This is a genomic window from Pseudomonas sp. EU05-FHT14B02, assembly GCF_058791055.1.
This window is the reverse complement of record NZ_JBYTDD010000005.1, coordinates 57,672-112,308: the sequence shown is the minus strand read 5'-3', so window position 1 is coordinate 112,308 and position 54,637 is coordinate 57,672. Positions and strand designations below refer to the sequence as shown.

The 54,637-nt window shown below is 59.3% G+C and carries 57 protein-coding genes and 2 pseudogenes (2 of these 59 only partly in view); 30 read left to right on the top strand and 29 right to left on the bottom strand.

The annotated features are described in order from the left end of the window. Positions 1-371, top strand: partial view of a DoxX family protein gene (locus AC3WTM_RS07180; protein WP_102671947.1) — the 3' portion only. Its footprint begins 64 nt before the window's first position; only the last 371 of its 435 coding nucleotides appear in the window; its start codon lies off the left edge, out of view; it ends in the stop codon at positions 369-371. Between the two features lie 247 nt (positions 372-618). After that, positions 619-927, top strand: coding sequence for a class I SAM-dependent methyltransferase (locus tag AC3WTM_RS07175; protein WP_102671946.1), 309 nt, complete (start codon positions 619-621; stop codon positions 925-927). A gap of 3 nt (positions 928-930) precedes the next feature. On the opposite strand, the gene greB is transcribed toward AC3WTM_RS07175, so the two are convergent. From greB to AC3WTM_RS07160, 3 genes are read right to left on the bottom strand one after another with little or no spacing between them, the layout of a single operon-like run. Then, on the bottom strand, positions 931-1,428 hold the full coding sequence (gene greB, locus AC3WTM_RS07170) for a transcription elongation factor GreB (RefSeq protein ID WP_102671945.1): 498 nt from the start codon (positions 1,426-1,428) through the stop codon (positions 931-933). 35 nt (positions 1,429-1,463) lie between these two features. Next, entirely contained in the window at positions 1,464-3,968 is a 2,505-nt protein-coding gene (locus AC3WTM_RS07165) for an ABC transporter permease (RefSeq protein WP_102671944.1), read from the bottom strand. Next, a complete protein-coding gene (locus AC3WTM_RS07160) occupies positions 3,968-4,651 on the bottom strand; it encodes an ABC transporter ATP-binding protein (protein WP_102671943.1) in 684 nt (227 codons plus the stop codon). Before AC3WTM_RS07160 ends, AC3WTM_RS07165 begins: the two co-directional genes overlap by 1 nt. Positions 4,652-4,661: 10 nt before the next feature. Here AC3WTM_RS07160 and AC3WTM_RS07155 point away from each other — a divergent pair, with 10 nt between their 5' ends. The 3 genes from AC3WTM_RS07155 to AC3WTM_RS07145 all read left to right on the top strand — a co-directional run bounded on the left by AC3WTM_RS07155 (position 4,662) and on the right by AC3WTM_RS07145 (position 7,249). Further along, positions 4,662-5,267, top strand: coding sequence for an arylesterase (locus AC3WTM_RS07155; protein ID WP_102671942.1), 606 nt, complete (start codon positions 4,662-4,664; stop codon positions 5,265-5,267). A gap of 56 nt (positions 5,268-5,323) precedes the next feature. Then, positions 5,324-5,617 carry a hypothetical protein gene (locus AC3WTM_RS07150; RefSeq protein ID WP_003226812.1) on the top strand — a complete coding sequence of 98 codons (294 nt, stop codon included), beginning with the start codon at positions 5,324-5,326 and terminating at the stop codon, positions 5,615-5,617. A 657-nt stretch (positions 5,618-6,274) separates the two neighbouring features. Beyond that, complete coding sequence (locus AC3WTM_RS07145) at positions 6,275-7,249, top strand: L,D-transpeptidase family protein (RefSeq protein ID WP_102671941.1); 975 nt, start codon at positions 6,275-6,277, stop codon at positions 7,247-7,249. Between the two features lie 123 nt (positions 7,250-7,372). Here AC3WTM_RS07145 and oprI read toward each other — a convergent pair whose 3' ends face one another. Beyond that, positions 7,373-7,624: an outer membrane lipoprotei OprI gene (gene oprI, locus AC3WTM_RS07140; RefSeq protein ID WP_007943620.1), complete on the bottom strand. Its 252-nt coding sequence runs from the start codon at positions 7,622-7,624 to the stop codon at positions 7,373-7,375. A gap of 638 nt (positions 7,625-8,262) precedes the next feature. Here oprI and AC3WTM_RS07135 point away from each other — a divergent pair. Further along, a complete protein-coding gene (locus tag AC3WTM_RS07135) occupies positions 8,263-8,550 on the top strand; it encodes a GNAT family N-acetyltransferase (RefSeq protein WP_007973562.1) in 288 nt (95 codons plus the stop codon). An 85-nt stretch (positions 8,551-8,635) separates the two neighbouring features. Here AC3WTM_RS07135 and AC3WTM_RS07130 read toward each other — a convergent pair whose 3' ends face one another. Beyond that, positions 8,636-9,712: a 3-deoxy-7-phosphoheptulonate synthase gene (locus AC3WTM_RS07130; protein ID WP_085715330.1), complete on the bottom strand. Its 1,077-nt coding sequence runs from the start codon at positions 9,710-9,712 to the stop codon at positions 8,636-8,638. Between the two features lie 187 nt (positions 9,713-9,899). Beyond that, on the bottom strand, positions 9,900-10,343 hold the full coding sequence (locus AC3WTM_RS07125; RefSeq protein ID WP_102671940.1) for a PilZ domain-containing protein: 444 nt from the start codon (positions 10,341-10,343) through the stop codon (positions 9,900-9,902). Between AC3WTM_RS07125 and AC3WTM_RS07120 the strand changes: the two genes are divergently transcribed. The 5 genes from AC3WTM_RS07120 (at position 10,342) to cysB (ending at position 14,296) form a co-directional block, all read left to right on the top strand. Further along, on the top strand, positions 10,342-10,728 hold the full coding sequence (locus AC3WTM_RS07120; protein WP_102671939.1) for a thioredoxin family protein: 387 nt from the start codon (positions 10,342-10,344) through the stop codon (positions 10,726-10,728). The two genes, AC3WTM_RS07125 and AC3WTM_RS07120, sit on opposite strands and share 2 nt — an antisense overlap. Further along, positions 10,725-11,678: a putative 2-dehydropantoate 2-reductase gene (locus tag AC3WTM_RS07115; protein WP_102671938.1), complete on the top strand. Its 954-nt coding sequence runs from the start codon at positions 10,725-10,727 to the stop codon at positions 11,676-11,678. Before AC3WTM_RS07120 ends, AC3WTM_RS07115 begins: the two co-directional genes overlap by 4 nt. A 25-nt stretch (positions 11,679-11,703) precedes the next feature. Further along, the gene (locus AC3WTM_RS07110) at positions 11,704-12,609 is read left to right on the top strand and encodes a 5'-nucleotidase (RefSeq protein WP_057713810.1); all 906 of its coding nucleotides are present in this window, start codon (positions 11,704-11,706) and stop codon (positions 12,607-12,609) included. A 95-nt stretch (positions 12,610-12,704) separates the two neighbouring features. Next, entirely contained in the window at positions 12,705-13,208 is a 504-nt protein-coding gene (locus AC3WTM_RS07105; protein WP_056727114.1) for a universal stress protein, read from the top strand. A gap of 113 nt (positions 13,209-13,321) precedes the next feature. Beyond that, the gene (gene cysB / locus AC3WTM_RS07100; RefSeq protein WP_015094029.1) at positions 13,322-14,296 is read left to right on the top strand and encodes an HTH-type transcriptional regulator CysB; all 975 of its coding nucleotides are present in this window, start codon (positions 13,322-13,324) and stop codon (positions 14,294-14,296) included. A 16-nt stretch (positions 14,297-14,312) separates the two neighbouring features. Here the strand turns inward: cysB and AC3WTM_RS07095 are convergent, their stop codons facing one another. Together AC3WTM_RS07095 and AC3WTM_RS07090 are read right to left on the bottom strand one after the other, a co-directional pair. Next, positions 14,313-14,795 (bottom strand): GreA/GreB family elongation factor, encoded by a 483-nt coding sequence (locus AC3WTM_RS07095; RefSeq protein WP_102671937.1) that lies wholly within the window; start codon positions 14,793-14,795, stop codon positions 14,313-14,315. 2 nt (positions 14,796-14,797) lie between these two features. Beyond that, the gene (locus AC3WTM_RS07090) at positions 14,798-15,208 is read right to left on the bottom strand and encodes a hypothetical protein (protein ID WP_102671936.1); all 411 of its coding nucleotides are present in this window, start codon (positions 15,206-15,208) and stop codon (positions 14,798-14,800) included. Between the two features lie 124 nt (positions 15,209-15,332). On the opposite strand from AC3WTM_RS07090, the gene earP reads away from it, so the two are divergent. Together earP and AC3WTM_RS07080 are read left to right on the top strand one after the other, a co-directional pair. After that, complete coding sequence (gene earP, locus AC3WTM_RS07085; RefSeq protein WP_102671935.1) at positions 15,333-16,475, top strand: elongation factor P maturation arginine rhamnosyltransferase EarP; 1,143 nt, start codon at positions 15,333-15,335, stop codon at positions 16,473-16,475. A 48-nt stretch (positions 16,476-16,523) separates the two neighbouring features. Next, positions 16,524-17,093, top strand: coding sequence for an elongation factor P (locus tag AC3WTM_RS07080; protein ID WP_007983530.1), 570 nt, complete (start codon positions 16,524-16,526; stop codon positions 17,091-17,093). Positions 17,094-17,272: 179 nt separating this feature from the next. Here the strand turns inward: AC3WTM_RS07080 and AC3WTM_RS07075 are convergent, their stop codons facing one another. The 4 genes and pseudogenes from AC3WTM_RS07075 to AC3WTM_RS07060 form a co-directional block, all read right to left on the bottom strand. Next, positions 17,273-18,289: an alpha/beta hydrolase gene (locus tag AC3WTM_RS07075; RefSeq protein ID WP_102671934.1), complete on the bottom strand. Its 1,017-nt coding sequence runs from the start codon at positions 18,287-18,289 to the stop codon at positions 17,273-17,275. A 34-nt stretch (positions 18,290-18,323) separates the two neighbouring features. Beyond that, positions 18,324-18,743 carry an organic hydroperoxide resistance protein gene (locus AC3WTM_RS07070; RefSeq protein ID WP_102671933.1) on the bottom strand — a complete coding sequence of 140 codons (420 nt, stop codon included), beginning with the start codon at positions 18,741-18,743 and terminating at the stop codon, positions 18,324-18,326. 354 nt (positions 18,744-19,097) lie between these two features. Continuing rightward, positions 19,098-19,559 carry a MarR family winged helix-turn-helix transcriptional regulator gene (locus tag AC3WTM_RS07065; protein ID WP_102672547.1) on the bottom strand — a complete coding sequence of 154 codons (462 nt, stop codon included), beginning with the start codon at positions 19,557-19,559 and terminating at the stop codon, positions 19,098-19,100. A gap of 67 nt (positions 19,560-19,626) precedes the next feature. Next, a pseudogene (locus AC3WTM_RS07060) lies at positions 19,627-19,996 on the bottom strand (LysR family transcriptional regulator); the annotation flags it as partial. Between the two features lie 88 nt (positions 19,997-20,084). On the opposite strand from AC3WTM_RS07060, the pseudogene AC3WTM_RS07055 reads away from it, so the two are divergent. Continuing rightward, positions 20,085-20,353, top strand: a pseudogene (locus tag AC3WTM_RS07055) (TSUP family transporter); the annotation flags it as partial. On the opposite strand, the gene AC3WTM_RS07050 reads toward AC3WTM_RS07055, so the two are convergent. Next, a complete protein-coding gene (locus AC3WTM_RS07050; RefSeq protein WP_057713818.1) occupies positions 20,343-21,197 on the bottom strand; it encodes a LysR substrate-binding domain-containing protein in 855 nt (284 codons plus the stop codon). The pseudogene AC3WTM_RS07055 and the gene AC3WTM_RS07050 sit on opposite strands and share 11 nt — an antisense overlap. A 95-nt stretch (positions 21,198-21,292) precedes the next feature. Between AC3WTM_RS07050 and AC3WTM_RS07045 the strand changes: the two genes are divergently transcribed. Continuing rightward, on the top strand, positions 21,293-21,508 hold the full coding sequence (locus AC3WTM_RS07045; RefSeq protein ID WP_008049076.1) for a DUF1127 domain-containing protein: 216 nt from the start codon (positions 21,293-21,295) through the stop codon (positions 21,506-21,508). Positions 21,509-21,572: 64 nt separating this feature from the next. Then, the gene (locus AC3WTM_RS07040; protein WP_102672546.1) at positions 21,573-22,802 is read left to right on the top strand and encodes a winged helix-turn-helix domain-containing protein; all 1,230 of its coding nucleotides are present in this window, start codon (positions 21,573-21,575) and stop codon (positions 22,800-22,802) included. 87 nt (positions 22,803-22,889) lie between these two features. On the opposite strand, the gene AC3WTM_RS07035 is transcribed toward AC3WTM_RS07040, so the two are convergent. Next, a complete protein-coding gene (locus AC3WTM_RS07035) occupies positions 22,890-24,236 on the bottom strand; it encodes a class II 3-deoxy-7-phosphoheptulonate synthase (RefSeq protein WP_102672545.1) in 1,347 nt (448 codons plus the stop codon). A gap of 150 nt (positions 24,237-24,386) precedes the next feature. Here AC3WTM_RS07035 and AC3WTM_RS07030 point away from each other — a divergent pair, with 150 nt between their 5' ends. Further along, the gene (locus AC3WTM_RS07030; protein WP_102672544.1) at positions 24,387-25,142 is read left to right on the top strand and encodes a spermidine synthase; all 756 of its coding nucleotides are present in this window, start codon (positions 24,387-24,389) and stop codon (positions 25,140-25,142) included. A 106-nt stretch (positions 25,143-25,248) separates the two neighbouring features. Here the strand turns inward: AC3WTM_RS07030 and AC3WTM_RS07025 are convergent, their stop codons facing one another. After that, complete coding sequence (locus AC3WTM_RS07025) at positions 25,249-26,040, bottom strand: crotonase/enoyl-CoA hydratase family protein (protein WP_102672543.1); 792 nt, start codon at positions 26,038-26,040, stop codon at positions 25,249-25,251. A 422-nt stretch (positions 26,041-26,462) separates the two neighbouring features. On the opposite strand from AC3WTM_RS07025, the gene AC3WTM_RS07020 reads away from it, so the two are divergent. After that, the gene (locus tag AC3WTM_RS07020) at positions 26,463-28,136 is read left to right on the top strand and encodes a DEAD/DEAH box helicase (protein WP_007973525.1); all 1,674 of its coding nucleotides are present in this window, start codon (positions 26,463-26,465) and stop codon (positions 28,134-28,136) included. A gap of 121 nt (positions 28,137-28,257) precedes the next feature. Here AC3WTM_RS07020 and AC3WTM_RS07015 read toward each other — a convergent pair whose 3' ends face one another. Then, positions 28,258-29,025, bottom strand: coding sequence for a DODA-type extradiol aromatic ring-opening family dioxygenase (locus AC3WTM_RS07015; RefSeq protein ID WP_102672542.1), 768 nt, complete (start codon positions 29,023-29,025; stop codon positions 28,258-28,260). A gap of 102 nt (positions 29,026-29,127) precedes the next feature. Here AC3WTM_RS07015 and AC3WTM_RS07010 point away from each other — a divergent pair, with 102 nt between their 5' ends. Then, a complete protein-coding gene (locus AC3WTM_RS07010) occupies positions 29,128-29,784 on the top strand; it encodes a thiopurine S-methyltransferase (protein ID WP_102672541.1) in 657 nt (218 codons plus the stop codon). A gap of 58 nt (positions 29,785-29,842) precedes the next feature. Here AC3WTM_RS07010 and htpX read toward each other — a convergent pair whose 3' ends face one another. Together htpX and AC3WTM_RS07000 are read right to left on the bottom strand one after the other, a co-directional pair. Beyond that, positions 29,843-30,733 (bottom strand): protease HtpX, encoded by an 891-nt coding sequence (htpX, locus tag AC3WTM_RS07005; protein ID WP_007973520.1) that lies wholly within the window; start codon positions 30,731-30,733, stop codon positions 29,843-29,845. Positions 30,734-31,049: 316 nt separating this feature from the next. Beyond that, positions 31,050-32,261 carry a pyridoxal phosphate-dependent aminotransferase gene (locus AC3WTM_RS07000; RefSeq protein ID WP_007973513.1) on the bottom strand — a complete coding sequence of 404 codons (1,212 nt, stop codon included), beginning with the start codon at positions 32,259-32,261 and terminating at the stop codon, positions 31,050-31,052. A 226-nt stretch (positions 32,262-32,487) separates the two neighbouring features. Here AC3WTM_RS07000 and msrB point away from each other — a divergent pair, with 226 nt between their 5' ends. The 3 genes from msrB (at position 32,488) to AC3WTM_RS06985 (ending at position 34,036) form a co-directional block, all read left to right on the top strand. Continuing rightward, a complete protein-coding gene (msrB, locus tag AC3WTM_RS06995; protein ID WP_057716578.1) occupies positions 32,488-32,883 on the top strand; it encodes a peptide-methionine (R)-S-oxide reductase MsrB in 396 nt (131 codons plus the stop codon). A 209-nt stretch (positions 32,884-33,092) separates the two neighbouring features. Continuing rightward, positions 33,093-33,578, top strand: coding sequence for a glutathione peroxidase (locus AC3WTM_RS06990; protein WP_102672540.1), 486 nt, complete (start codon positions 33,093-33,095; stop codon positions 33,576-33,578). After that, positions 33,575-34,036, top strand: a complete 462-nt coding sequence (locus AC3WTM_RS06985; RefSeq protein WP_102672539.1) for a MarR family winged helix-turn-helix transcriptional regulator — start codon at positions 33,575-33,577, stop codon at positions 34,034-34,036. The genes AC3WTM_RS06990 and AC3WTM_RS06985 overlap by 4 nt, the downstream gene beginning before the upstream one ends. Here the strand turns inward: AC3WTM_RS06985 and AC3WTM_RS06980 are convergent. Next, positions 34,020-36,383: a hybrid sensor histidine kinase/response regulator gene (locus AC3WTM_RS06980; RefSeq protein WP_102672538.1), complete on the bottom strand. Its 2,364-nt coding sequence runs from the start codon at positions 36,381-36,383 to the stop codon at positions 34,020-34,022. The genes AC3WTM_RS06985 and AC3WTM_RS06980 overlap by 17 nt on opposite strands. Before the next feature lie 123 nt (positions 36,384-36,506). On the opposite strand from AC3WTM_RS06980, the gene AC3WTM_RS06975 reads away from it, so the two are divergent. Both AC3WTM_RS06975 and AC3WTM_RS06970 read left to right on the top strand, forming a co-directional pair. Beyond that, entirely contained in the window at positions 36,507-37,397 is an 891-nt protein-coding gene (locus AC3WTM_RS06975; RefSeq protein ID WP_102672537.1) for an ATP-binding protein, read from the top strand. After that, positions 37,394-37,876, top strand: a complete 483-nt coding sequence (locus AC3WTM_RS06970; protein ID WP_102672536.1) for a GAF domain-containing protein — start codon at positions 37,394-37,396, stop codon at positions 37,874-37,876. Before AC3WTM_RS06975 ends, AC3WTM_RS06970 begins: the two co-directional genes overlap by 4 nt. Here AC3WTM_RS06970 and AC3WTM_RS06965 read toward each other — a convergent pair whose 3' ends face one another. From AC3WTM_RS06965 to AC3WTM_RS06930, 8 genes are all read right to left on the bottom strand, one after another. Further along, entirely contained in the window at positions 37,877-40,822 is a 2,946-nt protein-coding gene (locus AC3WTM_RS06965; protein WP_102672535.1) for an HD domain-containing phosphohydrolase, read from the bottom strand. A gap of 49 nt (positions 40,823-40,871) precedes the next feature. Beyond that, positions 40,872-44,513 (bottom strand): transporter substrate-binding domain-containing protein, encoded by a 3,642-nt coding sequence (locus AC3WTM_RS06960; RefSeq protein WP_102672534.1) that lies wholly within the window; start codon positions 44,511-44,513, stop codon positions 40,872-40,874. An 8-nt stretch (positions 44,514-44,521) separates the two neighbouring features. After that, positions 44,522-45,148, bottom strand: coding sequence for a response regulator transcription factor (locus AC3WTM_RS06955; RefSeq protein ID WP_057713831.1), 627 nt, complete (start codon positions 45,146-45,148; stop codon positions 44,522-44,524). Positions 45,149-45,393: 245 nt separating this feature from the next. Then, positions 45,394-45,786, bottom strand: coding sequence for a response regulator (locus tag AC3WTM_RS06950; RefSeq protein WP_102672533.1), 393 nt, complete (start codon positions 45,784-45,786; stop codon positions 45,394-45,396). Between the two features lie 178 nt (positions 45,787-45,964). Further along, complete coding sequence (locus AC3WTM_RS06945; RefSeq protein ID WP_008049102.1) at positions 45,965-47,293, bottom strand: deoxyguanosinetriphosphate triphosphohydrolase; 1,329 nt, start codon at positions 47,291-47,293, stop codon at positions 45,965-45,967. Positions 47,294-47,509: 216 nt separating this feature from the next. After that, positions 47,510-47,854: a hypothetical protein gene (locus tag AC3WTM_RS06940; RefSeq protein WP_102672532.1), complete on the bottom strand. Its 345-nt coding sequence runs from the start codon at positions 47,852-47,854 to the stop codon at positions 47,510-47,512. Further along, positions 47,851-48,240 (bottom strand): phage holin family protein, encoded by a 390-nt coding sequence (locus AC3WTM_RS06935; protein ID WP_057713835.1) that lies wholly within the window; start codon positions 48,238-48,240, stop codon positions 47,851-47,853. The genes AC3WTM_RS06940 and AC3WTM_RS06935 overlap by 4 nt, the downstream gene beginning before the upstream one ends. Before the next feature lies 1 nt (position 48,241). Then, on the bottom strand, positions 48,242-48,556 hold the full coding sequence (locus AC3WTM_RS06930) for an ElaB/YgaM/YqjD family protein (RefSeq protein WP_057713836.1): 315 nt from the start codon (positions 48,554-48,556) through the stop codon (positions 48,242-48,244). 328 nt (positions 48,557-48,884) lie between these two features. On the opposite strand from AC3WTM_RS06930, the gene AC3WTM_RS06925 reads away from it, so the two are divergent. From AC3WTM_RS06925 to AC3WTM_RS06910, 4 genes are all read left to right on the top strand, one after another. Continuing rightward, positions 48,885-50,093, top strand: a complete 1,209-nt coding sequence (locus AC3WTM_RS06925; protein ID WP_150755995.1) for an ammonium transporter — start codon at positions 48,885-48,887, stop codon at positions 50,091-50,093. Between the two features lie 105 nt (positions 50,094-50,198). Continuing rightward, positions 50,199-50,435 carry a glutaredoxin family protein gene (locus tag AC3WTM_RS06920; protein WP_102672094.1) on the top strand — a complete coding sequence of 79 codons (237 nt, stop codon included), beginning with the start codon at positions 50,199-50,201 and terminating at the stop codon, positions 50,433-50,435. 172 nt (positions 50,436-50,607) lie between these two features. Next, on the top strand, positions 50,608-50,925 hold the full coding sequence (locus AC3WTM_RS06915; protein ID WP_102672095.1) for a transcriptional regulator: 318 nt from the start codon (positions 50,608-50,610) through the stop codon (positions 50,923-50,925). A 126-nt stretch (positions 50,926-51,051) separates the two neighbouring features. Next, positions 51,052-51,942 carry a pseudouridine synthase gene (locus tag AC3WTM_RS06910; RefSeq protein WP_102672096.1) on the top strand — a complete coding sequence of 297 codons (891 nt, stop codon included), beginning with the start codon at positions 51,052-51,054 and terminating at the stop codon, positions 51,940-51,942. Positions 51,943-52,026: 84 nt separating this feature from the next. Here the strand turns inward: AC3WTM_RS06910 and AC3WTM_RS06905 are convergent, their stop codons facing one another. Together AC3WTM_RS06905 and mobA are read right to left on the bottom strand one after the other, a co-directional pair. Continuing rightward, complete coding sequence (locus AC3WTM_RS06905) at positions 52,027-52,248, bottom strand: YgdI/YgdR family lipoprotein (protein ID WP_007994800.1); 222 nt, start codon at positions 52,246-52,248, stop codon at positions 52,027-52,029. Positions 52,249-52,325: 77 nt separating this feature from the next. Further along, a complete protein-coding gene (mobA, locus tag AC3WTM_RS06900) occupies positions 52,326-52,928 on the bottom strand; it encodes a molybdenum cofactor guanylyltransferase MobA (protein ID WP_057713841.1) in 603 nt (200 codons plus the stop codon). 81 nt (positions 52,929-53,009) lie between these two features. Between mobA and moaB the strand changes: the two genes are divergently transcribed. Beyond that, positions 53,010-53,549 (top strand): molybdenum cofactor biosynthesis protein B, encoded by a 540-nt coding sequence (gene moaB / locus AC3WTM_RS06895; RefSeq protein ID WP_102672097.1) that lies wholly within the window; start codon positions 53,010-53,012, stop codon positions 53,547-53,549. After that, positions 53,533-54,637, top strand: the 5' portion of a protein-coding gene (locus tag AC3WTM_RS06890) for a molybdopterin molybdotransferase MoeA (protein WP_102672098.1). Its footprint extends 122 nt past the window's final position; 1,105 of the gene's 1,227 nt are visible here — the first part of the coding sequence; it begins with the start codon at positions 53,533-53,535; its stop codon lies beyond the right edge, outside the window. The genes moaB and AC3WTM_RS06890 overlap by 17 nt, the downstream gene beginning before the upstream one ends.

Below are 54,637 nucleotides of genomic sequence, written 5' to 3'. Positions count from 1 at the left end.
TTGTGGTCGGCATTATTTTCGCCGCTCACGGTTCGCAGAAGCTCTTCGGGGCATTCGGTGGCTATGGTCTGGCTGGAACTGCGCAGTACATGGAAAGCCTCGGACTGACGCCGGGTTACCTGATGGCGGCACTCGCGGGCGGCACCGAATTCTTCGCCGGCCTGGCCCTGATCATCGGCTTGCTGGTTCGCCCGGCCGCGCTGGGCCTGATCTTCCTGTCGCTGGTCGCGATTTTCTCGGTGCACATCAGCAACGGTCTGTTCATGGCCAACAACGGTTATGAGTTTGCCCTGGCGTTGCTCGGTGGCAGTATCGCGGTATTGATCGAAGGTGCGGGCAAGCTCTCGGCGGACCGTGCCATCGCCGGTTGACTGCTCTGGCTCAACGAAAAGGCCCGCATTGTGCGGGCCTTTTTTGTTGAGCGTCATTCTTGACACTGTCCAGTCAGCTTCTCTAGGATGTTGCTCATGCGCCGATTTAAACAGCTACTTGCGGGGCGCCAGGTGACTCATTCAGTTGCCGATAGAAGCCGGAACAGGCTTCGAAATACCGCTAAAGCGCTGGTTCGGTGTTGCCTCTCACCTGCCATGCAGACTTTTGAGGCAGAGACACGACACAATGAATGCACTAAACCCCGTTGTACGTCCCGCGCCGATCACGGCACACCTGACCCAGCGCAATCCAAAAATCCTGCTTGGCGGCAAACATCAGCCGACGCTCTTGCGTTATCTCGATGGCTGGCCACGTCGTACCGGCGGTCCCGCCGCCTTCCTGATCCAGTTTGTCGAAGACGGTGAGTCGCTTGCTCGTTTCGCCGACAACAGTTTTGATCTGGCAGTGATTCAGTCCCCCAACCTCGAAGATGCGCCTGAAGTGATCCGGCAACTGACCCGCGTTGCCCGGCAAGGGCTGATTACCCGGCGTTAAAGCTCACGGGTACTCGATTGCCACGATGTATACACATTGCTCACCCGTCGGTGCCTGGACCCGGACTTCGGCGTCCAGCGCCTTGCCGATCAATGCGCGCGCCAGGGGCGAGTCGATACTGATCAGGCCCTGTTTGAGGTCCAGTTCATCCGGCCCGACAATGCGGTAGCGCGACTCTTTGCCATCCTCGTCCTCGATCGTGACCCAGGCGCCGAAATAGACCTTGTTCGGATCGCTGGGTTTTTCGCTGACAACCTTGAGCGCTTCCAGGCGTTTGGTGAGAAAACGCACGCGGCTGTCGATCTCTCGCAGCATCTTTTTGCCATAGGTATATTCGGCATTCTCCGAGCGATCACCCTGGGCCGCGGCTTCGCTGACAGCCTGGGTAACCTGGGGCCGACGTACATGCCACAACTCATGGAACTCGGCGCGCATCCGCGCTTCACCCTCGGGGGTGATCAGCGCGGTGCCAGCGGTGCGGGGAGGGCGGTAACGGCTCATGACAGCTTCTTGTGGTGAGGATGGCTGGGAGTCTATCAACCCTCGCGCAGAACTGTCAGCGGGCTGGCATTCAATGCCCGACGGGTGCCGAACACTCCTGCACCACCAATGAGCATGGCGCCCACCAATGGGAGCAACAACAGCCATGGATGTGGATGCCACGGCAGGTCAAAGGCGTAGCGGTAGAGCACCCAGCTCACCACTTCCGAACCCAGCGCCGCCAGCAAGCCACTGACCGCGCCCAGCAAACCGAACTCGATACGCCGGGCCTTGACCAGCAATTGCCGCTCCGCCCCCAGCGCACGCAACAGCGCGCCCTGGCGAATGCGTTCATCCAGCGTCGCTTGCAGGCCGGAGAACAGCACCGCCATCCCCGCTGCCAACACGAACAACAACACGTATTCCACCGCCAGGGTTACCTGGGCGAGGATGCTGCGCAGTTGCTCCAGCAAGGCTTCGACCTGCAGGATGGTCACCGCCGGAAAGGCGCGGGACAGGTCGACAATCTGTTGGTCGTGACCCGCTGCCAGATAGAAACTGGTCAGGTAGGTCGCTGGCAGATTCTTGAGGGTGCCGGGCTGGAAGATCATGAAGAAGTTCGGCTGGAAGTTGTCCCAGTTGATCTCCCGCAGGCTGGTGACCTTCGCCTCGCGATTGACTCCGCCAACGCTGAATACCAGGTGATCGCCGAGCTTTATTTTCAGGCTCTCGGCGACCTTGCCCTCTACCGACACGCCGGGAACATCGTCCGGCATCTGTTGGTTCCACCAATTGCCGGCCGTGAGTTTGTTGCCCGACGGCAGGTCCGCGGCCCAGGTCAGGCTCAGGTCGCGCTGGATCGCCCGGTCGCCGGCCGATTCCTTGGTGACGATTTGCTGCACAGGCTCGCCGTTGATGCTGATCAAGCGTCCAGGCACCACCGGGTACAGCGGTGCCGATTGCGCCGATACGGTGATCAGGTGATCGGTGAAGGCCTGTTTGTCCGCCGGCAGGATGTTCAGCGCGAAGTAGTTTGGAGCGTTTTTCGGCAGCTGGTTCTGCCAGGTGTCCAGCAACTCGCCGCGCAGCAGCGCAATCAGCGCCATTGACAGCAGAATCAGGCCGAACGCCAGGGACTGGCCCGCGGCAGCGAGTGGATGACGCAGCAGTTGGCCCAGTCCCAGGCGCCAGGGCAAGGACGCACGAGCAAGCATGCGCCGCAGGCTCTTCAACAGCAGCAACAACAAGCCGCCCAGCACCAACGCTGCAATCACGCCGCCGCCGAGCAGGGCAAAGGTCAGCACCAGGTCCAGGCTCAGACGCCACATGATCAGGGCGAGGGCGCCCAGCGCTGCGCCGTAGACCATCCAGGTGCTGGAAGGGATCGGCAGCATGTCCCGGCGCAGCACGCGCAATGGTGGAACCCGGCCTAGAGCTGCCAGTGGCGGCAAGGCGAATCCGGCTAACGCCACCAGTCCTGTGCCGATCCCGGCAATAGCCGGAAACAGCCCGCCCGGAGGCACGTCGGTCGGCAACAAGTCATGCAGCAGGGCAAACAACCCCAGCTGTGCGAGCCAGCCGAGGAGGGCGCCGCTGATGCTGGCCAGCAGCCCGAGCACAGTCAGTTGCAGGCTGAACAGCACCATGGTTTCCCGGCGCGACAGCCCGAGGCAGCGCAGCAAGGCACTGGCATCGAACCGTCGGGTGGCGAAGCGGGTTGCCGACAGCGCCACCGCCACGCCGGACAGCAACACCGCCACCAGGCTCGCCATGTTCAGGTAGCGTTCGGCTTTGCCCAGGGCGCCACCGATCTGTCGATTACCGTCGCGGGCGTCCTGCAAGCGCTGGTTGGCGGCAAGCCCCGGTTTGATCAGTTGCCGATACGTTTCGAGTGCCTGAGTGTTGCCTCGCCATAATTCGCGATAGCTGACCCTGCTACCGGGCTGCACCACGCCGGTGGCTGCAAGGTCGTCGAGGTTGATCAGCACCCGCGGTGTCAGACTGTAGAAGTTGCCGGCGCGATCAGGTTCGTAAGTCAGCACCCGCGCCAGTTTCAGGGTTTTCATGCCGACATCGATGCTGTCGCCGATCTTCAGGTCCAGAGCGGTCAACAGGCGTGCCTCGACCCAGGCTTCACCGGGTTGCGGTCCGCCACCGACTATTTGCGTGGCAAAGGGGGTGGGCGCGCTTTTCAATTCACCGCGTAGCGGGTAGGTGTCATCGGCGGCCTTGATGCTGGACAACTGAATGCTTTTGTCGGTGGCGATGACGCTGGAGAACTCCACCACTTGGGCGTGCTCCAGACCCAGTTCGGTGCCGCTTCTTATTTGTTCGGGGCGCGCAGGCGAACTGCCTTCGAGCAGCAGGTCGGCACCGAGGAATTCGGTAGCGCGCAGCATCATGGCGCCGTTCAGGCGCGCGCCAAAGTAACCGATGGCGGTGCTGGCGGCCACGGCCACCAGCAAGGCGAAAAACAACACGCGCAATTCACCGGCGCGGGCATCGCGCAGCAATTGGCGGATGGCGAGACTGAACAGGCGCAACAGCGGCAGGCGTGCCATCAAGGCTCCAGAGGGGCGACCAGCAGGCCGGCTTCAAGACGGATCAGGCGCCGGCAACGATGGGCCAGGCGTTCATCGTGAGTCACCAGCACCAGGGTCGTGCCGCGCTCCTGGTTGAGCTCGAACAGCAAGTCGCTGATGCGCTCGCCGGTGTGGCTGTCGAGGTTGCCGGTCGGTTCGTCGGCGAACAGCACATCGGGCTCGGCGGCAAACGCTCGGGCAATCGCCACGCGTTGTTGCTCGCCCCCCGAGAGCTGGCGCGGGGAGTGAGTCAGGCGCTGGCCCAGCCCCACCCGTTGCAGCAATTGGGTGGCGCGTTCGCGGGCGTCTTTGCGGCCATCGAGTTCCAGCGGCAGCATGACGTTTTCCAGGGCATTGAGGCTGTCGAGCAACTGAAATGACTGGAACACAAAACCCACGTGCTCGGCGCGGATGCGCGCACGCTGGTCTTCATCGAGGTTGCTCAGGCCTTGCCCGGCGAGAGTGACTTCGCCGCTGCTCGGCAGGTCGAGGCCGGCAAGCAGGCCCAGCAGGGTGGACTTGCCGGAGCCGGAAGCGCCGACGATGGCCAGGCTGTCACCCTGGTTCAGTTCCAGGCTGAGTTGGTGCAGGATGGTCAGTTCACCTTCCGCGCTGGGAACCACTTTGCTAAGGTCCTTCGCGATGAGAATGCTTGCGCCCATGGAGAGTCCGATGCGTGTCTGGTTTTTGAGTGCTGGCCTGGCCTTGATTTGCATGGCCCAAAACGCAGCGGCGGGTACAGTCCTGATCGTTGGCGATAGTATCAGCGCCGGTTTCGGGCTGGATACCCGGCTGGGGTGGGTGTCGCTGCTTGAGCAACGGCTCAGGCACGAAGGTTTCGACGACAAAGTGATCAATGCGTCCATCAGTGGCGACACCAGTGCCGGAGGCCAGGCGCGCCTGCCCGCGCTGCTTGCAGAGCATAAACCGGAACTGGTGATCCTCGAGTTGGGCGGCAATGATGGTCTGCGCGGGATGTTGCCAACTCAATTGCAACAAAATCTTGCTTCGATGATCGACAGCTCCCGGGCCAGCGGTGCCAAGGTGTTGTTGCTCGGCATGCAATTGCCACCCAATTATGGTGCGCGTTACACCAAGGCGTTCGCCGAGGTCTACAGCAACCTGGCCGAAGAGAAAAAGATCCCGCTGGTGCCGTTTTTCCTCGATGGCGTAGGCGGCCATCCGGACTTGATGCAGGCTGACGGCATACACCCGGCGGCTGGGGCCCAGGACAAGTTGCTGGAAAATGTCTGGCCTACTCTAAAACCGCTGTTATGACACTTTTCTAGAAGCAGGCTTTCGGCTAAGGTGGCGCCCCCGATTTGGAGCCCCCGATGCCGCGTCCCGCCTGGTCACTATTTGCCTATCAACTGATCGAGCCTGACGAACAGCTGGATCTGTTCGCCTGCCAGGAAGTGCGGGTGCATCTGGTGACCCGTCAGCTGGAGTTGGGCGGTTCGGCGGACCGCACCCTGTGCGGCAGTCTGTTGCCGGCGCAACCTCGCTGGTCGAGTGTTGATCGCCGGGTGTTTCAGGACCAGCGGCTGTGTTCGTTGTGTAGGGCCATTCTTGAGTCGCAGAAGCGGGGGACGTCGCCGATCTGGCCTGAATTGCGGTTTGAGCTTTGATCCGTCAGGAGTCGGGGCGGCCTTCGAGCCGACCTGTCTTTCGTTGACCGTGTACATATCCGTTGCTGCGGTAACGGCGGCTGGCGGTTTCGCCCTTACGGCGACTCACTTTTTTACAAGCGTCTAAAAAAGTAAGCAAAAAATGCCCCTTACGTACGGCCCCTCGCTAAAGCTCGGGGTTCCTTCGCTCCGGTATTCATCAGGGCGCATTGCCTCCGGTCTGCTTCGCGACGACCTCCTCTCGATGTGTTCGAATTCGTCGAACGGCGCTGCGCGCCTGTCCCCGGATGAACACCTCCACTCAGCCTTCCGAGGGGGCGGGTGGATCAAGATCAAGAGCTGCAGGCAAGCTAACGCTCGGCCTGATGAGTGGTGAAGAACGTGGGGGTACGCGGCCCTGCTTTTGCTCTGCTCTTCTGTAGGAGCGAGCTTGCTCCGGGCGGCGTTCCGACGATGGACGTCAACGATAACGCGTGCTGCCCGAATGCCCGAGTTGTCCTGGCGTTTTTCGCGAGCAAGCCCACTCCCACACGGGATCGAAGATAATCGCAAAATCGGCCTGCACTGCCTGTAATCGGGCGATCTCCCCGAAATAATGGACTGCAGTGTACAATCGCGCTCTTATACTCTCAGTTGATCATGCATAGGATTTTCCGGATGTTGTCGCGCTTTCCTGCCGTCACCCGCTGCCTGACTCTTGCCGTCCTCTTTGTGGCCGGTCCAGTCGCAGCATTGGAGCTTCCCCTGCCACCGCCCGGTGAGGACATCATCGGCCAGGTGCAGGTGATCAAGGCCAAGTACGAAGATACCTTCGCCGACCTTGGTACCACCTACGATCTGGGCTACACGGAAATGGTCGCGGCCAACCCGGGTGTCGATGCCTGGTTGCCTGGCGTCGGTACGGAAATCATTCTGCCGACTCGCTTCATCCTGCCACCAGGCCCGCGTGAAGGCATCGTGATCAACCTGGCCGAGTACCGCCTCTACTACTACCCGAAAGGCAAGAACGTGGTGTACACGTTCCCGCTGGGTATCGGCCGTGAAGGTTGGGGCTCGCCGATTGCCCACACCAGCATCACCGCCAAGACACCGAACCCTACCTGGACGCCTCCGGCTTCGATCAAGGCCGAGCACGCAGCAGATGGTGATCCCCTGCCCAACGTCGTGCCGGCCGGCCCTGACAACCCGCTGGGGCCGTTCAAGTTTACTCTGGGCACTCCGGGCTACCTGATCCACGGCTCGAACAAGAAGTTCGGTATCGGCATGCGCACCAGCCACGGCTGCTTCCGCATGTTCAACAACAACGTGCTGGAAATGGCGGGCATGGTGCCGGTCGGTACGTCGGTACGGATCATCAACGACCCGTACAAGTTCGGCATGAGTGGCGGCAAGGTCTATCTGGAGGCGCATACGCCGCTGGACGACAAGGGCAACCCGTCGGTGGTCGACAAGCACACCGCGGTCATCAATGCGATGCTCAAGCGTGAAGACATCACCAACAACCTGCGTATGAACTGGGATGTGGTGCGTGATGTGGTCGCCGCTGAAGACGGCCTGCCGGTTGAGATCGCTGTGCCGGGCAACGGCGTTGCACCGATGGTATCGAGCATGCCGATCGACCCGCTGCAGTAACGCTGGCAAATAGCCCGTCGGCGCGGACAGCGTCGACGGGTTTTTTATTGCCTGGAGAAACGCCAGGCAATAAAAAAGCCGACCCAAAAAATGGGTCGGCTTGATAACAATCCCGAAGGATTATTACTTGCGGCTAGCTTTGTCCAGCATGCGCAGAGCACGCTCGTTAGCTTCGTCAGCAGTCTGTTGTGCTTTTTGAGCAGCAGCCAGAGCTTCATCAGCTTTACGGTAAGCTTCGTCTGCACGAGCCTGGGAGCGAGCAGCTGCGTCTTCAGTAGCGGTCAGACGTGCTTCGGTTTCTTTCGATGTGCTGCTGCAACCGGTAGCCAGAACTGCGGCCAGAGCCAGAGCAGAGAATTTCAGAACGTTGTTCATCGTGTTCCCCTTCAAGGACTTTCTATTAAGTAGCTATCTCCTCCGATTGAGGAAATAGCCGGCGTACATACTACCCATTACTTGTAGTAAGTAAAACTGACGTGAAGCAAGAAGCAAAAAAAATTGTAGGCGTTGATTCTTTTTCGAGCAACTTTTAACTGAATTGTTTAAAAAATATCCAGCTGCAAGGCCCGTAGCTGAGCGAACTGGAGAGAAAAAGTTCCTTCGGCACACCGCTCTTTTTACCGTTTGGCTAAAGTCCGCCTACATGGATTTGTCTACACTTTTGTTCGGCTTTTGCGTAGCGCCTCCCAATATCTTTCTCGATGTTCAGGTGACTTTAACAGCGGGCGCTCGTCTTAAGTCTCAACATCCGGCAATGTACAGGCTATCGACCCGAGTGATCTTCGGTCGAGCCAATCCTGCGTGATCCGGAGCAGCACCCGCCAACCCGCACGATGACGAGCGCATCTTGAGCATTTCTGCCAATGGTGCCTACTATTTGTACGTGCTAGGTAGCGCGAGATCGGTGCAGCTCTTCTCGGTGTCCACTCAGGCACGGGGTGGCGTAGATGTTCCTTCGCCGGAAAAACATCGGTAAGGTAGGGGTCGGAATTCCAGACCCGCGAGGAGTAGTGATGAGCGAGGCGTTGTCCATCCACCATGACCAGGCTGGTCATCAGTTCGAGACCAATGTGGACGGTCATCGTGCCTATCTGACCTATATGGATCTGGGGAAACAGACCCTGGATATCTATCGCACCTTCGTGCCCAACGCATTGCGTGGTCGCGGTATTGCGGCAGCCTTGACCGAGAAGGCGCTGGAGTACGCTGACGAAATGGGCTACACCGTCATTCCATCGTGCTCCTACGTCGAGCGCTACATGGAGCGTCACCAGCGGCATGCGGCCAAGCTGAGTCAGTGACCTTCAACAAAACGAATACATAAAAAAACGCCGGGACCAGCCCGGCGTTTTTTTGTGTGTGCTTTTTGCGCGGCTAAACAGGCGATCAGCTGCGATCGCGTTTAGGCAGCACATCCTTGAGCTTGGCATGCATGCTGCGCAAGGTGTTTTCGGTAGCGGTCCAGTCGATGCAGGCGTCGGTGATCGACACGCCGTATTGCAGGTCGGCGAGGTCTTTCGGGATCGCCTGGGCGCCCCAGTTCAAGTGGCTTTCAACCATCAAGCCGATGATCGACTTGTTGCCTTCGAGGATCTGGTTGGCGACGTTCTCCATCACCAGTGGTTGCAGGGCCGGATCCTTGTTGGAGTTGGCGTGGCTGCAATCGACCATGATGTTCGGCTTAATCTTCGCCTTGTTCAGCGCCTGCTCGCAGAGCGCAACGCTGACCGAATCGTAGTTCGGTTTGCCGTTGCCGCCGCGCAGCACCACGTGACCGTAGGCATTGCCCTTGGTGGTCACGATCGACACGCCACCTTCCTGGTTGATACCCAGGAAGCGGTGCGGGCTGGAAACCGATTGCAGGGCGTTGATCGCCACGGTCAGGCCGCCATCTGTGCCGTTCTTGAAGCCGACGGCCGAGGACAGCCCGGAGGCCATTTCACGGTGAGTCTGGGATTCGGTGGTGCGCGCGCCGATAGCCGACCAACTGATCAGGTCCTGCAAGTATTGCGGGGAGATCGGGTCGAGGGCTTCAGTGGCGGTCGGCAGGCCTTTTTCGGCCAGGTCCAGCAGCAACTGGCGACCGATGTGCAAGCCGTCCTGGATCTTGAACGAGTCGTCCAGGTACGGGTCGTTGATCAAGCCTTTCCAGCCGACTGTGGTACGTGGCTTCTCGAAATACACGCGCATGACCAGATACAGGGTATCGGACACTTCGGCGGCGAGAACCTTCAGGCGGTCGGCATATTCGTGGGCGGCCTTGATGTCGTGGATCGAGCAAGGCCCGATGACGACGAACAGGCGGTGGTCGGTGCCATCCAGAATGTTGCGAATGACTTCGCGGCCCTTGGTGACGGTGCGCAGTGCGGCGTCGCTCAGGGGGATATCGCGCTTGAGCTGATCGGGAGTGATCAGTGTCTCGTTGGAGGCGACGTTTAGGTCGTTGATCGGTAAATCAGCCATCGTTTACTCGTCAGGTCACGGGTGCCGGCCGCCAGCGAACCCGCGCGGCGGAGCACAGCAAATTAAGCGCGTCGGGGAGCTGAACCTTAGCGCGTTACACCGTGGCTCGACAATGGGCAGACGCCGGTTTGGTGGGGTTTCGCAGTCAGTTTCCCTGCCGCGAGGGGCAAACCGATCAAGAATGCTTCTATTCCAGCACCGGTTGCGCAAAAGCCTTGCGCACCGAATCGTGAGAGAACTCGTCGGCATGCTCCTGGACCCATTCGAGGGCCAGGGCCTGGATGTCCTGCAAGTCTTCGTGGGCGTCATGCAGGCGGCAGTAGCGTTCGATCTGGCACACCTGTTCGCCCATCCGGGCGCTGAACAGCGTTTGTTCATCGACGAAGGCGATGCCTACCAGGTAACCGTGCTTGCGTCGCAGGCACCAGGCGACATAGCCCAGGTAGCGCATGTCCGGGTTCACGGTCGGCATGCGTACCTCCAGCGCCGTGCCGTGGCGCCAAGCGCGGTGATAATTGCAAGCCATGCCCCCGAGACTGATAGTGTGCAGCTGTCGTCGCGAAAGACACTCAGGTTTCAGCAACGTTAATTCGACGGGCACATCGTCAGGGTGAGGAATGAATCGTCCCATGAACACAGACTCCATGTGTCGGCCATCTGACATTGTTCCTCCCAGTATAGTGGTCGAATTGGAACTGACCGATTTTGACGCCGACCAACGGTTGCTGGCGATGAGCGGTGTATCGCTGGTCATTTTCACCAGTGTCGGCTGCGCCAGTTGCCGTTTTGCCCGCGAGCAATTGCCAATACTCGACCTGGCAGTCGATCGACTGTGCTGGATCGATGCTGGCAATAACGGCGGGGTGGTCGAGCGTTACCAGGTCTTTCACTTGCCGGCGCTGTTTGTCGTTCGCGACGGTGAGTTCTTTGGAACACTGAAATCGCGCCTGACCGGCACCGAGCTCAATCGGGCCGTGCGCCAGGCGCTGAGTCGAACAGCAGAGGAGTTGCCATGATGGGAGCAGTTGCCAGGCCGACGATCGGCATTATCGGAACCGGCGCAATCGGCGGTTTCTACGGGGTGATGCTGGCGCGTGCCGGTTTTGATGTGCACTTTCTGCTACGCAGCGAGTTCTCCGCGGTGGCCGAGCATGGCTTGCGAGTCGATAGCGCGCCCCACGGTGTACTGACGTTGAATCCGGTGCAGGCCTATTCGGACGCGCAAGACATGCCACCCTGCGATTGGCTGCTGGTGGGCGCGAAAACCACCAGCAACGCCGACCTGGCACCTGCCATCCTGCAGGCGGCGGCACCGAACGCCAAGGTACTGCTGTTGCAAAACGGCCTGGACGTCGAAGACAGCCTGCGCGCGTTGCTCCCCGATTCGCTGCATGTGCTTGGAGGGCTCTGCTACATCTGCGTCCATCGCGAGGCGCCGGGTGTCATTACCCATCAGGCGCTGGGCGCGGTGCATGTGGGTTATCACAGCGGTCCTGCCGATGGGCCGGCACGCAGCGCAATTGTCGAGGAGGGCGTCGGGCTGTTTCGCAGCGCCGGCCTCGATTCCCAGGCCATGGCGAATCTGCATCAGGCGCGTTGGCAAAAACTGGTCTGGAATATCCCTTACAACGGTCTCTCGGTTTTGCTGGGGGCGAGCACCACACCGTTGATGGCCGATGCCGACAGCCGCGAGCTGGTCAAGGCGCTGATGGCTGAAGTGGTGCAAGGCGCTTTTGCCTGCGGGCACGACGTACCGGCAGGCTATGCCGAGCATTTGTTCATGGTGACCGAAAAGATGCCCGACTACTGGCCGAGCATGTACCACGATTATTTGCACAAGCGACCGCTGGAACTGGCCGCGATCTACGCCCGGCCTTTGGCGGCGGCGAAGGCAGCCGGGTGTGAGATGCCACGCATCGAGGCCTTGTATCGCAGTTTGAGTTTCATTGATCGACGCAACACCTGAGTCGACCGACCTGAGGGGGAAGGGCATGCCAAAGGCAATTGACGACAAGCTGGTGCTGGCGATTTCTTCGCGGGCGCTGTTCGACCTGAGTGAAAGTCACAAGGTCTACCTGTCGAGTGGCGTCGAGGCTTACCGACAATATCAGATCGAACACGAAGACGAAATCCTCGAGCCCGGCGATGCCTTCCCGTTGGTGCAGAAACTCCTGAACCTCAACAACAGCCTCGGTCGCGCCCGGGTCGAGGTGATTCTGGTGTCGCGCAACAGCGCCGACACCGGGCTGCGGGTGTTCAACTCGATTGACCACTACGGACTGGCCATTTCCCGTGCGGCCTTTGTCGGTGGGCGCAGTCCCTATCCCTACCTAAAGGCCTTTGGCTGCGACCTGTTTCTCTCGACCCACGCTGAAGATGTGCGCAATGCACTGGACGCCGGGTTCGCGGCAGCGACCATTCTGTCGGGCGGTGCCAGCCGCGCGGCCAGCGACGAGTTACGCATTGCCTTCGATGGAGACGCGGTACTGTTTTCCGATGAGTCGGAACGCGTTTATCAGGCCGGTGGTCTGGAGGCGTTCCAGGCCAGCGAGCGTGAGGCCGCCCGCGAACCATTGCGCGGTGGGCCGTTCAAAGGGTTTCTCGCGGCCCTCAACCTCTTGCAGCGTGAGTTCCCGGAGGACACCTGTCCGATCCGTACCGCACTGGTCACGGCGCGATCGGCGCCGGCCCATGAGCGGGTCATTCGCACATTGCGCGAATGGGACATCCGTCTCGACGAGTCGCTGTTCCTCGGCGGCCTGACCAAATCGGCCTTTCTCGAAGCCTTTGCGGCCGACGTGTTTTTCGACGATCAGGCCGGTCACTGCGAGTTGGCCCGAGAAGTCGTCGCCACCGGTCATGTGCCCCATGGCATAAGCAATGAGCAAAAGGTTTAAGCCCGCCATTCAATACGTTGCGCCGGACGTCGCAGTCGCCAAGGCACTGCTAAGCTGAATCAAATCTCCGCCATGTTGGCAGTCGAGGAGGTCATATGATTCGTTCGATGCTGTATGCCACTGACCTTGGTCTGTACGCGCCCGTGGTGATGCAGCATGCCCTGGAACTGGCCAGGACCTTCAATGCCAGTTTGTATGTCGTGCATGCGGTTGAACCCATGGGGTTGTTTGCCGAATCGGTGCTGCAAAGTTATCTCGATGAACAGGCGCTGAACGAGTTTCACAGCCAGGGCCTCAATACGGTGATTGCCAGTATCGAGCAGCGGGTGCTCGACAGTTTTCGTGAGGAGTTGGGGGATGAAGGGGAGCACGACCTGGAGCGGATTCAGGCAGTACGGGTGCTGCAGGGCGATCCGTCGCAGGTGATTCTGGACCAGGCGCAGAAACTCTCCGTGGATTTGTTGATCGTAGGTAGTCACAGCCATGGTGCTGGTGCGGAAACGCCTCTGGGGCGAACCGCCGCCCGTGTGTTGCAACTGTCCAAGGTGCCGGTCTATCTGGTGCCGCTGGTGCAACGTCGTCGTCAAGGGGATCGCTAGAACACGAATAATGGCAATTTGATAAAAAAGTTCTAGATTTATTCTTCGAGCCATTAATATAGTTATATACCGTCGCTGATGCCCGTGGCGTCTACCTGCTTTGAGGGATTCATATGAAGCTTCAACAATTGCGCTACATCTGGGAAGTGGCGCACCACGACCTCAACGTTTCCGCTACAGCCCAAAGCCTTTACACCTCTCAACCGGGCATCAGCAAGCAGATCCGTCTGCTGGAAGACGAACTGGGCGTCGAGGTTTTTGCCCGTAGCGGCAAGCACCTGACCCGTGTCACCCCGGCCGGCGAGCGCATCATCACCACCGCCGGCGAGATTCTGCGCAAGGTTGAAAGCATCAAGCAGATCGCCCAGGAATTCTCCAACGAGAAGAAAGGCACCCTGTCGATTGCCACCACTCATACCCAGGCGCGTTATGCATTGCCGCCGGTGATCAGCAATTTCATCAAGCAATACCCGGACGTGGCCCTGCACATGCATCAGGGATCGCCGATGCAAATCGCCGAAATGGCCGCTGACGGCACCGTGGATTTCGCCATTGCCACCGAAGCGCTCGAGCTGTTCGGTGATCTGGTGATGATGCCGTGCTACCGCTGGAACCGTTGCGTGGTCGTGCCTCAGGGCCACCCGCTGACCAAACTGTCGAAACTGACCCTCGAAGCGCTGGCCGAATACCCGATCGTGACGTATGTGTTCGGTTTTACCGGCCGTTCGAAACTCGACGAAGCCTTCAGCCATCGCGGCCTGACGCCGAAAGTGGTGTTCACCGCCGCCGACGCCGACGTGATCAAGACCTATGTTCGCCTGGGGCTGGGCGTAGGCATCGTGGCAAAAATGGCTGTCGACACCAAGCTCGATAGCGACCTGGTGGTACTCGATGCCAGCGAACTGTTCGAGTCCAGCGTAACCAAGATCGGCTTCCGTCGCGGCACCTTCCTGCGGGGTTTCATGTGCGACTTCATCGAGAAGTTCGCGCCGCATCTGACCCGCGAAGTCATGGCCAAGGCCATTCAGTGCCACAACAAGCAGGAACTGGAAGAGCTGTTCGAGGGCGTCGAACTACCCGTTCACTGATAGCGTTTCCTGCTGGTCAAACCACCTCGGTGACAGCGAACTGTTGCCGAGCGCCTGCCACCATGATCTCCACCTCATCGCCCTCGAACTTGCCCAGCAGGCTTTTGCCCAGCGGTGAGCGCGGGGTGATGACGGTGATCAGTTGCCCCACCAGATCGACCTTCAGCCCGGCGGCATCGGGGGCGAGAAACAGCCATTGTTCGCGGCCCTTTTCGTCCTCTAGCCCGAGCAGCGCACCCACCTCGATGCCCCGCTGATCGTCATACGGGCGAAGGGCCAGGTTCTGGCAGAGGGTCAGTGACTGGCGAATCTCCTCGACCCTTCTGGCTTGTCCGGCCGCGAGATACGAAGCCTCCAGTCCCAGGGTGTCGTACTTGTTCTCGGCGATGTTTTCTTCATGGGTCGCCGTTTCGTAAGCGGTTTGCGCGGCCCGTTCGGCGATGTCGAGATCGATCCGCAGCTTGTCGATAATCAGTTGGTGGACGGTTTGCTTATTCATGATCAATCGCAGAATTGCAGGACGTTGGCGCGGCTTTTTTCGCTGGGTGCAGTCCGGTCTTGTTGCAGCCAGAACTGACAGTTCGGGTTGGCCAGGTTGCGACTGCTGCTGCGCGCCTGATCGAGCCGTTGCTGCTGCTCGTTTTTGCGCAGGTTTTCTTCATATTGCTCGAACAGCGGGCTCTGGGGCGGGATGTCCGGCACCGGTTGAACCACCACCGGCGGTTTTGCCAGTTGCTCCACAGCCGCCGCTACAGGTGCCAGTTGTTCGCTGAAAAGCAGGCGCGAAGCGAGCCAGCAGGTCAGCACAATGGCAATGAATCCCAGCCACATGCCGAGGGCGATGCTGCCGGTCAACTGCAGGGCGTTCAGGCGAAATGGGAAGGATCGGCGCGGAGTGGGGCGGTGGGGCATGGTTGCCTCCTGGCGAAAGGTCACTGGCGAGCGGTGATTGTCGCATGAAGAATAATCGCCGTCGGCTCTTCTGCACGGGGTAATTTATGCGGACAATCGGCGCCTTTGCCAACGGGAGCCTGGAATGCCTGAATTGAAAACCCGCTGGGATATTTTTTGCACCGTGGTCGATAACTTCGGCGACATCGGCGTGACTTGGCGACTGGCCCGGCAGCTGGTAGCAGAACATGGGCTGGCGGTACGCCTATGGGTCGATGATCTGCGAGCATTCGAGCGCCTGTGCCCGGAAATCGACACCCACGCTGCGCAGCAGTGGCAGCAAGGCGTGGAAGTGCGGCAATGGCCAGCCGAGTGGCAGCCGACGGAAGCCGCCGATGTGGTGATCGCCGCATTCGCCTGCCAACTGCCGAGTGCCTATATGGACGCCATGGCCGAAAGGGAAAAGACGCCGCTGTGGATGAACCTCGATTACCTGAGTGCCGAAGACTGGGTGATCGGCTGCCACGGTCTGCCCTCGGTGAAGTACAAAAGCGTACAGAAGTTCTTTTTCTTTCCGGGGTTCCAGAAGGGTACGGGCGGGTTGATACGGGAGCGCGGGTTGCTTGAGCGTCGTCGGCAATTTCAGCAAGACCGGCAGGCTCAAATAGAATTTCTGCAAGGTTTGGGAATTGATCGTGCACCCGGCGCGCAGTTGATCTCATTGTTTGCCTATGAAAACACCGGGCTGGCCAGTTGGCTCGATGCGATGGCAGGCGATTCGACGCCCACACATCTGCTGGTGCCGGAAGGGCGGATTCTCGGGGACGTCGAATGCTGGCTCGGTGTGGAGGGGCTGGCGGCCGGTGCGGTGTATGTGCGTGAAGCCTTGACCGTGCAAGTGCTGCCATTTAATCGCCAGGACCAATACGACAGGTTGCTGTGGTGCTGCGATTTCAATGCCGTGCGCGGTGAAGACTCCTTTGTGCGCGCCCAATGGGCCGGCCGGCCATTTTTGTGGCACATTTATCGGCAGGAAGAAGATATCCATCTGGACAAACTCGACGCCTTCCTCGAACTCTATATAAAGGGGCTTTCGGACCCGGCGCGGGAGGCGATCAGCGGTCTCTGGCGGGCGTGGAACGCCGGTGAGAAAATGACCGACCACTGGCAATTCACCCGTAAACACTGGCCAGAGCTGGAAAAACACGCCGAAGCGTGGTGTCTGGAACAAGCCTTGCAGGCCGATCTTGCCACGGCGCTGGTACAGTTTTATGGAAATTGGATATGATACGCGGCCTAGATTTTTGTAAATCCCATCCAAATTCGGATATTCGCAATGAAAACTGGTAAAGAACTCAAACCCGGTACCGTGATCCGTATCGACAACGATCCTTGGCTGGTTCAGAAAGCTGAATTCACCAAGTCCGGTCGTAACAGCGCGATCATGAAGACCAAGCTGAAAAACCTGCTGACCGGCTACAAGACCGAAACCGTATACGGTGCGGACGACAAGCTGGATGACGTGATCCTGGATCGCAAAGAAGCGACCCTGTCCTTCATCAGCGGCGACTCCTACACGTTCATGGACACCACTGACTACACCATGTACGAGCTGAACGCCGAAGACATCGAAGCCGTTCTGCCGTTCGTTGAAGAAGGCATGACCGACGTTTGCGAAGCCGTGTTCTTCGAAGGCCGTCTGGTTTCCGTAGAACTGCCGACCACCATCGTGCGTCAGGTTGCCTACACCGAAGGCTCCGCTCGCGGCGACACTTCCGGCAAGGTGATGAAGCCTGCCAAACTGAAGAACGGTACCGAGCTGTCGGTTGCTGACTTCATCAATATCGACGACATGATCGAGATTGATACCCGCGAAGGCGGTTCCTACAAAGGCCGTGCCAAATAAGCACAGCTTCAGGAATGAAAAAGCCCGACCATTGAGTCGGGCTTTTTTTTGTCTGAGGGCTCCCCCTGTAGGAGCGAGCCTGCTCGCGATGGTCGTTAACGATAACGCGGGCTATCTGAATGCCCGCGTTGTCTGGGCGTCCATCGCGAGCAGGCTCGCTCCTACAGGGTGGGGCCGTGTTATTTCTTCAAGTGTTGTTTCAGTTCTTCAGACGCCTGCAGCATCGCCGAACGCACCGCTGGCACTTGGCTCACCACGTTGAGCAAACCGTAGTCGTGGATCAGGCCGTTGTAGCGAACCGAGGTCACTGGCACACCGGCCTCGTCCAGCTTGCGGGCGTAGGCTTCACCTTCGTCGCGCAATACGTCGGCTCCAGCGGTCTGCACCAGCGCTGGAGGCAATCCTTTCAACTGGGCGGTGGTTGCGCGCAGTGGCGAGGCGTAGATCTCGTTCCGTTGCTTGGCGTCGGTGGTGTAGTTGTCCCAGAACCACTTCATCATGTTTTTGGTGAGGAAGTGCCCTTCGGCAAACTGGTTGTAGGACGCGGTTTCGAAGTTGGCATCAGTCACCGGCCACAACAGCACCTGGAATTTGATCGCTGGTGTGCCCTTGTCCTTGGCCATCAGCGCAACCACCGCCGCCATGTTGCCGCCGACACTGTTGCCGGCTACCGCCAGGCGCTGGCCATCGACGTTGATCTCTTTACCGTGCTCGGCCACCCATTGGGTCGCCGCGTAAGCCTGGTTGATCGCCACCGGGTAATGCGCTTCCGGCGATGGCGTGTAGTTCACGAATACGGCTGCCGCTCCAGAACCCGTCACCAGGTCACGCACCAGCCGCTCGTGGGTCGGGAAATCTCCCAGTACCCAGCCGCCGCCATGGAAGAACATGAACACGGGCAGCTCACCCTTGACCCCGGCCGGCCGGACGATGGTCAGGCTTAGCGGTTGGCCGTCGACTTGAATGGTCTTCTGGCTGACATCGGCCTTTGGCAGTGTCAGCTTCACCCCGGCCTGCGCGCCCACCAGCACGGCGCGGGCCTCGGCGGGCGTCATTTGCTCCATCGGCTTGCCGGTTCCGGCGTTCAGAACGTCGAGGAACGCCTGGGTGTTGTGTTCAACCCCGGTACTTGCGAACGCGTTGCTGATGGACAAGGCGAGAAGGGTACCGGTCAAGACTTTGCTGAAAGTGTTCATGTTCGTTTCCTGTTCGGGCCTGGGTAGTCAGCGCTTAGACGGTTACGTGCAGACGCACATCAACGTTGCCACGGGTGGCGTTGGAGTACGGGCAGACCTGGTGGGCCGCATCGACCAGTGCTTGTGCATCGGCTTGTTCAAGACCCGGCAGGCTGATGTGCAGGTCGATGTCCAGGCCGAAGCCGCCAGGGATCTGGCCGATGCCGACATGAGCAGTGATCGAAGCGTCGTTCGGGATGCTGCGCTTGGTCTGGCTGGCCACGAATTTCAGGGCACCGATGAAGCAGGCGGAGTAGCCGGCAGCGAACAGTTGCTCTGGGTTGGTGGCTGCGCCGCCGGCACCGCCGAGTTCTTTGGGCGTGGCGAGCTTGACGTCGAGGATGTTGTCGCTGGAAATCGCACGACCGTCACGGCCACCGGTGGAAGTTGCGATTGCGGTGTAGAGAGTTTGCATGGTGAAAGCCTCGTTCAGGGTGTGTTTGTTTTGCGCTAAATGTTTGCGCGCTAAGTAAGTGCGAGATGAATGTATCGCGCAAATATTTAGCGTGCAATATATTTTTTCAAAGAAATTTGAAAAAAGACACAAGGCTGTGGGGTGGTTTAGGTTGAAAGTATTGAACTAGAGCTATCGAGGGGGGGCAGCGGATTTTTTCTGGGGAGGGTGGCGACCCCGGTTTTCTGGTGGGCCGCAGAGCTACTGTGGGAGCGAGCTTGCTCGCGATTGCAGTCTCACATTCAGCAATGATGCTGACTGATACACCGCCATCGCGAGCAAGCTCGCACAGGGGGATTTGTGGTGGATTGGAGGCTAGAGGCTGTCTTGCAGGTGACGACGCAACTCCTGCAACTCCGCTTGCAGGTTTTGCAGACGCTCCAGGGTCATCCCGCTGGCGCCGAGGATGCATTGGGGAATGTCCCGGGCCTTGTCGCGCAACGCCCGGCCCTGTTCGGTGAGTTCGACGATCACCACCCGCTCATCTTCGCGGCTGCGGGTTCGGCTGAGCAGGCCTTCGGCTTCCAGGCGCTTGAGCAGCGGCGTCAACGAGCCAGGATCGGTCAGTAACCGCGTGCTGATTTCACCTACGGTCAAACCGTCTCTTTCCCACAACACCATCATCGCCAGGTATTGCGGATAGGTCAGGCCCAACGCTTGCAGGAAGGGTTTGTAGACCTTGGTCATCATCAGCGAAGTGGAATGCAGGGCAAAGCACGCCTGATTGTCCAGCAGCAGGTTGTCGCAGTTGTCCGGGGTGTTGCGCTCGGTGGTCATGTCGAAGCCTTGATCTGTGATCTGAAGAATCTAGCGGGCGAATCTTTAATGCGCCAGATAATTTTGATCAGTGCCGTTGCAAATGGGTTTGTAGCACCAGATCCCAGGGCGGAATCGGGCTGAAGCGGGGTTTCAGGTACTCCAGCAACAAGCGACTGCGGGAGTTGGGCTGCTGTTCCCGGAGCAAGGCGTAGATACCGGCGTTTTCCGGTTTCGACAGGCCGTTGTTGCAGAACAGCGGCAGCAACTCACCCCGCAACAGGTATTCGCTAGCCAGCCAGGCCGTCCCAGTCGAGTCCGTCGTGTTCCATCAGCTGTGTCGGCTCGGTCGGCACGCCGCGACACCGCAAATAATCAGGGCTGGCGTATGCGATACGCACCATGCTCGCCAGTGGAGTGGCCACCAGCCGGGTATCGGCCAGTTGCCCGGCGCGCAGCTCGGCGGCGGCCTGATCGCGATTCCGCTGCTGGGCGTGCTGTTCGGGTTCGATCAGCAGATTGCCCAAGGCACCGCGTTGGTGGGCACCGGTGTTGACCAGTCTGTTCGGCACGAGCCAAGTGGTTGCACAGGGGCAGTCGTTGGCACTGGCCTTGCCGAGTAAGGGGGGACGCTGGTGACTTACGCCGCGCACCATCAGGTCAGCAGGGTGATCGGCTTGCCCTTGGCGGTCGGTGTGCTGATGGGCATCAGTTGGGGCGTGAAGGTTGCCCACGCATTGCCGGAGTGGCTGCTGCGCGGGCTGTTTTGCGGGTTCCTGGTGTTCTGTGCGGTGATGCTCGCCTTCAAAGTTTGAAGCCTTCGATGATGTGCTCGGCCAGGCATTCGGTGATGGGTGACGGGTTATGCAGGTTGCGCACGAGCATGATGCTGGCCTCGGGCAGCAGCGGCAGGTCCTGGGCCTCACCAAGGATGCGCATGTCCGCGGTGATCAGGCTTTCAAGTTGCGCCGTGACGGCCAGGCCGGCGCTGACCACGGCCATGATCGCCGACAGGCTGTCGCTGTTGTACGCCACTCGGTAATCGCGTCCCCGGGCATCCAGGGCATTGCAGGCCCACTGGCGGCAGAAGCAATCACTGTTGAACATCGCCAGTGGCAGCGGCGTCTGCTCGTGGGCGCTGTAGCATTGTGCCTCGGCCCAGACAAAGCGTTCCTTGCGCAACAACTGGCCGATTTCGCTGCCCGGTTCGCGGGTCACGATGGACAGGTCGAGGTCTTGGCGCATCAACAGTTGTTTGGATGATTCGCAGTGCACTTCGATCTGGATCAGTGGGTAGGACTGGGCAAACCGGCGCAGAATCCCGGGTAGGAATCGCATTACATAATCATCCGGCGTGCCGATGCGCACCGTGCCGACCATGTCGGGCTCACGCAAGGTATTGAAGACCTCACTGTGCAGCTTGAGGATGCGTCGCGCATAGCCGAGCAGCACCTGGCCTTCAGCCGTCAGTCGCACCTGCCGCCCGTCGCGTTGGAACAACTGGCGCTGCAGCACATCTTCTTCCAGTCGTTTCATCTGCATGCTGACGGCGGACTGGGTGCGATTGACCAATTCCCCGGCGCGGGTAAAGCCGCCCTGGTCGGCGATGGCGACGAAGGTGCGCAAGACTTCGGTATCGATACTCGGGTAGGCCGACATTCATCAATCTCCGAGATATGTGACATCAGAAACATTCGTTGGATTGATCTTAGACCCGGCGCGAGACTGGGGCCATCCAAACGGAGGGCAACAAGATGAAAGGTCAACATGAGTTCCAAGGATCAGAAAAACACTCGATTCACGTGATATCCGATCTGCTGCACAAGGTCGGCCGCTGGTACGAATTGCATCGCGAGCGCGAATTGCTGGCGAGCTTGAGCGACGAAGCACTCAAGGACATCGGCATGAGCCGTGCGGATGTGGAGAACGAGTCGATCAAGCCGTTCTGGAATGACCCGATGCATAAATGATGAATGCCACGCTACACAAACCCCTTACCGGTGAGGTAGGTTGCGAGCAGACAAGGAGGCACCCATGCCCGCAACGTTGTCCTTTACCCTCAAACAGGCTCGGCGTCTGGCGCTGGCCGCCCAAGGGTTCAACGGGCGGTCGCCGCCAGCGGCGATCAAGGCTGCTGCGCTCAATCGCCTGATCGAGCGGCTGGGCATTTTGCAGATCGATTCGGTCAATGCATTGGTGCGCTCGCACTACCTTCCGCTGTTTTCCCGCCTCGGTAACTACTCCTCCGATTTGCTCGACCAGGCTGCCTGGAGTCAGGGCCGGCGCCGTACGTTGTTCGAGTATTGGGGCCATGAAGCCTCGTTGTTGCCACTTTCCATGTTCCCGCTGATGCGCTGGCGCATGCAGCGTGCCAGACGTGGCGAGGACATTTATCAGCAGCTGGCGCGCTTCGGTCGTGAGCAACAGGACACAATTCGCCGGGTGCTGGCCTCGGTCGAGGAGCAGGGCGCGCTGGGGGCCGGCAGCCTGTCGACCCGTCAGGAACGGGCCGGCCCTTGGTGGGACTGGAGCGCGGAAAAGCATGCGCTGGAATGGTTGTTCGCTGCCGGTGAAGTGACTGTTGCCGGACGGCGCGGATTCGAAAGGCTCTACGATCTGCCGGAGCGAGTGATTCCCTCGGCGGTGCTTGCGCACCCCGTCCTGAGTGAAGACGAGGCCCAGCGCGGCCTGTTGCGGCATGCGGCAACGGCCTTGGGGGTCGGTACGGAGAAGGATTTGCGTGACTATTTCCGCTTGAATCCTGCGGACAGTCGTCCACGTTTGGCCGAGTTGGTCGAGGCCGGGGAATTGCTGACCTGCGAAGTGCAGGGCTGGCGACAACCGGCCTATTGTCTGCCCGAGCCAAAAGTGCCGCGTAAAGTCGTGGCCAGTGCCTTGCTTTCGCCGTTCGATTCGCTGATCTGGGAACGCAGCCGGACCGAGCGGCTGTTTGATTTTCGCTATCGGCTGGAGATCTACACGCCGCCGGACAAACGGGTGTACGGCTATTACGTCCTGCCGTTTTTGCACAACGAACGGATTGCCGCACGAGTCGATCTGCGCGCCGAACGCGGGGCGGGCCGTTTGGCGGTGCATGCGGTGCATGAGGAGGAGGCGGGGCTGGATGACGAGGGGATGTTGGCGTTGGCGGTCAATCTGCGGCAGATGGCTGATTGGCTGGGGCTGGCACAGGTTCAGTTGAATTGCCCGCGGGCGAGTGCGGCGAGGTTGCGGGTGGCACTGGCACAGATTGAGGGTGGCTGAGCTGGCCTCTTCGCGAGCAAGCTCGCTCCCACAGGGGAACGCGGTCCAATGTGGGAGCGAGCTTGCTCGCGATGAAGGCGCCGGGATTTAGCGCCGAACCTGTTTCAAGGTTTCAGCAATCAAAAACGCCAGCTCCAGCGACTGATCGGCGTTCATCCGCGGGTCGCAGTGGGTGTGATAGCGATCCGACAAGCCATCCTCGGTGATCGGCCGCGCACCACCGATGCACTCGGTCACGTTCTGCCCGGTCATTTCGATGTGGATACCACCGGCATAACTGCCTTCGGCTTCGTGTACCTGGAAGAACTGCTTTACCTCGCCAAGGATCTGCGCGAAGTCGCGGGTCTTGTAGCCGCTGCTGGCCTTGATGGTGTTGCCGTGCATTGGGTCCGAACTCCACAGCACCTGCTTGCCTTCGCGCTGGACGGCGCGGATCAGCTGCGGCAAGTGATCGCCGACCTTGTTTGCGCCCATCCGCGCAATCAGGTTCAGGCGACCCGGATCGTTCTGCGGGTTGAGCACGTCGATCAAGCGAATCAGGTCGTCCGGGTTCATGCTCGGGCCGACCTTGACCCCGATCGGGTTGTTCACCCCGCGCAGGAATTCGACGTGGGCGCCGTCCAGCTGACGGGTGCGGTCGCCGATCCACAGCATGTGGGCCGAGCAGTCGTAGTAGTCGTTGGTCAGGCTGTCGCGACGCACGAAGGCTTCTTCGTAGTTCAGCAGCAGCGCTTCGTGGGCGGTGAAGAAGCTGGTTTCGCGCAGCTGCGGCGAACTGTCCATGCCGCAGGCGCGCATGAATGCCAGGGTTTCATCGATACGGTCGGCCAGGTGGCTGTACTTTTCCGCCAACGCCGAGTTGGCAATGAAGTCCAGGTTCCACTTGTGCACCTGGTGCAGATCCGCAAAACCGCCTTGGGCAAATGCACGTAACAGGTTCAGGGTGGCGGTGGACTGGTGATAGGACTGCAGCAGGCGTTCCGGATCCGGCACGCGGCTTTTTTCGTCGAAACCGATGCCGTTGACGATGTCGCCACGGTAGGCGGGCAAGGTCACGCCATCGATGGTTTCGTCATTGGCCGAACGGGGCTTGGCGAACTGCCCGGCCATGCGCCCGACCTTGACCACCGGACAGCCGGCGGCAAAGGTCATCACTATCGCCATCTGCAACAACACCTTGAAGGTGTCGCGGATTTTCGCGGCAGAGAACTCGGCGAAGCTTTCGGCGCAGTCGCCACCTTGCAACAGAAACGCGCGGCCCTGGGTCACCTCGGCAAACTGACGGCGCAACTCCCGGGCTTCACCGGCAAACACCAGTGGCGGATAGCTGGACAGGGTCTGCTCGACCTGCTGCAAATGCGCGGCGTCGGGGTATTGGGGTTGTTGCTGGATCGGCAAGGCGCGCCAGCTGTCGGGGCTCCAGGGTTGGCTCATCACGGTCTCTAGTGTTTTCGCTCGGACCTCCATGTTATCAGCAAATTAGTGCGTGACCTGTTCCCGTCGCTTCGCCGACAATCTCGCCTTTGCCGCTCTCTACACGCGGTGTTATTGCGTTGCCGGCCCCGGTGACGATCAGGAGATGAAATGACTGAGGAGCGCGTCGAGCATCTGCTCGCCGAGGTACAGGACGAGTTCGGCGTGATTCGTGTGCTGGAAGTGGCCGATTACCGTTTTCTCGAATTCGGTGATGCCATCGAGCAAAGCTGCGTGTTCACGGCCGATCCGAGCTGGCTCGAGTACGACTACACCCGGGCGATGCTGATTGGTGCGCTGTGCCACCAGCAACCGGAAAGTGCGCTGTTTCTCGGCCTCGGTGCCGGGACGCTGACCCAGGCCTGCCTCAAGTTCCTGCCGCTGGAAGATGTCGAAGCCATCGAACTACGCCCGGACGTACCGCGCCTGGCTATTGAATATCTGGGGCTGGATGACGATCCGCGCCTGTACATCCGCGTTGGCGATGCGCTGGAACTGCTGGACACCGCTGAGTCGGCCGACCTGATTTTCGTCGATCTTTATACCGATGTCGGTCCGGGTGTCGGTCATCTGGCCTGGAGCTTTCTGGAAAACTGCCAGAAGCGATTGAATCCGGGTGGCTGGCTGGTCATCAATCAGTGGGCGACCGACGATGGCAAACCCCTGGGCGCCGCCTTGTTGCGCGGTTTGTATCACCGACATTACTGGGAGCTGCCGGTGAAGGAGGGCAACGTGATTCTGATCGTGCCGTCGGAGCTGGACCAGGAACTGGACATGGACGGCCTGATCGCCCGCGCTGAAGCGCTGGCGCCGCGGTTGGGCTACTCGCTGGATTCGTTGATCAAGGCGATTCGCCCGGCTACCTGAGTTGTCAGTGATGGCCCCATCGCGAGCAGGCTCGCTCCCACATTTGACCGCGATTCCCTGTGGGAGCGAGCTTGTTCGCGATAGCTTTCTAACTGGCAATACAAGGCTAAAGCCCTTTGAAGACACCCGGCCGCCGCTCCACCATCGACCGCACACCTTCCTTGACGTCCTCGCTAGCCATCAACTTCTTGACTAGCTGCGGCAGCGCCTGTGCCGCCGCGGTTTCCCCTTCATACCGGGCCTGTCGCGCAGATATCAGCGTCGCCTGTACCCCAAGCGGTGCCTGACGGGCAATCCGTTCGGCCAATTCAATCGCCCGGGGCAGCAAGTCCTCACTGGCCATGACCTCCTGCACCAGACCCAGGTGCAATGCATCACGGGCGTCGAATTCATCACCGGTCAACAACCAGCGCATGGCATTACCCCAGCCGGCCACTTGATGCAGGCGCAGGGTCGCACCGCCGAACGGGAAGATTCCGCGTTGCACTTCCATTTGTGCGAACCGGGTGTTGCTGGCGCAAAGGTTGATGTCGGCGGCCAGCATCAATTCGATGCCGATGGTGAGGCAGTAGCCTTGGGCGGCGACGATTACGGGTTTGCTGACCCGGGGGCCCGCGAATACCGCCCACGGATCGCAGCCGCCGGGTGGAACCTGCCAGCCATCTTTCAGTGTGACGCTGGCATTGACCAGGTCGAGCCCGGCGGTGAAGTGTTCGCCATGTGCGAACACCACAGCCACCCGCGCCTCGCTGTCGGCTTCGAACTCGCCATAGGCCAGGCTCAACGCGTTGAGCAGGTCTAGATCGAAGGCATTGCGCTTGGCCACCCGATCCAGACCGATCAGGAACACATGACCATGTCGTTCGCGGCTGACTCGACTGGAGCTGAGCTGATTCATGGAGCGGTCCTCGGGGTGGGGAAGGCGTGCCAGACCGACGGTCTGCACGGCAAAGGGTGAACCGTTTTAGCGCCATCACCCGCAAGGCCGGGCCTTTGAAAAATAGACGGCTGACCGATTATTCGCAAAGCCTGTTACACAACAGTGTATTCGGTGGATTTCCGATAAAAAAAGCTCCCTTTTTGGGCGAATTCCGGTATAGTGCGCGCCGGCCTTTAACCGGGCCGCGTTTAGGTAGCGCAATTCCCCGAAGCCAGCTTCGGCTGCACGTCCGCCCAGCGGACTCTTCCTTGACGATTCTTTTCATTCATTCGTTTTCGCAAATCCCCGCCGACAAAGCTGCCAGGGCGACTCTTGAGTCTCAACACGGCATGTGCAGCTTTGGAGCATGGGTCTTTGCGGATGCACTTAGAGGCAGACCCATGACCCAGGAAATCGGCGGCTTCGCCGCTCTTGAACTTCATCCAAATATTGTCGCTGCAGTAGTCGCTACCGGCTATGAAGAGCCTTCGGCCATTCAGCAGCAGTCGATCCCGATCATTCTCGCCGGTCACGATATGATTGGTCAGGCGCAAACCGGTACCGGTAAAACCGCTGCCTTTGCCCTGCCAATTCTGCACCGCATTGATCCGTCCAAGCGCGAGCCGCAAGCTCTGATCCTGGCCCCAACTCGTGAGTTGGCGCTACAAGTTGCAACCGCTTTCGAAACCTACGCCAAGCAAATGCCGGGCGTGACTGTTGTGGCTGTCTACGGCGGCGCGCCGATGGGCCCACAACTGAAAGCAATCCGTAATGGCGCACAAATCGTTGTCGCCACTCCGGGTCGTCTGTGCGACCACCTGCGTCGCGACGAAAAAGTACTGGCGACCGTGAACCACCTGGTTCTCGACGAAGCCGACGAAATGCTCAAACTGGGCTTCATGGACGACCTGGAAGTCATCTTCAAGGCCATGCCGGAAACCCGTCAGACCGTACTGTTCTCGGCCACCTTGCCTCAATCGATCCGTGCCATCGCCGAACGCCACCTGCGCGATCCGAAGCACGTCAAGATTCAGAGCAAGACCCAGACCGTTACCGCGATCGAGCAGGCTCACCTGCTGGTTCACGCTGACCAGAAGACTTCGGCCGTTCTCAGCTTGCTGGAAGTGGAAGATTTCGACGCCCTGATCATGTTCGTGCGCACCAAGCAAGCGACCCTGGACCTGGCCAGTGCCCTGGAAGCCAAAGGCTACAAAGCCGCTGCGCTGAACGGTGACATCGCCCAGAACCAGCGTGAGCGCGTGATCGACTCCCTCAAGGATGGCCGTCTGGACATCGTTGTGGCGACCGACGTTGCCGCTCGTGGCCTGGACGTTCCGCGCATCACTCACGTGTTCAACGTTGACATGCCGTACGATCCAGAGTCCTACGTTCACCGTATCGGCCGTACCGGCCGTGCCGGTCGCGAAGGTCGTGCACTGCTGCTGGTGACTCCGCGTGAGCGCCGCATGCTGCAAGTGATCGAGCGTGTAACCGGTCAAAAGGTTGCTGAAGTTCGCCTGCCGGACGCTCAAGCCGTTCTGGATGCGCGCATCAAGAAGCTGACCAACAGCCTGTCGCCGCTGGTGGCTGAAGCTGAATCGACCCACGGTGATCTGCTCGATCGCCTGACTGCCGACATCGGTTGCAGCCCGCGTGCCCTGGCCGCAGCCCTGCTGCGCAAGGCTACCAACGGTCAAGCGCTGAACCTGGCCGCTATCGAGAAAGAGCGTCCACTGGTGCCGAACAATGCACCGCGTGGCGATCGTCCTGAGCGTTCCGGTGATCGTCCTGAGCGTGGTGACCGCGAGCGTCGTGCTCCGATGCCACTGGGCGAAGGTCGTGCACGTTGCCGTACCGCGCTGGGCGCGCGTGACGGTATCGCTGCCAAGAACCTGCTGGGCGCCATCCTCAACGAAGGTGGTCTGGCGCGTGAAGCGATCGGTCGCATCCAGGTGCGTGACAGCTTTAGCCTCGTCGAGCTGCCGGAAGATGGTCTGGAGAAGTTGCTGACCAAGCTGAAGGACACTCGCGTTGCAGGTAAGCAGTTGAAGCTGCGTCGCTACCGCGAAGATTGATCCGCTCTCGGGCTGATTGATCGAACATGAAAAATCCCCGACTGGTTCGGGGATTTTTTTTGCCTGCAGTTCAAGCCCGGCTGAAGAATGGCGGTGGCCCCTTCGCGACACGGTCTGTCTGTCAGCCGAAGCGGTAAATATCCATGCCCAGCGCTCCCATGGTGAACCCTTGGTGAGCAACGCTGAACTGCCCGCCAGCGGCGCGGGCAAAGTACAACGGCAACAAGTGCTCATCACTCGGATGATTGCGTACAGCGTTTGGCGCCTGAGCGCGATAGTCATGTAGCGCGGCTTCGTCGTTCGTTGCGAGTTTGTCGATCATCCAGTCGCGAAACGCCAGGGCCCAGGGCTCAACGCTCTCGGGGCCGGCATGCCAGTCCAGTTCCCGCAGGTTGTGAGTGATGCTGCCGGAGCCGATCAGCAGGACGCCATGCTCGCGCAGGCTGGCCAGCGCGTGGCCAACACGGGTCTGCAGGGCGGGACCGCCACGGGTGGGCAATGAAACCTGGACAATCGGGATGTCTGCCAGCGGATACATCAGCGATAAAGGCACCCAGACGCCATGGTCGAAAGGCCGATTGCTGTCGATACGTGCAGCAAAGCCAGCAGTTTTCAATAGTTCGGCAACCTCGGCGGCGAGTCGTGGATCGCCGGGAGCCGGGTACTGGACCTCGAACAGGGCTTTGGGAAAGCCACCGAAGTCATGCCAGGTTTCCGGTTGTGGATTGCCGCTGACCAGCAGCTCATTGCTTTCCCAGTGCGCGGAAACAATCACGATGGCCTTGGGCTTCGGTATCTCGGCGGCCAGGCGGGCAAGTGCCGGCCCGCTGGCACCGGGTTCCAGGGCGAGCATGGGGGAGCCGTGGGATATGTACAGGCTGGGGAACATGAATGAGCTCCTGAGAGTTAAGATGCAACATCTTCAGTCAGATCATTAATCTAAATCTAATATAAGTTTTAGAGTGTTTTGATCGAATTTTCGGGGTTATTTATGCAGCCGGAGTTTTGGCACAAGAAATGGGCGGCGAACCAGATCGGCTTTCATCTGCCGCAGGTGAACCCTCATCTGAAGCGGTTCTGGCCAGCGTTAAGCCTTGAAGAAGGCGCACGCGTGTTGGTGCCGTTATGTGGAAAAAGCCTGGATTTGCTATGGCTCGCCCATCAAGGCCATGAGGTCTTGGGAGTCGAACTGTCGGAAAAAGCCGTCGAGGAGTTTTTCAGCGAACATGGCTTTGATCCGGCCATCAGCGAGCAGGGGCCGTTCAGGGTTTATCGGGCAGGCTCCATTGAACTGTGGTGTGGCGATTTCTTCGAGCTGACGGCAGGCGATGTGGCTGACTGCTCCGCGCTTTATGATCGCGCGGCGTTGATCGCGCTGCCGACGGAAATGCGAGAGCGCTACGCTGCCCATTTGAAGCGGATATTGCCTAAGGAGTCCCATGGCCTGGTGATTACCCTGGACTATGACCAGGCGCAAATGTCCGGCCCACCGTTTGCTGTGCTCGATGATGAGGTGCGGCGGTTGTTCGGGGATTCATGGTCGCTGAAGATCCTGGAAGATCAGGATGTGTTGAGCGAGAGCGGGAAATTCCTGGAGGCGGGTGTCACGCGGCTTGAGGAGCGGGTGTATCGGGTTTCCACGCGGTAATCTGCAGACAAAAAAAGGCCCGCATCGCTGCGGGCCTTTTGCTTTGCTGTGGCGTGTATCAGCCCCGACGACGAGCCAGAGCGTCGATGCGCTCTTCCAGCGGCGGGTGGCTCATGAACATGCGAGCGAAGCCTTGCTTGATGCCACCGTTGATGCCGAAGGCGTTCAGGGTGTCGGGCATGTGCACTGGCAGCCCTTGTTCCGCCCGCAGGCGTTGCAGGGCGCCAATCATCGCGGCGGTGCCGGCCAGGTTTGCACCGGCTTCGTCGGCACGGAATTCACGCTTGCGCGAGAACCACATGACGATGGCGCTGGCCAGTATGCCCAGAACCAGTTCGGCGAAGATGGTCGCCACGTAGTAGGCAATACCCTGGCCTTCTTCGTTCTTGAAGATCACCTTGTCGACGAAATTGCCGATGATCCGTGCGAAGAACATCACGAAGGTGTTCACCACGCCCTGGATCAACGCCAGGGTGACCATGTCGCCATTGGCCACGTGACCGATTTCGTGGGCCAGGACGGCTTTCACTTCATCCGGCGAGAAGCGCTCGAGCAATCCCTGGCTGACCGCGACCAATGCGTCGTTCTTGTTCCAGCCGGTGGCGAAGGCGTTCGCCTCGTAGGCCGGGAAGATACCGACTTCGGGCATCTTGATTCCGGCTTCGCGAGACAGTTGCTCGACGGTTTGCAGCAGCCATTGCTCGTGACGGGTGCGTGGCTGGGTGATGATCTGGGTGCTGGTACTCATCTTCGCCATCCACTTGGAGATGAACAGCGAGAACAGCGAACCTGCGAAACCAAAGACCGCACAGAAGATCAGCAGCTGATTGAGGTTGAGGTCAACCCCATTGGCCGCCATGAACCCGTTGAAGCCGAAAAGGCTCAGGGTGATGCTGGCAATCAGCACGACCGCCAGGTTAGTGGCCAAGAACAGCAGGATGCGCATCATGGTTGTAGAAATCTCCTCATGCTAAAGATGTGGCGTACTGCGGGGTATATAAGGTGCTGCACCGGGGTATTCAACCGGGTGACTATTTCAAACTGTGTCCTACGGCAACAGTCTAGCTGCTTGCAGGGCATTTCCGACAAGTATGCGGGAAGTGTTTGTCAGTCAATTCATGTCGAAGGCCCCGCCTTTGTTAGGCGCGAGCAGGCAAGGCGCGATCCGGCAGCGGTCAAGGCGACTGTCAGTGGCGCAATGCAAACAAATGTTGCCGGATGAATCACCGTGCGACGTTCGGGAACGTCGCACGGTGACAGATCGCTTACTGGCGGTAGGACTTGAGGAAGCCGCCAATGCGTCCGATGGCCATCTCCAGGTCATCGACACGGGGCAGGGTCACGACGCGGAAGTGGTCTGGCCATGGCCAGTTGAAAGCGGTGCCTTGAACCACCAGCAGCTTCTCGGAGAGCAGCAGGTCGAGGACGAATTTTTCGTCGTTATGGATCGGGCAGACCTTGGGGTCGATCCGCGGGAATGCATACAGCGCCCCCATCGGCTTGACGCAGCTGACGCCCGGAATGTCGTTGAGCAACTCCCAGGTGCGGTTGCGTTGCTCCAGCAGGCGGCCCTGGGGCAGCACCAGGTCATTGATGCTCTGATAGCCCCCCAGGGCAGTCTGGATCGCATGCTGGCTCGGCACGTTGGCACACAGGCGCATGTTGGCCAGCATATCGATGCCTTCGATGTAGCTCTGGGCGTGGTGTTTCGGGCCGGAGATGGCGATCCAGCCGGAACGGAAACCGGCCACGCGATAGGACTTGGACAGGCCGTTGAAGGTCAGGCAGAGCAGGTCCGGCGCCAGGGAGGCGGTGCAGATGTGCACGGCGTCATCGTAAAGGATCTTGTCGTAGATCTCGTCGGAGAACACCACCAGATTGTGCTGGCGGGCCAGTTCCAGCATGCCCAGCAGGACTTCTTTGGAGTAGACCGCGCCGGTCGGGTTGTTCGGGTTGATGATCACCAGGGCCTTGGTGTTCGGGGTGATCTTGGCCTTGATGTCGGCCAGGTCCGGCCACCAGTTGGCTTGCTCGTCGCACAGGTAATGCACCGGGTTGCCGCCCGATAGGCTCACCGCTGCGGTCCACAACGGATAGTCCGGCGCTGGCACCAGCACTTCGTCGCCGTTGTTGAGCAGGGCCTGCATCGACATCACGATCAGTTCGGAAACGCCGTTGCCCAGGTAGATGTCTTCAATGCCGACGCCTTCCACCTGCTTTTGCTGGTAGTACTGCATGACGGCCTTGCGCGCACTGAACAGGCCCTTGGAATCGCTGTAGCCCTGGGCGGTCGGCAGGTTGCGGATTACGTCCTGGAGGATTTCGTCCGGTGCTTCGAAACCAAAGGGCGCCGGGTTGCCGATGTTCAGCTTGAGGATGCGATGGCCTTCCTCTTCCAGGCGCTTGGCGTGCTTGAGCACCGGGCCGCGAATGTCGTAGCAGACGTTGGCGAGCTTGTTCGATTTGCTGACCTGCATGGCGATGTGTTCCCGAAAATGAACGATCCAGACGGCGTTTGGGCAGCCGTGCTGGGAATCCTGCGTATTCACACAGGCCTGACGCCTTGAGATGCAGCACCCATATTTCCGTTTGAATGCGCGTGGTCTGGCTGCCAGACTGGCGTTTGACGAGGCGCAATCATACGTGCCGCCCGATCCGTGGAAAAGGTACAGATCGGGCTTTTTCAGCCGCTGAGGTGTGATGATGGAAAAGTTGGAAAAAACCCTGGAAGAATGGAAGGCGATGCTCGACCCGGAGCAGTACAACGTGTGTCGCCTCAAAGGCACCGAACGACCGTTTTCCGGCAAGTACAACGCCACCAAGACCGACGGAATCTACCACTGCATCTGCTGTAACGAGCCGCTGTTCGACTCCAAAACCAAGTTCGACTCGGGTTGCGGCTGGCCGAGCTTCTACGCGCCTATCGGCGACAGCGCCATGACCGAAATCCGTGATGTCAGCCACGGCATGATCCGCACCGAAGTGGTCTGCGCCAAATGCGACGCGCACCTGGGGCACGTTTTTCCCGACGGCCCGCCGCCAACGGGCCTGCGTTACTGCATCAATTCGGTGTGCCTGGACCTGGTGCCGCGCGTGTAATGCGAGTCCTGTAGGAGCGAGCTTGCTCGCGATGGTCGTCAACGATAACGCGGGAAGCCTGGTGCCCCGAGTTGTTCTCTGGTCCATCGTCGGAGCGCCGCCCGGAGCAAGCTCGCTCCTACAGTGGATTGGCGTTCGATAATTTAAATTGCACGCAATTCAATTGCTCGCTATTTTGTTGTCTCTTCCATTCAATCGGAACCTCAAACATGAGCGACAACCTGCTGAGCATTCCTTGCACCACGATCAAGGGTGAGCAAAAGACTCTGGCGGATTTCGCCGGCAAGGCCGTGCTGGTGGTCAACACGGCCAGCAAGTGCGGTTTCACTCCGCAGTACAAAGGCCTGGAAGAGCTATGGCAGACCTACAAGGACCAGGGCCTGGTGGTGCTCGGCTTTCCCTGCAACCAGTTCGGCAAGCAAGAGCCAGGCAGCGAGGGGGCGATCTCCGAGTTCTGCGAGCTGAACTTCGGTGTCAGCTTCCCGCTGTTCAAAAAGATCGACGTCAATGGTGCCGATGCCCATCCGCTGTTCGTGCAACTGAAAAAGCGCGCACCGGGGGTGCTGGGTTCCCAGGGCATCAAGTGGAACTTCACCAAGTTCCTGATCGGCAAGGACGGGCAACTGGTCAAGCGCTTCGCTCCGGCGACCAAGCCGCAGGACCTGACCCGCGATATCGAAGCCCTGCTCAAATGAACACCTTGCCGGTCGATTCCCTGAAGCTCGACAGCCAGTTGTGCTTCAAGCTGTACGCGGCTTCCCGGGCGGTGATTCGCGGCTACAAGCCAATGCTCGATCAGTTGGGCCTGACCTACCCTCAGTACCTGGCGATGCTGGTTTTATGGGAGTGGCAGGAGGCGACCCCAGAGCAACCGACCGTCAAGGCATTGGGGGAGCGTTTGGCCCTGGATTCCGGCACGCTGACACCTTTGCTCAAGCGCCTGGAACAACTGCAACTGGTGCAGCGTCAGCGTTCGGCGCGCGATGAACGTGAAGTACACCTGAGCCTGTCGCCAGCCGGCACGGCCTTGCGCGAACAGGTCGGGCCACTCAGGGCGCGCCTGTTGTGCGACAGCGGGGTCGATCTGAATCGACTCAACGAATTGCGCGATGGCCTCGATCACCTGTTGGGGCAGATCAAGGCGCTGTCATAGAGGGGATCCACAGGTCCAGCAGGGCGGCCAGTTCTTCGCGCCGGAAGGGTTTGGCCAGGTAGTCGCTCATACCCGCGGCACGACAGCGTTCACGCTCCTCCGACATGGCGTTGGCCGTCAGGGCAACGATGGGTAGTTGGGGCCAGCGTCCGCTGCGGCGGATTTGCCGGCTGGCTTCATAGCCATCCATTACCGGCATATTGCAGTCCATCAGCACCAGGTCGAAATCCCGTTGCTCGAGTTGATCCAGTGCCTCGCCACCATGAGCGGCGGTGGTGACCTCGCAGCCGAGTTTGCCGAGCATGCCCTTGGCCACCAACTGGTTGACCGGGTTGTCTTCCACTAACAGCACGCGCCCGCGGCGTTGCGGGCATTGTGTGTCGAGCCGAGCCTCGTTGACCGGATGGGTTTGCGGTTGCAGGATCCTGCGCAACGTTTGAAGTAGCATACTGCGGGCCAAAGGGCGGGCCTGCTGTTGCAAGGGGGCGAGTGCGTTGACCTCTTCGCTGGGCATGAAGTTGCCATACGCGGTGATCAGCAGGATCGGCGCGCTGAGGGTGGGGCGCAAGCTGAACAGGCATTCGGGGCAGTCGGTGATGAGCACGTCGGCTGACAGGCCAAGCAATGGGTCATCCATGGAACGCCGTTCATAGTCCAGTCCCCAGACAGGCAACAGGCTGTTCAACAGTTCCCCCAGTCCGCTGCTGGCGGCCGTGATGGCAATGACTTTGCCCTTGAGCGAAATAGCAGGCATTGCACGGGTATGACTGGGCAATGGCAAGTCTGCGCAGAACTGGCTGCCAAAACCCGCCTCGGAGCTGATGGTCAGGCGCCCCTGCATGGCTTCGCAAAGATTGTAGGTCAGGGCTAGGCCCAGCCCGGTACCGCCAAACTGACGGGTAATACCGGCACCGGCCTGGGTGAAAGGCTGGAGGATCTTGACCTGGGCCTCCTGAGGGATGCCGATGCCGGTGTCGCAGACTTCGATCCTGACGCCGTCGCCGAACGTCGAGAGGCGCACGTCGACCCGCCCGAAACGGGTGAACTTGAGGGCGTTGGACAGCAGGTTACTGACGATCTGCCGCACCCGGGTCGGATCGCCGAGCACCAGTGCCGGGAAATGCGGATCGATCAGGCAGGTCAGTTCGACGCTGGGGGCGGCGTTCTGCGATAACAGGTTGGCGGTGTCTTCGATCAGCGAACCCAGGTCGAAGGGGATGTGTTCGAGTTCGAGTTGGCCGGCATCGAACTTCGACAAATCGAGAATATCGTTGAGCAATTCCACCAGCACTTTGCCCGAGTCATGGGCGATCGACAGTTGCTGCTGTTGTTCAGCATTGAGCGGTCCGTCGAGCGAGAGCGCGATCATCCCGAGCAAGCCATTGAGGGGCGTGCGGATTTCATGGCTCATGTTGGCCAGGAACACCGAGCGGGCTTCGGCCATATCGAGGGCAGTACTGCGGGCGGTTTCCAGTTCCTCGTTGGATTGGCTCAGCCGGTCGTTGATCGCCTTGAGTTCGGCAGTGCGGGCCGAGACGATGTTTTCCAGTTGGCCAAGATATTCGGTCAGGCGGTTTTCCGCATTGCGCCGCTGCTGGATTTCGGTGGCTATGTTCCTGAATTGCTGGTTGGCAACCTTGACCAACACGCCGATCTCATCGTTGGCGTGCCCGGCGGGACACTCCAGCGAAGTCGGCTCGGTGCTGCTCGGGTCGCGACCGCTGAGTTCACGGATGACCCGCACCAGAGGTTTTGTCAGCATCACATAGAACAGCGCCAGCAGGATGCCGGACAGCAGCAGGCTGCGGGCGAAGCCATTGAGCAGGGTCACTTCGGCCCGGCGCAAGAACCGGTTGCCGAAGGCGTAAGTATCGACTTTCAGCCGCAGCGTACCCAGGGATTCGTTGGGTAAATGATCCAGGTAAAGCCGGTCTTCGAACTGTCGGCTGGCGCCGAACAGGAAGTCACTGAGCATCCGGTAACCGTTTTCCACACCAGGTCGCTTGACGTTGGCCAGTACGGTGCCGTTGTTGTCGATCAGCTTTGCGCTAATGATCGCTGGCGAGCGCAGCAGGCCCAGGGTCAGTTCCTTGGCGAGTTCGGCGTCGATGTTGTAGGCGATTCGCGAGGCCGGGTTGTGGCTGATTTCCAGCAATGAAAGGATTTCACGATTGATGGAGGCGTCTTCACTGGCATAATCGATGCCTATTTGCAGCAGGCTGAGCAGCGTGCCCAGAATGAAACCGACCAGCACGGTAAGCCGGGCTTGCTTGAATGACAGCCGGTTGGTGAATTTGATGTCCATGGGGGGGTGAACCACTTCCGTTTCCTTTCGCTGCTCAAGCATAGTCGATCATGCCTGTCTGCTGATGTTCTCGCGAGGGCTGTACCGCGGGGGCAGCCGCTTGTGTGACGCTGTGTTTCGTCGCTGTATCACCATCATTACTGTGAACGTGCCCGAGGAGAAGTCGTGGATTCCCGATTGAATGCTTTTCTTGAACGCGCCGATGCCGTTCTGGCCCGTATCGAGCCGTTGCTGCCGGCGCCACGACCCGCCATCGACTGGACGCAATGCCTGGCCGCGCGCTGGCAGCGTGAGTCGCGCGGCGGTTATCTGATGCCGCTGGAGGTCAGCCTCGACATGCGTTTGTCGGATCTGATCGGCGTCGACCGGCAAGTCGAGCAGCTTGGGCGCAATACCCGGCAATTCCTTGACGGCATGCCGGCCAACCATGCCTTGCTCTGGGGTTCGCGCGGCACCGGCAAGTCGTCGCTGGTGCGCGCTTTGCTGGCCGAGCATGCTCAAGCCGGTTTGCGCTTGATCGAGATTGAACGTGATCACCTGGCAGACCTGCCGCGGGTGGTCGAACAGATCGGCAAACTGCCCCAGCGTTTCGTGCTGTTTTGCGATGATCTCTCGTTCGAGTCGGGCGAGGGGGATTACCGAGTGCTCAAGAGCGTCCTTGATGGCTCGTTGGAACAGGCGCCGGACAACGTTTTGTTGTACGCCACGTCCAACCGTCGCCACCTGGTGCCGGAAAAGGAAAGTGACAACGAAAACTGGAAACGGGTCGACGGCGAACTGCATCCGAGCGAGGCGGTGGAAGACAAGATCGCACTGTCGGATCGCTTCGGCCTGTGGCTGTCGTTCTATCCGTTTACCCAGGAACACTTCCTCGACGTCGTCGAGCACTGGATCGGCCAGTTGGCCGGCAAGGCCGGACTGGCGTGGCAGCGCACCGAAGATCTGGACATTCTGGCGGTACGCTGGGCCACCGGCCGAGGCAACCGCAATGGGCGTTGCGCCTATCAATTTGCCCGTTACTGGGTCGGGCTGAAACTGTTGGAGCACAAGGCATGATCGATTTACAAAAGAGCGGCCAGGGCCTCGAAGGCTACGGCATGCTACACGCGCAGCTGGAGTCATTGCTTGCGGACGAGCGGGATTTCATCGCCAATGCCGCACAGTTCTCGGCGTTTCTGTTCAATCAACTCGATGATTTGAACTGGGCCGGTTTCTACCTCAACCGTAATGAAGAACTGGTGCTGGGCCCGTTTCAGGGGCAGATCGCTTGCGTGCGGATTCCGTTCGGTCGTGGCGTTTGCGGGGCGGCGGCGGCCACCCTGAAGACTCAACGAGTCGAAGATGTGCACGCGTTTCCCGGTCACATCGCCTGCGACAGCGCCTCGAACAGCGAACTGGTGGTGCCGTTGGTCAAGGACGGCCGATTGATCGGTGTACTCGACCTCGACAGTCCGAAACTCGCGCGTTTCACCGCGCAGGACCAGGCTGGAATCGAACAGCTGGCGGCGATTTTCCTGCGCCTGACTGACTGCTGATCAAGAAGCCAGGCCGGCCTTGGTCAGCAGGCCCGACGCGTCCACCGCATCGATCTGCTCAGGGGCAAGGAAGCGCCTGGCGTACTGCAAATAGACCTGTGCCTTGATGAACAGCCCGAACAGCTCCGGGTCGATGTGGGCATCACGGCACATGAACGCCATGATGCCCAGCGCCTCGCTCAAGGTCTTGGCTTTTTTGTAGGGGCGGTCGGCGGCCGTCAACGCTTCGAAAATATCGGCAATCGCCATCATCCGCGCCGGCAAGCTCATTTCTTCTCGCTTCAAGCGTTTCGGATACCCGGTGCCGTCCATTTTTTCGTGGTGCCCGCCAGCTATTTCCGCGACGCTGCGCAAATGCCCGGGGAACGGCAGATGGTTGAGCATCAGAATCGTCTGAACGATGTGGTTATTGATGACATAACGCTCCTCGCTTGTCAGGGTGCCCCGGACAACGCTCAGGTTGTACAACTCGCCCCGGTTGTATTTGTGGGGTGGAACGTCGAGCTTGAAGCCCAGGGGATTGTCTTGTGGTATCGCTTCGTTTTCGCTGCGTTCGAACAGGTGCTCGGGTTTGTCCGCCAGTAACGGTTCGCTGACGGGCAGGCTGGGGGCGGGCGTTCGGGTCTGACGCCGATTTTCTTCCCAGGACACGCCCAGCCGGTCATCCAGGGTCCGGGTCCAGGTTCGTTCAGCCAGGCGACGCAGGCGTTGCAGGTCAGCGTCGGCCATGGCTTCGCCGCCGAGATTGCAGCGGGCAACGAAGGCGAAATCATCATCAAGCCCGGCCAGGCTGGCATTGCGCAGTTCCGCCAACGGTTGCTCATCACCGCCCAGGGCAATGCCCCGCCAGTAGCTGATCCAGGCATCGCACTTGAGTACCTCGAAGCGGGTACGGATTTCGTGGATACGATCGGTCAGGGTTTCCAGCTTCGTGGCTTTGTCGACGACATATTCCGGGGTGGTGACCTTGCCGCAATCGTGCAGCCAGGCGGCGATGTGCAGTGCCTCCCATTCATCTTCGGTCGGCTGATAGGCGCTGAAGGCGGGCTCCTGGCTCGCTGCCGCCGCTTGGGCGAGCATCAGGGTCAGTTCCGGCACGCGCTGGCAATGGCCGCCGGTGTAGGGGCTTTTGGCGTCGATGGCGCCGGCCAGCAGTTGAATGAAGGCGTCCAGCAGCTGTTTTTGCCGGGTTTGCAGGCGCTGGCTTTCGATGCACACGGCAGCCGCGCCGGACACCGCCTGGAGAAACGCAATGCGGTCCGGCCGCAGCTTGTCCAGATCGCTCTGCTCACCGCTGTCGGCTAAGAGCAACACCAGCAGACCCACGGTTTCGTTGTGGCGATTGTGCAGGCGAATCCCGATCAGATGGACCCGAGGACTTTCCAGCGCGAGCAGGATTTTCTGCAGATCACCCGCCTGCTCGAACCCCAGGTTGCTGACGACATTGTCGACGTTGGCCAACTGGTGCAGCCATGGAGGGCTTTGCGGGTTCTCGAGTGAGTGTCCGTGGATGTCGAAGGCTTGCAGGTTTTTGGCGGTGTTATTGATGACCAGCCCGTGGGGCTCCATGTGCTCGCCATCACCTTCGCGTAGATAAATCAGGCCGGCCTGGGCCTGGCCGATTTTCACTGTTTCAAACAACACCCGTTCCAGCAGCGGGGCGAAACGGGTTTCGGCGCTGAGGCTGTCAGTGATCTGGAAAAAGCTCGCCAAAGTGTCTTTCATTCGTGCCATCGACACACTCAACTGGTCGACTTCGAGCACCGGCGAGCGACGCGAAAGCGGAAAATTGAAATCGAAACTGCGAATCGCATCGGCCTCCTGCACAAGGGCGCGCAAGGGTTTGACGAGGATTCTTGAGGTCAGCCAACCCAGCGGCACACATAACAGCAAGGTTGCCAGGGTAATGAGCGCACCCTGCCAGCGCATCCGGTAAGCGTCGACGAGCAACTCGTCTTCCGGTACCAGCAGCGCCATTTGCAGGCCTCGGGGGCCGCCTTCCTGCATGCTGCTGCGGGCCACGATCCACTGCCGGCCGTCGGCGTTCAGACGACTGCCCTGAGGCGGACTGTTGAGCAATGCGTCCAGGACGGGGCTCAGGTCCGCCGCCTTGACCAGGCGGGACGTCTGATCATCGATGATCAGCTTGCGGCTGTCGGGGTAGGCAATGGCATTGCCTTCGGCGTCGAACAGTACGATTTCGGTACTGGGGGTCACGACGTGCTTGGCCAGGGTCGCGCTGAGCTCGGCCAAAGTCAGGTCGGCGGCCAGGATTGCCTTGTCGCCGCTGCGTCGTGCCAGCGTCGTACCGATGTTGTGGGTGGAAAAGAAGATATAGGGTTCGGTCGTGATCTGGTCGTTGTTGCCGCGGGCGCTGGCAAACCAGGCGCGGTTGCGTGGGTCGTACGTGTCGTTCAGGTTGTCCTGACGGCTGACAATTGCCAGGTTCCGGTCGAAAAACAACGACTGGGAGCGGGGCTGGCCGTTGCTCTCGTGCTCGATGCTCCAGACTTGGAAAACCGCCATGTCCGGAGCCTTGACCAGGGCTTTGACTTCCGGGGTGCGCAGCGGGCGGACCATGAAGAAGTCACCATTGTCGTAACCCAGGTACAGTGAAGCCAGGTTGGGGTTGTCCTCGAGTGACTGGCTGAACGGTTCGAGCAGTGCCAGGCGCTGTTCCAGATCAGGGGACTGGCCCGCCGGATTGAGTGCCAGCAGGCTCAACAGGTGACGAATAGGGTCATAGGTAGCGTGCAGGTCCAGGCGGACATCCTGCTCAATGCGGTTGAAGAGTTTTTCGCTGCTGGACAAGATGATCTGTGTGGTTTGCCGGTAGTTGAAAAGCCCCAGCACCGCTCCGGTCAGCAACAGCAAAAAGGTGAACATCACGCTGATATGGACATGCAGTGGAAACCGGCGTGGATCCGTGCGCAGTGGGTCAGGCATTGCGGGTTTCTCCATGATGGTCAACACACCGCTGAGGGACCAAGCATAGTTAAGGCTCTGGCATTTTGCCTTCGTCGTAATGCTCGATCTGACGTAGCAATGCGTCCTCCAGTTCGAGCATGGTGCGCTCCATGGATTTGCAGCATCCGGCCACTTTTTCGCGATCGGAATCCTCGTGGCAGGCGGCTTCGAGCGCCTCGCAGCGGTCGATCAGGCGGGAGGCCTGTACTATCCGGGCTGCGCCTTTGATTTTGTGGGCAATGTCCTGCAGCGCTCGTGTATCCCCAGAGCTGGATAGCGACAGCAGCGTTGGCAGATCCTGGCGGTTGCTGTTCACCAACTCGTTCAGCAATCGTCGGTTCAATATCGGGCTGCCCCCGGTCAGCAGTTTCAACCCGTGAAGGCTGAACGCCGGGGCTACATGGGTTGGTTCAATGCCTTGCACCCATTGACTCAAGGCTCCGAGGCTGAGGGGTTTGAACAGGCAGTCGTCCATGCCGGCCTGTTTGCAGCGCTGTATTTCTTCCGGTTGGGCGTTGGCGGTAAAGCCGAGAACGGTGCAGGGGGGGCGATGGAGTTGTCGCTCATGCTGGCGGATGGCACGGGCAAGCTCATAACCGTTCATGACCGGCATGTTGCAATCGGCGATCACCAGATCAAAAGGCTGGTCCTTCCATGCCTCCAATCCCTCCTGTCCATCGGCGGCGACGGTAAATCGATGCCCAAGAAACTCCAGTTGCTGGCACGTGAGCAATCGATTGGCCGAGTGGTCGTCGACTACCAGAACATTCAATGGGGTTGTGGCGACGACGACTTGGGTTTCGACTGCATGGGCCGATTGTTGCCGCGGCAACGTTTCCAGCTGCAGCAACACCTCCACTTGGGTACCGATGCCCTGCTCGCTGCGCAATTGCAGACTGCCGCCCATCATCTCGCAGAGATTGCGGCTGATCACTAGCCCCAGCCCTGCGCCTCCCCTGGCCGATTGCATGGCGTGGTCGGCCTGAGCGAAAGGTTCGAACAGGCGTTGTTGATCCTGTTCGCTGATCCCGATACCACTGTCGTGAACCTGCACTCGCATCTGCACATGCTCGGGTTGCGTTGCCGGGTGCAGGTCGACAATGACCCTGACCTGGCCTTGCTCGGTAAACTTGATGGCATTGCTGATCAGGTTGGACAGCACTTGTTTGAAGCGCAATGGGTCCAGCAACACATCGAAGCTCGGGGTTGCCGATGAAAACTCCAGCACCAGCTCGAGTTCCTTCTGTCGGGCCAGACCTTCGAAAATCCGGACGACCGAGGTCACAAGTTCACCCGGATCAACCCGCTCCGGAGTCAGGCTCAAGCGTCCTGATTCGATTCTGGCGATGTCGAGGATGTCGCCGATCAATTCCAGCAACCCTTTCGCCGAGTTGTACGCGACATCGATGGCCGGACGCTCCGGGTGCTGATGATCAAGACGCTTGAGTGTCAGTTCAAGCATGCCGATGATTGCATTCATCGGCGTGCGGATCTCATGGCTCATCGTGGCCAGAAACGTGCTTTTGGCCCGGTTGGCATTATCGGCGCGTTCTTTTGCGCAACGCAGATCATCGAGCAGTTGCCGCCGTTCGCTGATGTCGATCCAGCCACCGATAATGCCTTGCACTTTTGCGCTGGAATCCCGATAGGGAAGAATCCAGTGATAGATCGTCAGTCGCCGGCCACCAATGTGCAGCTCGCGATCGACGATCAACGGTCTGCCCTCGGCCACCACGCGCTGGTAGTCGGCCTGGTACTCCCGGGCTTCGAACACATTGCTCATCGATCCCTGCATGACGCTTTTGCCAATGACATCTTCACGCCGGGCGCAGAACGCTTGCAGGTAACTGTCGTTGCAACTTTGCAGCAGCCCCTGGCGATCACGTACGTAGATCGGATGGGGCGTGCCATTGACCAGCGATCGCATAAACTCGAACTGGTCGTTCAGCGCACGCTCGGCGGCCTTGCGCTGCTTGATCTGGCGTCGCATGTAATCGTTCCACGCAATGGAAATCAGCAATAGCACGCCGGCACCGATGACGATTTGGTAGAACAGTCTTTGATAGTTGCGCCATGTGCTTTGCGAGGACGCCGAATAGCCGCGCCAGCGACTGTTGATGATGCCCAGTTCTTCTGGCGAGATGCTCAGCAATGCCTTGTCGAGAATGGCGTTCAGCTCTTTGGCGCCCCGAGCGGTGGCAAGGGAAAAAGCTGCCTGCTCGGTGCCGATGGTGGTGCTGATTTGCAATGTGTGCTCGAACAGCCGCGAAGAAATAAAGTAATTGGCAATGACCAGTGAGTTCACCGCGCCCTCTGCCTGGCCTTCGGCGAGTAACTCCACGGCGCTGAAGGAATCCGGGGTCTCGATCAAATTGATTCGGGGAAACTCTCTGCGCAGGTAATCCATGATTGGATTGCCGCGGGCAATGGCCAGGCGCTTGTCCTCTAACTGCGCGAGGTTGGTCGAGCTGTCGGCGGCCTTGCGGGTCAGCAGGACGTAGGAATTTTCCAGAAAGGGGCGGGTAAAGTTCAGCTGGGTTTGACGCTCGGCACTGGGGAGCAACGCGGCGATCACATCCACCTTGTTGTCCTTGATCTGTTTGATCATCTCGTCATCGCTTCGACTGCTCCGGATATCGAAGCGCAAGCCGGTACGCAGCCTGATAAGCTCAAGCAAATCTGCGGTGACCCCGCGAAAATTGCCATTGCTATCGAAAAATGTCAGTGGTGCAAAGGCTTCGTTGACGACAACGCGCACAACCGGGTGGTGGCTCAGCCAGCGTTCTTCGCGGTCAGTGAGTTGCAGCTTTTGATCGGTCAGCAGAATGTCGCTACCGGCGCTCCAGCGTTTGGCGATGTTTTCTCGTTCACTGGAGGGGATGGCCGTGATCATCGCGTTGATGATGCCGAGCAGTTCAGGGTTGTTCCGATTGACGGCGAAGCTGAAACCAAAGGCTTCATGTTTGCCGAAGTTGGCCATGCGGATGTTGTTCAGGTACCCCTTGTTGATCATGTAGTGAGTTGAAATGGTGTCACCGAGAAACACGTCTGCCTGATCGAAAGCAACGGCATTGATCGCATTCTGGTAGGACGGATAGGACGTGATGATTGCCTTCGGATACAACGCCTTGACTTCCGCCAGCGGCAAGTAGTGATACACCATGCTCAGGCGCAATCCGGCCAGGCCATCGGTGAGGGATCGTGTTTCTCCTTCGCGGGTGACCAATACGGGTTGGTCGACTGCATAGGGTATGGACAGTGCAATGTCGGCGTTGCCAGCTTCGAATCCATTGGCGGTACCGAGCAGATCGACTTCGCCATTTTCCAGTGCAGTGATCGCGGCCCCTCGGGAGTCGAAACGCTGAACCGTGACGGGCAGACCGGTTACTTTTTCCAGGATACCGGCGTAATCGGCGGTAAAACCTTCATAGTCCTGACCACTGGTGGTCAGGTCGAATGGGGGATAGTCCGGGGCCGACGTACCGAGCGTCAGTTGGTTTTTTTGTTTTATCCATTGTCGCTGGGATTCATCCAGCCGAACCTCCAGCGCTCCGACCTTCGAGCGGCTGAGCAGCATGTAGTTTTCGCTGCCCTGTGCCCCGAACAACGAGGTGCTCACGCATAGACCTGCGGTCAATTGAATCAGATAGACCTTCAAACGTCTGGGCATCCAGGTTCTCACACGAGTGCGTTACGTTTTGCCATCTCGATCAGTTCAACCAGGGATTTGGCTTTGAGTTTCTGCATGAGGCGCTTTTTGTAGGTGCTCACGGTCTTGTTGCTCAGAAACATGCCCTTGGCGATTTCCTTGTTTGTGCGGCCTTGGGCAAAAAGTTGCAGGACCATCAGTTCCCGGTCGTTTACGGATTTGAACAGTTCCAGTTCCATGCAGCGTGTTTCATCTCCGCGGATGGGGTTCAAGGCCTCGCTCGGAAAATAGTTGTAACCTGCAAATACCGCTTTTATGGCGCTGACCAGTTCACTGATGTCCTCTTGTTTGCAGACATAGCCCGATGCACCCGATTGCATGCAACGAATACCGAAAAGTGTCGGGCATTGTGCTGTCAGTACCAGAGTTTTAAGAGGGGTGCTCATTGCATTGAATCGGGATAGTACTTCCAGGCCATCCAGTTTTGGAATGCTGATGTCGAGAATGACCAGGTCAGGCATGCATTCGCGAACCATCTGCATGGCATCGACCCCATTGTCAGTTTCGCCGACGACTTTGTAACCTTCATGTTCCAGTAGCATTCGAACGGCAAGGCGGATAACCGGGTGATCGTCGACAATAAAAACGGAGTTCATAATCAAGTCCCATGCGAGCTCAAATAAAGCGCGCACCATAGCTCAGATACTTAGAGGGACGCATGAACTGACCAGTCTGTAGCAGCAATATAGGAGAAATCCTACAAATGAAAAAGAATGGGACTACGTATTAACTAGGTTTCTTATTAGGAAGGCTGAAAGAAATCCAATATGCGGGTGTGCTTTAAATGGAAGTTGTTTGTAAGATTTTCAATGTGTGGTTGTCCGTTTTTATATGTTTTTTTCTATAGTGGTGTTGAGGTCAACAAATCTCTAAATTCAGATTGTTTCAGTGGCTTTATCAAGTAACCCAATAATGGCAGCCCCTGTTCAGAGGCTGTTTTTTCAAGCTCATCCAGTTCAGATGTCGTCAGGCTACTGAGAATGATCGCCTGCCTGATCAACCCTCGTTGGCTGGCGAACCGGACCAGATCGAGTCCCGTCAGGTCGGGCAGGCATTGATCGCATAAAAGGATGTCGAACGGTTGGTCGGCCCCGAGCAGTTGATGCAGGGCGCCTTTGGCGCTGTCGGTGGTCGTCAGCCGGGAGAAGCCATAACTTTCCAGCAGGCATTGAGTGGCTATCAGTTGGAAGGGATGGTCTTCCACCACGAGGATGCGTAGTTCGTCTTCGGCCATGGCGCGCACTTCATCTGTCGAACGGAAGGGAGGGCGATTGTTTCGCGAGAGTACCGGGCAAGCGATCAGTTTGCTCGACATGTGCTGTAGGGCAATTCGACGAAACTTGAGTGCAGTTGGATGCTGAAGGGGGTATCAGCCATAACGAATGCCGTAATGGCTGATCGATCGATATATCTCAGTGGCTGGCGCGGCCGGTCATTTCCAAGGCCATGTCACTGGCATAGCTGTCGGTCATGCCGGCGATGAAATCAATCATGCGCAAAAACGAAGTGTGCAACGGACCGTGAGGGTCGGGTGCATTGTTGCCCAGCAGGTCAAGGATGCGGCGGCTCTTGAACGACGGCGTACGCCCATTGTGCTGCTCCAGCGCGGCACCGCAAAAGGCGTTGAGCAGAATTTCCAGTGTGGTGTAAGCGCCGATCTCATGCAGGGTCTTGCGCTTGTCCTGGAAGATTTTCTTGCGGGCCATGTCCTTGGCATTGAGCACGCAACGCTTGGCGGGACCGTGCATGTGTTCCACCAGATCGCCGGGCAGTGTACCGGCCAGCAGCGCATCCTGTTGCTCGACGAAGGCGCGGGCCGCAGCATTGGTCAAGTGCTCGATGGCTTTACCGCGCAGGATAGCCAGTTTGCGTCGGCGCGAATCGTCGGGACCGAGCTGGCGATAGGTCTCCGGCAAGTCATCGCCCACCAGGCCTAACAGAAGGGATTCGACTTCGGCGTATTCCAGCAACTCCATTTCCAGGCCGTCTTCCAGGTCGATCAGCGCATAGCAGATGTCGTCGGCAGCCTCCATCAGGTACACCAGCGGGTGCCGCGCCCAGCGCTGCTCCTCCAGTTGTGGCAGGCCGAGTTTATGGGCGATCTGCTCCAGCAGTGGCAGCTCGCTCTGATAACAGCCGAACTTGTGTTTCTTGTAGCCCAGCGAGTCGGCGTGCCTGGCCGTCCATGGATACTTCAGGTACGTGCCCAGCGTTGCATAGGTCAGGCGGGTGCCGCCGTCGAACTGGTGATACTCAAGTTGGGTGAGTACCCGAAAGCCTTGGGCATTGCCTTCGAAATTCAGGAAGTCATTGCGCTCGGCTTCACTCATTGCATCCAGCCAGCCACGGCCGGCAGCTTGCTGGAACCAATGGCGGATCGCGTCTTCACCGGAATGGCCGAACGGCGGGTTGCCGATGTCGTGTGCCAGGCAGGCCGATTGCACTACCATCCCCAGGTCGCTGGGTTCGCACCATTCGGGCAGGGTCCTGCGGATGGTTTCGCCGACGCGCATGCCCAGTGAGCGACCCACACAACTGACTTCCAGCGAGTGGGTCAGGCGCGTATGAATGTGATCGTTGCTGGACACCGGATGGACCTGGGTCTTGCGTCCGAGACGGCGGAAAGCTCCCGAGAAAATGATGCGGTCGTGGTCTTTGTGAAAAGGGCTGCGGCCGAGTTCTTCTGGGCTGTGCAAAGGTTTTCCGAGGCGTTCGCGAGTAAGCAGGGTATGCCAATCCAAGGCGGGTCACTCCGTCAGGTGTCTGATGGCCTAGCTTCCCGTTTCGCGCCATGACCTGCAAGCGGAACTACAACCCGGTGGCGTTGATATCGAGGTCTCCTTGCAAGATCATTTTCTGGAGGGTGCCTGTTGACCGGGTAGGCGCACAGGATTGCACCCCTCGATAGAGGAGCGCATCCCGTCGACTTTGCAAGCATGCAGCCAGAAAGAAACTGATCAGTCTCTGCGCGAAGAGCCCTGCATGATCAGTTTGATCAGCGGCCCCAGTGTGGTGCCGAGGCGGATCAGCCGGGTCAGACTGCTGAGGCCGCCCCCGTTTTTCGCACCCTTGCCGGTCAGAAAGCCCAGCAAGGTGACGGCGGCCACGCCCCAGAGTGGAGCGTGCTTGATGCCGAAGCTGTCCTGCAGGTTTTGCGTCATCCCGCGCACCCGTTGCAAGGGCTGCAGCAGTTGCGAGGATTCGTGGCGGATTTCCTGGCGGTGCATTTCCATGCGCAGGCGGATCAGGGCCTTGCGCATTTCCGTGCGTGAGCTGTTTTGTGGCAATTCAGGCAGGTTCATGGCAGCAGGCGCTCCCGATCGTTGGCCAACTCTTCCAGAGTGCCATGGAAGGGCGAGGACTCATCGAAAATCGCCGCTCTCAAACGCATTCCACAGAATATCGCGGCGAGGGAGTAGAACACACAGAGCCCAATGATGGCGGTCAGGCGATACGTGTCCCAGAACACGATAAGCACCAGCGTCGACAGCCCCACCAACAGCAGCAACGCAAACACCAGCGCCAGGCCCGCAAACAGCAAGAGGCTGACGGTGCGGGCTTTTTGTTCCTGCAGTTCGATGCCGAACAGCTCGACATGGCTGTGCAGCAACCCAAGGAAGGCAGCACCCAGGCGCCGCGATGAGGAGCTTGTTCCCGTCACGGACGGGCCGGATTCGCCGATCGACATATCAGCGCCGGCTGGCCAGCAGGCCGATCAGGAAACCCACGCCGGCCGCGATCCCGACAGATTGCCAGGGGTTGGCCTGGACATAGTCTTCCGTGGCGGTGACAGCAGCCTTGCCGCGTTCGCGCAGGGAGTCTTCGGTCAGCTTCAGGGTTTCACGGGCACGCAGGAGACTTTCGTGGATCTGCTCGCGCAACTCGTCGGCCTGATCGCCGGCCAGGGTCGCGGTGTGCTCCAGCAAGCGTTCGGTGTCACTGACCAGTGTCTGAAAGTCGTTCATCAGGATTTCTTGAGCAGTCTTTGCCTGGGGGCGGGCCATGGTGGATCTCCTTAAGTGGCTTTCTGATGCGTTCGAGTATGAGCCTTCGGCGAAGGTTCAGTACAAATGACTGGTACAACTTTTGCTGAGTCGTGGTGCGCCGGTCCGCACCATTGCGCTATTGCCGGGCATGATTTCAGTAAAACCGTAGGACCAACAATCAAAAACTCGCGTAAACGTCCGGGGCGCGTTTTTCCTGGACGGCGTCCGTGCGCCAAAGTGGTTCAACGAGATCAGTGCGCTGATGTCTTGAAGCTGCAACTTGGTGCATGGCCAGTCATCGCGAACTGCTTTGGTGCTTTTTTCTGCCATAAGGTCTGCCCATCCCATGGAAAACCTGCAAAGCGCTGTGGATACCCTGGTCCATAGCTCCAACACGCTGTTCATTCTGATCGGTGCGGTCATGGTTCTGGCCATGCACGCCGGTTTCGCCTTTCTCGAAGTCGGAACCGTGCGACAGAAAAACCAGGTCAATGCGTTGTCGAAAATCCTCAGCGACTTCGCCGTTTCGACACTGGCCTACTTCTTTATAGGCTATTGGATTTCCTATGGCGTGACGTTCATGCAACCAGCGGCGGTGCTCAATGCCGACCATGGTTATGGTCTGGTGAAGTTTTTCTTCCTGCTGACCTTTGCCGCGGCGATCCCGGCGATCATTTCCGGAGGCATCGCCGAGCGCGCCCGGTTTGTTCCCCAGTTGTGTGCAACCGCATTGATCGTCGCGTTCATCTATCCATTCTTCGAAGGTATTGTCTGGAACGGCAACCTGGGTCTGCAAGCCTGGTTGCTGGAGCGCTTTGGCGCCGGTTTCCATGACTTCGCAGGATCGGTGGTGGTGCATGCCATGGGCGGTTGGCTGGCACTGGCGGCGGTGTTGTTGCTCGGACCGCGTAATGGCCGCTATCGCGACGGTCGGCTGGTCGCGTTCGCGCCATCGAGCATCCCGTTTCTGGCACTGGGCTCGTGGATCCTGATTGTTGGCTGGTTCGGCTTCAACGTCATGAGCGCGCAAACCCTGCAAGGTGTCAGCGGACTGGTGGCGGTGAATTCGTTGATGGCCATGGTTGGCGGTACGGTGGCGGCGCTGATTGTCGGGCGCAATGACCCCGGCTTTCTGCACAACGGCCCGTTGGCGGGGCTCGTGGCAATCTGTGCCGGTTCCGACCTGATGCATCCTGTGGGGGCGCTGGTCACCGGTGCCGTCGCGGGGGCGCTATTTGTCTGGTGCTTCACCGCGGCCCAAGGCAAATGGCACATCGACGATGTGTTGGGTGTATGGCCGTTGCATGGTTTGTGCGGCGTGTGGGGTGGCATCGCCTGCGGCATTTTCGGCCAGACCGCTTTGGGCGGGTTGGGCGGGGTCAGCCTGATCAGCCAGTTGATCGGCACTGCGCTGGGCATCACTGTGGCACTGGCCGGCGGGTTTGCGGTGTATGGCGTGATCAAGGCGCTGCATGGATTGCGCCTGAGTCAGGAAGAGGAGTATTACGGCGCGGACCTGTCAATCCACAAGATCGGCGCCGTGAGCCAGGACTGACTCAGGTCTTTTCATGGTCGGCGGCATCATGGCAGGGGCCGCAATGGCTCGACGGTTTTTCGGGGCAGGCCTAGAATGATCACTTCATTTTCTGGTTGAGCGCTCATGCTTCCCGAATGTCAGCTGTTCGGCACCCTTGGATGCCATCTCTGTGAAGTAGCCGAAGCCATGTTGATGGAATTCGTCGAGCGCGGCCTGCTGGTGGAGCTGGTGGATATCGCTGACGATGAAAAATGGTTCGAAGACTACAGCCTGCGAATTCCGGTGTTGCGGCGAGTTGATACCGGTGCTGAACTGGGCTGGCCTTTCAGTGCCGATCAGGTGGTGGCGTTCCTGGGTTGAGCGGTTTTTGCGTTGGTGGCGTGTCCCGCCTGTCGAACTTTACGATTGATCCCCTTGGCTTATTCAGTGTTGATCGGATACTGTATGCGTATACAGTTATTCGAGGAGTCTGTCTTGCCGGTCCTGATTTTCGGGAGTGAGCAGGCAAGCCCGGGCGTGAGAGGGATGAATCGTGGTCAATGTCGAACAGTTGAAGAATAGCGTGAACCGGATGTCCGCGGACGTCGTGCGCGAGGCTGTCCTTGAGTTGCGCCTGGATGGTCTGGTGACCGAGGGGAAAACGCCCTTCAACAAAACGCATTTCAATACCTGTTTCGCAGAAATCGAAGCCTTGTTTCAACGCGCGGGTTATCACCGGCAACTCGATGTCGTGGGTTATCAGGGATTGTTGTACGCCCTGTATGATCCCGCCCGCTGGGAGGCGGTCGATGTACTGCGCTGGCTCAAGGAGTACACCGAAGCGGCGGCGCGCGCGCAGATCACGGCTTGAGGAATCTTAGGGGGCGCTCTCAATTGGTTTTCACGCCGCGACGGGAAAACTAATTGAGAACGCCCCCTAGGTTCATTCCCCTTGCTGTTGGATAATGCCGCTCTGCACTGAGGTTAGAGCTTTCGTATGTCCACTTCTTCTTTTTCCGCGGCACACAGTCAGGCCAGTACGCTCTACTTGCCACCTGGCCCGTGGCAGACCGTTGTCGATTGCCTGTGCGAGCATTTCAGCGCCATCGGTCGTGAACAATGGCTGGACAGAATTGCCCGTGGCCGGGTCCTCGATGGGCAGGGCGTGCCGATTGCCCTCGACCTGGCCTACAGGGAAGGTTTGCGGATTCATTACTTTCGCGAAGTGCCGGATGAAAAACCGATCCCGGTGATCGAGTCGATTCTGTACGCGGATGAGCATCTGGTGGTCGCCGACAAGCCGCATTTCCTGCCGGTGACCCCGGCTGGTGAATACGTCGAACAAACGCTGCTCCGGCGCTTGATCCGTCGCCTGGACAATCCGCACCTGGTGCCATTGCATCGCATCGACCGGCACACCGCGGGGCTGGTGCTGTTTTCCGCCAATCCGCAGAGTCGTTCGGCTTATCAGTCGTTGTTTCCAACCCGGCAGATCGAAAAGCGCTACGAGGCCATCGCAAGGGCGCTGCCCGGCCTGGCTTTTCCGTTGGTGCATAAAAGCCGACTGGTCGATGGCGAACCATTCTTCCGCATGCAGGAAGGCCCGGGGGCCAGCAATACCGAGACGGCGGTTGAAGTCAGGGAGAAGCAGGGGGAGCTCTGGCGTTATGGTCTTTACCCGGTGACGGGCAAGAAACATCAACTACGGGTACATATGGCGGCGTTGGGAGCCGCTATCTGCAACGACCCGTTTTACCCCGAGGTGCTCAAGGATGCGCAGGATGACTACGCCAATCCTTTGAAGTTGCTGGCTCAGGGGCTGAAGTTTATCGACCCGGTCACGGGCCAGGCGCGTGAGTTCGAGAGTGAAATCACCCTGCAATGGTGATCAGGAAGCGATCCTGAAGCGCCGTTCTCCAGGCATGAAAAAGCCCGCATCAAGCGGGCATTTCTGTATCCGGTGGCACCAGGATTACAGCTCCTTGACGGTCCGAACCTGATCTTTGTTGATACGGGTCTGCTTGCCGTCGAGCTGTTCGAATTCGTAGAAACCGGAATCCTTGTCGAATTGCGGCGTGTCGACGGCCTGGATTTCGCGACCGTCATTCAAGGTGATCACTGTAGGCGATGCACAACCGGCGAGGGTGGCAAGCCCCAGTGCGAGCATGAAAGTGGCGAGGGTCCGTTGAGTCATGAGTTGTGTCTCCGAATAAGAATTCTGTGGTTGCTGAACTTGAGACGTGCAGCGTCCGCGCAAGTTCCTGATCGATATCAGTCTGACACAGTGTCATGACCGCTTAATAGTTCTGGCGTGTTGAGATTTGCCAGTCGAGGGTCGTTGTCGGGGCATTGCAGCGCGGTCGCGCCGAGATTGCGCATCAACCGGCCAGGGCTGCGCTCACCCTCGTTCCAGGCATTTTCGAATGCTGCCCTGTGTAGCACAGGAATCACACACAACAACGGCTCCCAGTGGTGATCATGCCGCACCATCAGCGGCTTGTCCGGATGCAAGTTGGCGGCCTCGCGCATATTGCCGATCAGCGCCGCATCGATGCCCGGAACGTCACAGGGCATGACCAGCAGATGGGTATGGCGAGCAGCTTTCAGGCCTGCGCGAATACCGGCCAGCGGCCCGGGGAAGTCACCTTCATCATCGTGGACCAACTGGTCGGCGTAGGGGGCGTACTTCTCAGGGTTACGATTGCAGGAGATGATCAGGTCATCGGTCAGCGGGCGGGTCTTGCGATGCAGATGCACAATCAGCGGTTCGCCGTGCCAGTCCAGCAACCCTTTATCCCGCCCCCCCATACGTTGGCCGCGGCCGCCCGCCAGGAGCAGAATGGAGCAGGGTGGCAATTGTGAATTCGTGGTCATGGCAAGCCTCCATGGGGGCGGCGAAAAAACGGAGCGCTGTGATATAACACCGGGCTGTTTCTCCTACAACTGGACGAGCCTATGAAAGCCAAGGCTGATGTACCTTTCGCACCGCTGAATATTGCAGTGCTGACTGTCAGCGATACCCGCACACTGGAAACCGACACCTCAGGCCAGGCCTTTGTCGATGGCTTGACCGCTGCTGGTCATTACCTGGCCGCCCGGGTGTTGCTCAAAGATGACCTCTACAAAATTCGCGCGCAAGTCGCCAACTGGATTGCCGACGATGTCGTGCAGGTGGTGCTGATCACCGGCGGCACCGGTTTTACCGGTCGTGACAGCACGCCGGAAGCCGTCACGTGCCTGCTGGACAAACAGGTCGATGGATTTGGCGAGCTGTTCCGTCAGATCTCGGTTGCCGATATCGGTACCTCGACCGTTCAGTCCCGGGCGTTGGCCGGTCTGGCCAACGGCACGCTGGTTTGCTGCTTGCCGGGCTCGACCAATGCCGTGCGCACCGCTTGGGACGGCATTTTGGCCGAGCAGCTGGATGCGCGGCATCGGCCGTGCAATTTCGTGCCTCATTTGAAACAGGCCGCGCCTTGTGAATCCCGTGGGTAAGCCTGGCAAGTCTGGCAGCCTGATGCCTGTCGAGCAGGCGTTGGCGCGCTTGCTGGAAATGGCCGAGGCCTCAAGGATTGTCGAGCGTGAACGCTTGCCGTTGGCGCAGGTACAGGGGCGTGTACTGGCGCAAGATCTGGTATCGACGCTTGATCTGCCGCCTTGGCCCAACAGTGCCATGGATGGTTATGCCTTGCGCAGGGTCGACTGGACGGGAGAGCCGTTGCCGGTCAGTCAGAAGGTGTTTGCCGGCCAGGCCCCCGATCCGTTGCAGCCAGGAACCTGTGCGCGCATTTTCACCGGGGCGCCTGTTCCCGCCGGTGCCGATTGCGTCGAGATGCAGGAGAACGCCGAGGTTCAGGCCGATGAGCGAGTACGTTTCACTCAAGCCTTGACCCAAGGCCAGAACATCCGTCCGCAAGGCCAGGAAACCACTGTCGGCGAGCTGATTCTGCCAGCAGGTACGCAGATGGGGCCGATCGAGCAAGGATTGGCTGCCTCCCTGGGATGCGCTGAGCTGGAGGTGGTTCGCAAGGTGCGCGTGGCAGTGCTGTCTACCGGCGACGAGTTGATTGAGCCGGGGCAGACGCTGGGACCAGGACAGATCTACAACAGCAACCGGGTGTTGTTGTGCAGCTGGTTGCAGCGTTTGGGGTGTGAGGTCGTCGACGCGGGAATCCTGCCGGACAATCTGGAAACCACTCGCACCCGATTAGGTGAGTTGAAAGATGTCGACCTGATCCTCTCGACCGGTGGCGTATCGGTGGGGGAAGCCGATTTCCTGGGTATCGCCTTGCGCGAGGAGGGCGAACTGACGCTTTGGAAACTCGCCATCAAGCCCGGTAAACCGCTGACGTTCGGGCATTTTCGCGGTGTGCCGGTGATTGGCTTGCCGGGCAATCCCGCGTCGACCCTCGTGACCTTTGCCTTGTTGACCAGGCCCTATCTCTTGCGTCGTCAGGGGGTAATGGACGTTGAGCCGCTGAAGGTGCAGGTGCCGGCAGGGTTTGACTGGCTCCAGCCAGGCAATCGGCGTGAGTATTTGCGCGGACGGCTGGAAAGCGGCAGGGCGACGATCTACAAAAACC

Coding starts and splice junctions, on each gene's coding strand:
- AC3WTM_RS07135 (WP_007973562.1), top strand. CDS start 8,263: ATGAGCGAGGCGTTGTCCATCCACCATGACCAGGCTGGTCATCAGTTC.
- moaB (WP_102672097.1), top strand. CDS start 53,010: ATGAAAGCCAAGGCTGATGTACCTTTCGCACCGCTGAATATTGCAGTG.
- AC3WTM_RS07120 (WP_102671939.1), top strand. CDS start 10,342: ATGAACACAGACTCCATGTGTCGGCCATCTGACATTGTTCCTCCCAGT.
- AC3WTM_RS07145 (WP_102671941.1), top strand. CDS start 6,275: ATGTTGTCGCGCTTTCCTGCCGTCACCCGCTGCCTGACTCTTGCCGTC.
- AC3WTM_RS07065 (WP_102672547.1), bottom strand. CDS start 19,559: ATGACCACCGAGCGCAACACCCCGGACAACTGCGACAACCTGCTGCTG.
- earP (WP_102671935.1), top strand. CDS start 15,333: ATGCCTGAATTGAAAACCCGCTGGGATATTTTTTGCACCGTGGTCGAT.
- AC3WTM_RS06990 (WP_102672540.1), top strand. CDS start 33,093: ATGAGCGACAACCTGCTGAGCATTCCTTGCACCACGATCAAGGGTGAG.
- AC3WTM_RS07035 (WP_102672545.1), bottom strand. CDS start 24,236: ATGAGCCAACCCTGGAGCCCCGACAGCTGGCGCGCCTTGCCGATCCAG.
- oprI (WP_007943620.1), bottom strand. CDS start 7,624: ATGAACAACGTTCTGAAATTCTCTGCTCTGGCTCTGGCCGCAGTTCTG.
- cysB (WP_015094029.1), top strand. CDS start 13,322: ATGAAGCTTCAACAATTGCGCTACATCTGGGAAGTGGCGCACCACGAC.
- AC3WTM_RS07020 (WP_007973525.1), top strand. CDS start 26,463: ATGACCCAGGAAATCGGCGGCTTCGCCGCTCTTGAACTTCATCCAAAT.
- AC3WTM_RS07090 (WP_102671936.1), bottom strand. CDS start 15,208: ATGCCCCACCGCCCCACTCCGCGCCGATCCTTCCCATTTCGCCTGAAC.
- AC3WTM_RS06955 (WP_057713831.1), bottom strand. CDS start 45,148: ATGAACTCCGTTTTTATTGTCGACGATCACCCGGTTATCCGCCTTGCC.
- AC3WTM_RS07160 (WP_102671943.1), bottom strand. CDS start 4,651: ATGGGCGCAAGCATTCTCATCGCGAAGGACCTTAGCAAAGTGGTTCCC.
- AC3WTM_RS07015 (WP_102672542.1), bottom strand. CDS start 29,025: ATGTTCCCCAGCCTGTACATATCCCACGGCTCCCCCATGCTCGCCCTG.
- AC3WTM_RS07025 (WP_102672543.1), bottom strand. CDS start 26,040: ATGAATCAGCTCAGCTCCAGTCGAGTCAGCCGCGAACGACATGGTCAT.
- AC3WTM_RS06980 (WP_102672538.1), bottom strand. CDS start 36,383: ATGCTTGAGCAGCGAAAGGAAACGGAAGTGGTTCACCCCCCCATGGAC.
- AC3WTM_RS07115 (WP_102671938.1), top strand. CDS start 10,725: ATGATGGGAGCAGTTGCCAGGCCGACGATCGGCATTATCGGAACCGGC.
- AC3WTM_RS06965 (WP_102672535.1), bottom strand. CDS start 40,822: ATGCCTGACCCACTGCGCACGGATCCACGCCGGTTTCCACTGCATGTC.
- AC3WTM_RS07155 (WP_102671942.1), top strand. CDS start 4,662: ATGCGTGTCTGGTTTTTGAGTGCTGGCCTGGCCTTGATTTGCATGGCC.
- AC3WTM_RS06925 (WP_150755995.1), top strand. CDS start 48,885: ATGGAAAACCTGCAAAGCGCTGTGGATACCCTGGTCCATAGCTCCAAC.
- AC3WTM_RS06970 (WP_102672536.1), top strand. CDS start 37,394: ATGATCGATTTACAAAAGAGCGGCCAGGGCCTCGAAGGCTACGGCATG.
- AC3WTM_RS07125 (WP_102671940.1), bottom strand. CDS start 10,343: ATGGGACGATTCATTCCTCACCCTGACGATGTGCCCGTCGAATTAACG.
- AC3WTM_RS06985 (WP_102672539.1), top strand. CDS start 33,575: ATGAACACCTTGCCGGTCGATTCCCTGAAGCTCGACAGCCAGTTGTGC.
- AC3WTM_RS07165 (WP_102671944.1), bottom strand. CDS start 3,968: ATGGCACGCCTGCCGCTGTTGCGCCTGTTCAGTCTCGCCATCCGCCAA.
- AC3WTM_RS07080 (WP_007983530.1), top strand. CDS start 16,524: ATGAAAACTGGTAAAGAACTCAAACCCGGTACCGTGATCCGTATCGAC.
- AC3WTM_RS06920 (WP_102672094.1), top strand. CDS start 50,199: ATGCTTCCCGAATGTCAGCTGTTCGGCACCCTTGGATGCCATCTCTGT.
- AC3WTM_RS07175 (WP_102671946.1), top strand. CDS start 619: ATGAATGCACTAAACCCCGTTGTACGTCCCGCGCCGATCACGGCACAC.
- AC3WTM_RS07095 (WP_102671937.1), bottom strand. CDS start 14,795: ATGAATAAGCAAACCGTCCACCAACTGATTATCGACAAGCTGCGGATC.
- mobA (WP_057713841.1), bottom strand. CDS start 52,928: ATGACCACGAATTCACAATTGCCACCCTGCTCCATTCTGCTCCTGGCG.
- AC3WTM_RS07045 (WP_008049076.1), top strand. CDS start 21,293: ATGAAAGGTCAACATGAGTTCCAAGGATCAGAAAAACACTCGATTCAC.
- msrB (WP_057716578.1), top strand. CDS start 32,488: ATGGAAAAGTTGGAAAAAACCCTGGAAGAATGGAAGGCGATGCTCGAC.
- AC3WTM_RS06940 (WP_102672532.1), bottom strand. CDS start 47,854: ATGAACCTGCCTGAATTGCCACAAAACAGCTCACGCACGGAAATGCGC.
- AC3WTM_RS07075 (WP_102671934.1), bottom strand. CDS start 18,289: ATGAACACTTTCAGCAAAGTCTTGACCGGTACCCTTCTCGCCTTGTCC.
- AC3WTM_RS07050 (WP_057713818.1), bottom strand. CDS start 21,197: ATGTCGGCCTACCCGAGTATCGATACCGAAGTCTTGCGCACCTTCGTC.
- AC3WTM_RS07130 (WP_085715330.1), bottom strand. CDS start 9,712: ATGGCTGATTTACCGATCAACGACCTAAACGTCGCCTCCAACGAGACA.
- AC3WTM_RS06950 (WP_102672533.1), bottom strand. CDS start 45,786: ATGGCCGAAGACGAACTACGCATCCTCGTGGTGGAAGACCATCCCTTC.
- AC3WTM_RS07150 (WP_003226812.1), top strand. CDS start 5,324: ATGCCGCGTCCCGCCTGGTCACTATTTGCCTATCAACTGATCGAGCCT.
- AC3WTM_RS07000 (WP_007973513.1), bottom strand. CDS start 32,261: ATGCAGGTCAGCAAATCGAACAAGCTCGCCAACGTCTGCTACGACATT.
- AC3WTM_RS06935 (WP_057713835.1), bottom strand. CDS start 48,240: ATGTCGATCGGCGAATCCGGCCCGTCCGTGACGGGAACAAGCTCCTCA.
- AC3WTM_RS07110 (WP_057713810.1), top strand. CDS start 11,704: ATGCCAAAGGCAATTGACGACAAGCTGGTGCTGGCGATTTCTTCGCGG.
- AC3WTM_RS07030 (WP_102672544.1), top strand. CDS start 24,387: ATGACTGAGGAGCGCGTCGAGCATCTGCTCGCCGAGGTACAGGACGAG.
- AC3WTM_RS06960 (WP_102672534.1), bottom strand. CDS start 44,513: ATGCCCAGACGTTTGAAGGTCTATCTGATTCAATTGACCGCAGGTCTA.
- AC3WTM_RS06910 (WP_102672096.1), top strand. CDS start 51,052: ATGTCCACTTCTTCTTTTTCCGCGGCACACAGTCAGGCCAGTACGCTC.
- AC3WTM_RS06905 (WP_007994800.1), bottom strand. CDS start 52,248: ATGACTCAACGGACCCTCGCCACTTTCATGCTCGCACTGGGGCTTGCC.
- greB (WP_102671945.1), bottom strand. CDS start 1,428: ATGAGCCGTTACCGCCCTCCCCGCACCGCTGGCACCGCGCTGATCACC.
- AC3WTM_RS07040 (WP_102672546.1), top strand. CDS start 21,573: ATGCCCGCAACGTTGTCCTTTACCCTCAAACAGGCTCGGCGTCTGGCG.
- AC3WTM_RS07105 (WP_056727114.1), top strand. CDS start 12,705: ATGATTCGTTCGATGCTGTATGCCACTGACCTTGGTCTGTACGCGCCC.
- htpX (WP_007973520.1), bottom strand. CDS start 30,733: ATGATGCGCATCCTGCTGTTCTTGGCCACTAACCTGGCGGTCGTGCTG.
- AC3WTM_RS07010 (WP_102672541.1), top strand. CDS start 29,128: ATGCAGCCGGAGTTTTGGCACAAGAAATGGGCGGCGAACCAGATCGGC.
- AC3WTM_RS06930 (WP_057713836.1), bottom strand. CDS start 48,556: ATGGCCCGCCCCCAGGCAAAGACTGCTCAAGAAATCCTGATGAACGAC.
- AC3WTM_RS07070 (WP_102671933.1), bottom strand. CDS start 18,743: ATGCAAACTCTCTACACCGCAATCGCAACTTCCACCGGTGGCCGTGAC.